General features: G+C 31.3%; 47 protein-coding genes and 1 tRNA gene. 24 read left to right on the forward strand and 24 right to left on the reverse strand.

Annotated elements, in window-relative coordinates:
- Window positions 1-136 precede the first annotated feature (136 nt).
- A complete protein-coding gene (pyrF, locus tag QMD61_08830) occupies window positions 137-787 on the forward strand; it encodes an orotidine-5'-phosphate decarboxylase (GenBank protein MDI6724732.1) in 651 nt (216 codons plus the stop codon).
- Here the strand turns inward: pyrF and QMD61_08835 are convergent.
- The 4 genes from QMD61_08835 to QMD61_08850 all read right to left on the reverse strand — a co-directional run bounded on the left by QMD61_08835 (window position 777) and on the right by QMD61_08850 (window position 3,774).
- On the reverse strand, window positions 777-1,385 hold the full coding sequence (locus QMD61_08835; GenBank protein MDI6724733.1) for a hypothetical protein: 609 nt from the start codon (window positions 1,383-1,385) through the stop codon (window positions 777-779). The two genes, pyrF and QMD61_08835, sit on opposite strands and share 11 nt — an antisense overlap.
- Before the next feature lie 65 nt (window positions 1,386-1,450).
- A complete protein-coding gene (locus QMD61_08840; GenBank protein MDI6724734.1) occupies window positions 1,451-2,362 on the reverse strand; it encodes a deoxyhypusine synthase in 912 nt (303 codons plus the stop codon).
- Between the two features lie 95 nt (window positions 2,363-2,457).
- A complete protein-coding gene (locus QMD61_08845) occupies window positions 2,458-3,339 on the reverse strand; it encodes a CBS domain-containing protein (protein MDI6724735.1) in 882 nt (293 codons plus the stop codon).
- A gap of 216 nt (window positions 3,340-3,555) precedes the next feature.
- Complete coding sequence (locus tag QMD61_08850; protein MDI6724736.1) at window positions 3,556-3,774, reverse strand: hypothetical protein; 219 nt, start codon at window positions 3,772-3,774, stop codon at window positions 3,556-3,558.
- A gap of 381 nt (window positions 3,775-4,155) precedes the next feature.
- On the opposite strand from QMD61_08850, the gene QMD61_08855 reads away from it, so the two are divergent.
- The gene (locus tag QMD61_08855) at window positions 4,156-6,111 is read left to right on the forward strand and encodes a PAS domain-containing protein (protein MDI6724737.1); all 1,956 of its coding nucleotides are present in this window, start codon (window positions 4,156-4,158) and stop codon (window positions 6,109-6,111) included.
- A 109-nt stretch (window positions 6,112-6,220) separates the two neighbouring features.
- Here QMD61_08855 and QMD61_08860 read toward each other — a convergent pair whose 3' ends face one another.
- Window positions 6,221-6,559, reverse strand: coding sequence for a hypothetical protein (locus QMD61_08860; protein MDI6724738.1), 339 nt, complete (start codon window positions 6,557-6,559; stop codon window positions 6,221-6,223).
- A 269-nt stretch (window positions 6,560-6,828) separates the two neighbouring features.
- Between QMD61_08860 and QMD61_08865 the strand changes: the two genes are divergently transcribed.
- Window positions 6,829-6,972 carry a hypothetical protein gene (locus tag QMD61_08865; protein ID MDI6724739.1) on the forward strand — a complete coding sequence of 48 codons (144 nt, stop codon included), beginning with the start codon at window positions 6,829-6,831 and terminating at the stop codon, window positions 6,970-6,972.
- Window positions 6,973-7,009: 37 nt separating this feature from the next.
- Here QMD61_08865 and QMD61_08870 read toward each other — a convergent pair whose 3' ends face one another.
- On the reverse strand, window positions 7,010-7,252 hold the full coding sequence (locus QMD61_08870; GenBank protein ID MDI6724740.1) for a hypothetical protein: 243 nt from the start codon (window positions 7,250-7,252) through the stop codon (window positions 7,010-7,012).
- 886 nt (window positions 7,253-8,138) lie between these two features.
- Between QMD61_08870 and nucS the strand changes: the two genes are divergently transcribed.
- Entirely contained in the window at window positions 8,139-8,894 is a 756-nt protein-coding gene (gene nucS / locus QMD61_08875) for an endonuclease NucS (protein ID MDI6724741.1), read from the forward strand.
- A 37-nt stretch (window positions 8,895-8,931) separates the two neighbouring features.
- Here the strand turns inward: nucS and QMD61_08880 are convergent, their stop codons facing one another.
- Window positions 8,932-9,138 carry a hypothetical protein gene (locus QMD61_08880; GenBank protein MDI6724742.1) on the reverse strand — a complete coding sequence of 69 codons (207 nt, stop codon included), beginning with the start codon at window positions 9,136-9,138 and terminating at the stop codon, window positions 8,932-8,934.
- A 217-nt stretch (window positions 9,139-9,355) separates the two neighbouring features.
- Here QMD61_08880 and QMD61_08885 point away from each other — a divergent pair, with 217 nt between their 5' ends.
- The gene (locus QMD61_08885) at window positions 9,356-9,544 is read left to right on the forward strand and encodes a hypothetical protein (protein MDI6724743.1); all 189 of its coding nucleotides are present in this window, start codon (window positions 9,356-9,358) and stop codon (window positions 9,542-9,544) included.
- A 459-nt stretch (window positions 9,545-10,003) separates the two neighbouring features.
- Window positions 10,004-10,282 (forward strand): hypothetical protein, encoded by a 279-nt coding sequence (locus tag QMD61_08890; protein ID MDI6724744.1) that lies wholly within the window; start codon window positions 10,004-10,006, stop codon window positions 10,280-10,282.
- 330 nt (window positions 10,283-10,612) lie between these two features.
- Here QMD61_08890 and QMD61_08895 read toward each other — a convergent pair whose 3' ends face one another.
- The 4 genes from QMD61_08895 to QMD61_08910 all read right to left on the reverse strand — a co-directional run bounded on the left by QMD61_08895 (window position 10,613) and on the right by QMD61_08910 (window position 12,414).
- The gene (locus QMD61_08895) at window positions 10,613-10,936 is read right to left on the reverse strand and encodes a hypothetical protein (protein ID MDI6724745.1); all 324 of its coding nucleotides are present in this window, start codon (window positions 10,934-10,936) and stop codon (window positions 10,613-10,615) included.
- A gap of 172 nt (window positions 10,937-11,108) precedes the next feature.
- Window positions 11,109-11,462, reverse strand: a complete 354-nt coding sequence (locus QMD61_08900; GenBank protein MDI6724746.1) for a hypothetical protein — start codon at window positions 11,460-11,462, stop codon at window positions 11,109-11,111.
- 242 nt (window positions 11,463-11,704) lie between these two features.
- Window positions 11,705-11,995, reverse strand: coding sequence for a hypothetical protein (locus tag QMD61_08905; protein MDI6724747.1), 291 nt, complete (start codon window positions 11,993-11,995; stop codon window positions 11,705-11,707).
- 131 nt (window positions 11,996-12,126) lie between these two features.
- A complete protein-coding gene (locus tag QMD61_08910) occupies window positions 12,127-12,414 on the reverse strand; it encodes a hypothetical protein (protein MDI6724748.1) in 288 nt (95 codons plus the stop codon).
- 550 nt (window positions 12,415-12,964) lie between these two features.
- On the opposite strand from QMD61_08910, the gene QMD61_08915 reads away from it, so the two are divergent.
- The 4 genes from QMD61_08915 (at window position 12,965) to QMD61_08930 (ending at window position 17,619) form a co-directional block, all read left to right on the forward strand.
- Window positions 12,965-13,123 (forward strand): hypothetical protein, encoded by a 159-nt coding sequence (locus QMD61_08915; GenBank protein MDI6724749.1) that lies wholly within the window; start codon window positions 12,965-12,967, stop codon window positions 13,121-13,123.
- A gap of 966 nt (window positions 13,124-14,089) precedes the next feature.
- Window positions 14,090-15,244 carry a TIGR04083 family peptide-modifying radical SAM enzyme gene (locus QMD61_08920; GenBank protein ID MDI6724750.1) on the forward strand — a complete coding sequence of 385 codons (1,155 nt, stop codon included), beginning with the start codon at window positions 14,090-14,092 and terminating at the stop codon, window positions 15,242-15,244.
- A 107-nt stretch (window positions 15,245-15,351) separates the two neighbouring features.
- On the forward strand, window positions 15,352-17,217 hold the full coding sequence (locus tag QMD61_08925) for a phosphatidylserine/phosphatidylglycerophosphate/cardiolipin synthase family protein (protein ID MDI6724751.1): 1,866 nt from the start codon (window positions 15,352-15,354) through the stop codon (window positions 17,215-17,217).
- A gap of 75 nt (window positions 17,218-17,292) precedes the next feature.
- Window positions 17,293-17,619: a DUF2769 domain-containing protein gene (locus QMD61_08930; GenBank protein MDI6724752.1), complete on the forward strand. Its 327-nt coding sequence runs from the start codon at window positions 17,293-17,295 to the stop codon at window positions 17,617-17,619.
- 3 nt (window positions 17,620-17,622) lie between these two features.
- On the opposite strand, the gene QMD61_08935 is transcribed toward QMD61_08930, so the two are convergent.
- The gene (locus QMD61_08935) at window positions 17,623-17,805 is read right to left on the reverse strand and encodes a hypothetical protein (protein MDI6724753.1); all 183 of its coding nucleotides are present in this window, start codon (window positions 17,803-17,805) and stop codon (window positions 17,623-17,625) included.
- A gap of 560 nt (window positions 17,806-18,365) precedes the next feature.
- Between QMD61_08935 and QMD61_08940 the strand changes: the two genes are divergently transcribed.
- The 5 genes from QMD61_08940 to QMD61_08960 all read left to right on the forward strand — a co-directional run bounded on the left by QMD61_08940 (window position 18,366) and on the right by QMD61_08960 (window position 21,698).
- Entirely contained in the window at window positions 18,366-18,665 is a 300-nt protein-coding gene (locus QMD61_08940) for a PRC-barrel domain-containing protein (GenBank protein ID MDI6724754.1), read from the forward strand.
- A gap of 156 nt (window positions 18,666-18,821) precedes the next feature.
- Window positions 18,822-18,992: a TIGR04165 family Cys-rich peptide gene (locus QMD61_08945; GenBank protein MDI6724755.1), complete on the forward strand. Its 171-nt coding sequence runs from the start codon at window positions 18,822-18,824 to the stop codon at window positions 18,990-18,992.
- Window positions 18,993-19,394: 402 nt separating this feature from the next.
- Complete coding sequence (locus tag QMD61_08950) at window positions 19,395-20,285, forward strand: cation diffusion facilitator family transporter (protein MDI6724756.1); 891 nt, start codon at window positions 19,395-19,397, stop codon at window positions 20,283-20,285.
- A 58-nt stretch (window positions 20,286-20,343) separates the two neighbouring features.
- Window positions 20,344-20,511, forward strand: coding sequence for a 4Fe-4S binding protein (locus QMD61_08955; protein ID MDI6724757.1), 168 nt, complete (start codon window positions 20,344-20,346; stop codon window positions 20,509-20,511).
- A 5-nt stretch (window positions 20,512-20,516) separates the two neighbouring features.
- Window positions 20,517-21,698: an NAD(P)/FAD-dependent oxidoreductase gene (locus tag QMD61_08960; GenBank protein MDI6724758.1), complete on the forward strand. Its 1,182-nt coding sequence runs from the start codon at window positions 20,517-20,519 to the stop codon at window positions 21,696-21,698.
- 61 nt (window positions 21,699-21,759) lie between these two features.
- Here QMD61_08960 and QMD61_08965 read toward each other — a convergent pair whose 3' ends face one another.
- Together QMD61_08965 and QMD61_08970 are read right to left on the reverse strand one after the other, a co-directional pair.
- Window positions 21,760-22,557, reverse strand: a complete 798-nt coding sequence (locus QMD61_08965) for a UbiA family prenyltransferase (GenBank protein MDI6724759.1) — start codon at window positions 22,555-22,557, stop codon at window positions 21,760-21,762.
- A 33-nt stretch (window positions 22,558-22,590) separates the two neighbouring features.
- A complete protein-coding gene (locus QMD61_08970; protein ID MDI6724760.1) occupies window positions 22,591-23,358 on the reverse strand; it encodes a hypothetical protein in 768 nt (255 codons plus the stop codon).
- A 284-nt stretch (window positions 23,359-23,642) separates the two neighbouring features.
- On the opposite strand from QMD61_08970, the gene QMD61_08975 reads away from it, so the two are divergent.
- From QMD61_08975 to QMD61_09000, 6 genes are all read left to right on the forward strand, one after another.
- Entirely contained in the window at window positions 23,643-25,412 is a 1,770-nt protein-coding gene (locus QMD61_08975; GenBank protein ID MDI6724761.1) for a thiamine pyrophosphate-binding protein, read from the forward strand.
- A gap of 79 nt (window positions 25,413-25,491) precedes the next feature.
- Window positions 25,492-26,982, forward strand: a complete 1,491-nt coding sequence (locus QMD61_08980; protein ID MDI6724762.1) for a glutamate synthase-related protein — start codon at window positions 25,492-25,494, stop codon at window positions 26,980-26,982.
- A gap of 13 nt (window positions 26,983-26,995) precedes the next feature.
- Window positions 26,996-27,922: a DUF5591 domain-containing protein gene (locus QMD61_08985; GenBank protein ID MDI6724763.1), complete on the forward strand. Its 927-nt coding sequence runs from the start codon at window positions 26,996-26,998 to the stop codon at window positions 27,920-27,922.
- A gap of 261 nt (window positions 27,923-28,183) precedes the next feature.
- Window positions 28,184-28,477 carry an iron-sulfur cluster assembly protein gene (locus QMD61_08990; protein MDI6724764.1) on the forward strand — a complete coding sequence of 98 codons (294 nt, stop codon included), beginning with the start codon at window positions 28,184-28,186 and terminating at the stop codon, window positions 28,475-28,477.
- A 26-nt stretch (window positions 28,478-28,503) separates the two neighbouring features.
- Window positions 28,504-29,049, forward strand: coding sequence for an AAA family ATPase (locus QMD61_08995; GenBank protein MDI6724765.1), 546 nt, complete (start codon window positions 28,504-28,506; stop codon window positions 29,047-29,049).
- A gap of 126 nt (window positions 29,050-29,175) precedes the next feature.
- A tRNA-Ile gene (locus tag QMD61_09000) sits at window positions 29,176-29,250 on the forward strand.
- Window positions 29,251-29,467: 217 nt separating this feature from the next.
- On the opposite strand, the gene trpD is transcribed toward QMD61_09000, so the two are convergent.
- Genes trpD through trpE form a run of 7 tightly spaced genes read right to left on the reverse strand, consistent with a single transcriptional unit; the run spans window position 29,468 to window position 35,904 of the window.
- Window positions 29,468-30,514, reverse strand: coding sequence for an anthranilate phosphoribosyltransferase (trpD, locus tag QMD61_09005; GenBank protein ID MDI6724766.1), 1,047 nt, complete (start codon window positions 30,512-30,514; stop codon window positions 29,468-29,470).
- 5 nt (window positions 30,515-30,519) lie between these two features.
- The gene (trpA, locus tag QMD61_09010; protein ID MDI6724767.1) at window positions 30,520-31,335 is read right to left on the reverse strand and encodes a tryptophan synthase subunit alpha; all 816 of its coding nucleotides are present in this window, start codon (window positions 31,333-31,335) and stop codon (window positions 30,520-30,522) included.
- Window positions 31,332-32,504 (reverse strand): tryptophan synthase subunit beta, encoded by a 1,173-nt coding sequence (trpB, locus tag QMD61_09015; protein MDI6724768.1) that lies wholly within the window; start codon window positions 32,502-32,504, stop codon window positions 31,332-31,334. The genes trpA and trpB overlap by 4 nt, the downstream gene beginning before the upstream one ends.
- Complete coding sequence (locus QMD61_09020) at window positions 32,504-33,154, reverse strand: phosphoribosylanthranilate isomerase (GenBank protein ID MDI6724769.1); 651 nt, start codon at window positions 33,152-33,154, stop codon at window positions 32,504-32,506. Before QMD61_09020 ends, trpB begins: the two co-directional genes overlap by 1 nt.
- A complete protein-coding gene (gene trpC / locus QMD61_09025; GenBank protein MDI6724770.1) occupies window positions 33,144-33,947 on the reverse strand; it encodes an indole-3-glycerol phosphate synthase TrpC in 804 nt (267 codons plus the stop codon). Before trpC ends, QMD61_09020 begins: the two co-directional genes overlap by 11 nt.
- Window positions 33,944-34,519, reverse strand: coding sequence for an aminodeoxychorismate/anthranilate synthase component II (locus QMD61_09030; protein MDI6724771.1), 576 nt, complete (start codon window positions 34,517-34,519; stop codon window positions 33,944-33,946). Before QMD61_09030 ends, trpC begins: the two co-directional genes overlap by 4 nt.
- Window positions 34,520-34,521: 2 nt before the next feature.
- Window positions 34,522-35,904: an anthranilate synthase component I gene (gene trpE, locus QMD61_09035; GenBank protein MDI6724772.1), complete on the reverse strand. Its 1,383-nt coding sequence runs from the start codon at window positions 35,902-35,904 to the stop codon at window positions 34,522-34,524.
- Between the two features lie 171 nt (window positions 35,905-36,075).
- Between trpE and QMD61_09040 the strand changes: the two genes are divergently transcribed.
- Window positions 36,076-36,579, forward strand: a complete 504-nt coding sequence (locus QMD61_09040) for an amino acid-binding protein (protein ID MDI6724773.1) — start codon at window positions 36,076-36,078, stop codon at window positions 36,577-36,579.
- 212 nt (window positions 36,580-36,791) lie between these two features.
- Here QMD61_09040 and QMD61_09045 read toward each other — a convergent pair whose 3' ends face one another.
- Both QMD61_09045 and QMD61_09050 read right to left on the reverse strand, forming a co-directional pair.
- Window positions 36,792-38,948, reverse strand: a complete 2,157-nt coding sequence (locus QMD61_09045) for a histidine kinase dimerization/phosphoacceptor domain -containing protein (GenBank protein ID MDI6724774.1) — start codon at window positions 38,946-38,948, stop codon at window positions 36,792-36,794.
- Window positions 38,949-39,329: 381 nt separating this feature from the next.
- A complete protein-coding gene (locus tag QMD61_09050) occupies window positions 39,330-39,566 on the reverse strand; it encodes a HypC/HybG/HupF family hydrogenase formation chaperone (GenBank protein ID MDI6724775.1) in 237 nt (78 codons plus the stop codon).
- A 150-nt stretch (window positions 39,567-39,716) separates the two neighbouring features.
- On the opposite strand from QMD61_09050, the gene QMD61_09055 reads away from it, so the two are divergent.
- Window positions 39,717-41,006 carry an NAD(P)/FAD-dependent oxidoreductase gene (locus QMD61_09055; protein ID MDI6724776.1) on the forward strand — a complete coding sequence of 430 codons (1,290 nt, stop codon included), beginning with the start codon at window positions 39,717-39,719 and terminating at the stop codon, window positions 41,004-41,006.
- Between the two features lie 45 nt (window positions 41,007-41,051).
- A complete protein-coding gene (locus tag QMD61_09060) occupies window positions 41,052-41,411 on the forward strand; it encodes a DUF5518 domain-containing protein (GenBank protein MDI6724777.1) in 360 nt (119 codons plus the stop codon).
- Between the two features lie 21 nt (window positions 41,412-41,432).
- Here the strand turns inward: QMD61_09060 and QMD61_09065 are convergent.
- Window positions 41,433-41,661 (reverse strand): glycosyltransferase family 1 protein (locus QMD61_09065; GenBank protein ID MDI6724778.1); only part of this gene is annotated, 229 nt, incomplete at its 5' end.

The raw sequence follows: 41,661 nt of genomic DNA on the forward strand, positions 1-41,661 counted from the left end.
TCTCCTTTACTTTTTCTAAAGTATACTTGAATGAACTTCATATATAAATATTTTGAATTGAGCCGGATTTTGCCCATGAATCTAAATTAATAATCTAATGGGAAAATAATATAAACTGGCCTTACCAACTAAGCATATGGAAGTTGAAAATAACATAATTCTGGCACTTGATGTTTTAAATATGGATGATGCCTTGGGAATAGTTGAAAAAGTTTCAGATTACATAAATACCATTAAAATTGGATATCCTCTTGTTTTAAGTGAAGGACTTGAGTCAGTAACTTTTATTAAAGAGAATTTCAACTGCAGAATAATCGCTGATTTTAAAGTTGCAGACATCCCGGAAACCAATGAAAAAATAGCCAATCTTACATTTGAAGCCGGAGCAGATGCAATAATTGTCCATGGATTTGTAGGAGAAGACAGTGCAAAAGCCTGCATGGATTCAGCTAAAATATACAATAAAGAAATCTTCCTTTTAACTGAAATGTCTCATCCCGGCGCTTCAATGTTTATCCAGAGACATACAGAAGAAATTGCTGAAATGGGCGTTAAATTGGGTATAGATAAATTTGTTGGCCCCTCAACTAAACTGGATCGGCTTGAAAAAATTAGAAGTATTATAGGTGATGAATCATTCCTGATTTCTCCAGGAGTTGGAGCTCAGGGAGGAGATCCCAAAGATACATTAAAATTTGCCGATGCTCTAATAGTTGGAAGGTCAATTTACCTTGCAGATGACCCTGAAAAAGCAGTTAAAGATATAATTACAAGAATTAGGCCTTAAAACCATCTGGATTTTTAAATTTGTTATAAAATTTATCATAAATGGAATCAAATTTAATTCCAGCAAATTCATAAGCTATTTCAAATGTTAAAAATAGTATAAATGTTTGAACAGCCATAAAATGAATTCCATAAATCTTGAAAGGCGGATAATAACTGCTCATAAGTCCCAAAAACGCTAAAACAAGAATTGTGGTTTTAAGCGCAAATCTGTACTCGAAAAATGTTTCCAGTAATCTACTTTTTCTATATATCTTCTTATTATCGTTTCCAATTTCATCAATATAAGCCGCAATAGTACATATTATCACAGTTCCTATTCCAACTGCCGGAAAACCGAAAATAAATACAATTATCAGAAATATCATGGCTGTAACAATATGATTAATACAGTTTATCTTTTTTGCAAGGAAAGTTCCAATAAAAACTCCAAAGAATATATAAGCCGCATCTACGTTAATTGTCACTAAAAAACCGATCAATATCCCGCATAAAATCCCTGCAAGTATTCCAAGCTGCTTATTATTCTTTTTATCGTGCATATCGTCGGATATTTTCATCAAAAATCCTGATAATGGATAAAGAAGTATTTCTAACACATTAACTCTCCTTAGAAAAAATTCAAATTATTTAAAAAATACTATGAAACTATTCAAAATTTTTGTTATCTTTGTTTATTTATAATTTCCCTTGCACCGGCAACCATCATTGGAAAAATAATGGTCACATCACCAACAACAGTTACAAGGTTTGAACCGGCTTTTGCCTTTGCCCATGATTTAGCTTCCTCTAAGGGCGCACCACTCAGACTTCCTGTTTCGCTTCTATCCATAGTAATTTGAATAGCAGCATCAACTCCTCCTTTAAGAAGATTGGATGCCAGAGCATAATGTTTGGGTAATCCACCACCGAGTAGAACTGCTGCAACTTTTTTTGAGCTAAAAACAATATCAGAAAGCTCGTGCATGTCTGCAACAGCGTCAAGGTGGAATTCTTTATCCTGGGTAAACATCCAGAGTTGCAGGCCGAGCATACTATCTATCAATCCTGGCGCATAAACAGGAACGCCTTTCTTGGCAGCAATTTTAAGTATTGAATTTTCATCATTTATGTTATTTCCAATCTCAGTTAAAAATTCTCTTATAGAGATGATCTTCTTTTTCCCCGCAATTTTTCCTATAATTTCATTTATTTTGCTTTCAAATACTTCAAAATCCTCGGATTTTGTATATAAGTCTCCTATTCTTCCCATTCCTTGCTCACATAATTCTTCATCATTGGCATGAATTCCCTTATAATGACTTCCTCCGAATGATTCAACTAAATCATGGGTAATATTAGCTCCACTTGTTATTAAAACATCTATATAACCGTCATTTATTAGATCTGCAATTATTTTCCTGAGTCCTCCAGGTACAAGAGGACCTGCAGCGCTTAAAAAAACAGCAACATCATCATCTTTAATTGAATCAGCAAATAACTTTGTAGATTTGGCTAATTTTCCAGCGCCAAGAACTCCTGATTTTTCCATTTCTTCTATTAGATCCAGAACGCTCATCTTGTCTTTGATACTCATATGTTGAATTTTCAGTCTTTCACAACCTTATATAATCTTTAATTAAGAAATAAAAGATTTTATAATTAAAAATAATGGATTAGAAATAGAAAATATTATTTTATACCTGCAATTTTATCTAAAAGATCTGTCCTTGTAACAATTCCTACAGGGATTTTATTCTCGTCTACAACTATAAGCCGACCGATCTTAAATTTGTTCATGATTTCAATGGCATCAGAAATCATCAAATCTTTTTCCACAGTAATTATGTGCTTTGACATTATTTCCATCACTTTAGAACTATCATTCTTATCAGCAATGGCTTTTGTTATGTCGCTTTGGGTTAAAATTCCCATAACTTCGTGGTCTTCAATTACAGGTGCGCCTTCAATTCCTTTACTTGATAATATTTCAGCAGCTTCTTCTATACCCATATTGGGCCGTAATGTTATAAGATCATGGCTTGCAACGTCAATTACAGTTTTATGGGGGATACTTCTTATGCTTGTGGTGTCAAGCAGCAAAAGATTATCCATATCATCTCTTCCAACAACCATTCCATTCACTACCAGTTTGTTTACTGGTGTTGGGCCGACTCTTATCTTATCTCCAAGATCAAGCTGTTTTATGTTACCCACAACCTTTATTGCTGCTTCGCATTCACCGGGGTGTGGAATACTTGTAAATTCTATCCTTGCCACATTTAAGTCTCTTACCTCTTCTCCATCTTTAAATATGGGCACAAGGGCTTCTTTATCAGTAGAAGTAATATTTAGAGTATGATATGCTTCTATTGTTGGTTTATACCCGCCTCTCGGACCTGGAACGCCTTTAACAAGACCTAAACTTCTTAAAGATTGCATTTGGTTCCTTATTGTCCCGGGATTACGGTTCATTATATCGGCAATTTCCTCTCCTTTAATAGATTTGCCCTTTGAATTTCTATATAAATTTATTAAACTTTGCAGTATTTCCTTCTGCACAGAAGTGAGCATGAAGACCACCCTAAATATTTCTTAATTATTTATAATTATAATTAATTATCTATCATGATTATGGATATATAAATCTTTATATTTTAATGAAAATTATAACAAGATTTTCAAAAATCAGCACAATCTAAAGGTTGATTGTTTAATAATTTATAAAATTTAGGATGTAGGATTATGGTATAATTTTATTATTCTTTAAACTAAATGTGATATCAATAATTATTTACTATAAACTTTAGCATTATTTTCTTTCTCTAGAATCATTTTTGTTGTAATTACACTTTTTGCACGGAAAAGAAGCTCATTATTTCCTTCAGATTTTATTTTTGCTTCAATTTTTTCAAGTAATTTTTGTAATTCGTTGCTATTACAGTTATATGCTTTATCTAATAATTCTTCTGGGTTATCATCTGTTTTATCTGCTCTTTTGAATTTCATAGTTTTACCTTTCGAATTGTAAATGCACTAATTGTGTTTTATTTCTTAAAATAAGCTCGTATATGTCTTAATAATTAGAATTATAATTATAAATCTATCATGGTTATACATATATAATTGTTTTCATTATAGTCAAAAGATTGATAAAACTATTAAAATAAACTAATTAAATAATAAGTATGGTCAGCAGTCATTCTATTAAGGTTTTTTCTTTTATTTACTTGATAATAACTTCTTTTTATTGATTTAGCCTTGTTTTGTTTTCTTGAACTTATTGATTCTAATCTTTTCTAAATCAATAAAAGATTTTTATAAAATTTTAGGGGAGATTTTACAAATTATTATTTATTACTTCTGATTTAATATTAGTAGGGGATTCCCATGGATGATTATATTAAATCTTTAATTTCAACAGATATTGAATTTTTAGACATATTTGAGCATATGGAAGAGAGAATAAGTATTTTTGAACCGGTTTATAATGAAAAAGGCGGAATTGAGGACTTAATTATTAAATATGTTAATAAACCTCTTGAATTTGCTGATCGACCTGTTGAAAAGATTATTGGAAGAAAGATCAGCGACGTACTTGGATATGAAAATATGAAACCATATTTGGAAATAGCAAAGAAAATTGCTCCTAAAAGAGAAAGTATAAAATTTGAACATTATTATCCTCCAAAGGACAAGTATTATTTAACTTCCGCGTTTTTAACTCCAGATGGTTATTATATTGCTCTTAGCATGGATATTACCGAACAAAAAATATCAAGAGAAAAATTAGAAAGCTCAAAACAGATTTTAGGAAATATACTTGAAAATTTTCCGGGAGTTGTATTCTGGAAAGATACTGATTCGGCATATTTAGGATGCAATAAAAACTTTGCCCGGGCTGCAGGGCTTGAGAATCCATTAGAAATTGTGGGAAAAACTGATTATGAACTTCCATGGGCAAAAACAGAGGCTGAAGCTTATCGTGCTGATGATCAATATGTTATGGAAAGTAAAATGCCAAAATTAAATATAGTCGAAACACAGCTTCAATTTGGAGGACGCTTAGCATGGTTTAATACAAGTAAAGTCCCTTTATTTGACTCTAATGGGGAAGTGATTGGAGTTCTCGGTGTTTCAAATGATATCACTGATCTAAAACAAACCGAAGAAGAATTAATACAGGCGCGTGACCATTTAGAAGATCAGGTTAAAAAGCAGACTGTTAAACTTCAAGAGGCTTATGACTCATTAAAAGAAAGTGAATCTCAGTTTAGAACTCTTGCAGAAAATTCCCCTGATCTTATTATCAGGGTTAACAGTGATTTAAAATATTTATATGTTAATTCCACAATCGAAGAGATTTTAGGGAATCCTCCAGAATTCTATATTGGAAAAAATATTGAGGAAATTGGATTACCGTCGAAATATATATCCTATTTTAGGGAAAATTATTTAAAAATTTTTAAAACTGGAGAAGAAATACACGATGAATATGAATTTCCAACAATTAAAGGATTAAGATTCTTTAAAACTTCCGTAGTTCCTGAATATAATACAAAAGGCGAAATTGAAACTGCTTTAACTTTAACCCGCGATATTACTGAAAGAAAAGAAATGGAAGATAATTTAAAAGAACTTGTAAGTGAATTAGAACGTTCTAATGAAGAACTGCAGCAATTTGCATACATTATTAGTCATGACCTTCAGGAGCCCCTTAGAACAGTTACCAGCTTTACTCAACTTCTCGAAATGCGTTATAAAGGTAAATTAGACAGGGATGCCGATGAATTTATGGGTTATATCGTGGATGGTAGTTCCCGTATGAAACAGATGATCCAGGATTTACTTGAATATTCGCGTGTTACTACTAAAGGGGGCAAATTTGCTGAAATAGATGCCGAAGAGGTCCTTAAACTGACTCTTTCTAATTTAAAAGTTGTTATCAACGAGAATAGTGCAAAAATTACTCATGATCCACTTCCCACAGTTATGGCTGATGATAAACAACTCCAAAGAGTTTTCCAAAACCTTATTTTGAATGCTATTAAATTTAAAAAGCATGATGAGCCTCCAGAAATCCATATCTCAGCAGATAAGGATTCTGAAAATAATGGGTATGTATTCAGTGTGCAGGATAATGGTATTGGAATTGAAAAGCAATATTTTGACCGTATTTTTACCATATTTCAAAGATTACATACTAGAGATGAATATGAAGGTACTGGCATTGGTTTGGCAGTAGTTAAAAGAATAATAGAACGTCATGGTGGAAAAATCTGGGTTGAATCAGATCTTGGTAAAGGTTCTACTTTTTATTTTACACTACCTTTCGACATTTCATAGCTTTGAAACTTTATTTAAGCCCATAAATCTCTAAGAGATTTCTGACGCTTCCTATAGAAAATAAAAGTGAAACTATTTTTTTAAATCAGTTTTAATGGATGGTTAATTGTTAAAATAGCACTTTTTTTAGTTCTTCCAGATTTTTTGAAATGAAAGGTGCTGCTTTAGGATCTGCCAGTATTTTCAACTGTTCTTTACGCGTATCTATATAAGCATTGTTTAAAATCTCTTGAAGCTCTGGAACTGGCATTTTAATTACTTTTCTGATTTTTGCAATTTCCTCCGATGAAAGCTGGCTTTTATAATCTTCTATCTGTGATTGGAAGTTTTTTACTACATTTGAATTTGTAGATACTACAGTTTTTAATATAATTGCTGGAACCTTAATCAGTTGATCCAGTGCTTCTAAAACATCATTTTCATTTATTTCTACTTCCTTCTGGCTCATTGTAATACTCTCCAACAAATCAATTTTTAATACAATTCTTTAGTTTTTCAGCTTTAGGGAGATAATTCTCATTATTTCATTCTAAAAGAATTTTGATAATCTTTTTGTTAGTAAATAAATTAAAGGTTTGGAAAAAATTAGTATAAGCATTTGCAAATATCAAAAGCATTTTCTAGAGATTCCATTAACACAGTTTGAAATCAATATATCTAAAATTATTTTAATAAAAATCGACCAAAAAATAAAGTAATATAGTAACGGTGATTTTTATGATAGTTGAAAGTGTAAAATGTGGAAGATGTGAAAAATGGTTTAAAAGGGAAATACTGGAAAATAAGGATATCAAAGAATCAGGAAAAGTTAAAGAATATCTCTGCCCTGAATGCGACGAAGAAATAAAGAAAAAAGAATAATATCTAATTTAAATCTTAAAAAATTAAAAATAACATTTTAATGAATTAAACTGGTTCGAAAGTCACTAAAATGCAAATGAATTCTTAATGAATTCATTTTTCTCAATGCGGGTTTTAAATCAATGTGCATAGATTTTTCGAGCCCTTTAATTTTTTCTTTGGCTTCTCTAACTCTTTGCACAATTTCTATTATCTCTGCAGGTTCAAGATAGTCCCATAGTGATTTATCGTATCTGAGTTTAGCTATGATGTTCCACCAGTTTACTGAATTTTTTTTCATATCTATCTACCTCCATAGATTTTTATGAATATAATAAAAATTATCAAAATCACGATGTAATATATGTAAAATAATTAATTAGTATAATAGATGCAAATCAAGAATATAGTATTCTATTAGATTTAAATCATTAATAAGCTTTTCTATACTATTATAATAAAATATTACTTATTTAATTACATTATTACTCCTTATAAATTATCTTTAGTAATATTATTATTTATTCTTCATCTTTTAGCAATATGCATGGTGTTTCATTATTTAGAAATAATAAGTTCGTAATTTTACTCAATATTAAAACATTACTGCATGTAAATTGTTCTTATCGCAAAAATAACACTTTACATTTAAATCTGATCTAAAATTTAAAGATAAATGTTTATTTTCAATTTTTTTTATTAAAATAAGTATTTAATTGACTTTGGGAGTGGTCCGGTACTCCTTAGAAAAATATAGCTGTAGAGTTATAGCAAGGAGTACCACTATATTATATTATTTTTCAAGGATTTAAATTAAACGGTTTAATGTGAAAATAATCACATTCTATTTATATATTAAGTTATAAATAGTTATTACATAATATTATTTAGTATAAGGCTTATTTTTTGGCTTTAATAATCAATTCACATAGATTATAACTTTTAATGATTGTTTTTATCTGATTAAATGAATTATGGTGATTTAATTCCTTTTAATATGCCTTAAAGCATTTTTGATTCTTAATTGTTTATATTTAATAAAATATTTCCATTTAATTTATTCATTTTTAATAAAACGGTGGCTGATGTTGGTCTATTTGGTGATTATGCTTCATATTATTATGTTTTAATATTAAAATCATATAAAAGGCTTATTTATAACTTTTGAGTTTAAATAACTACTTGATATGAAAATTAAAGTGAAACAAAACCCTGAATCTGTAGAATTAATAGATTTTCTAAATGAGGCTTTATCTAAAAGGGCATTTATAATACTTGTATCTTGCTGCAGAATTAAATATAGAGGAAGAGCTACAAGTAGATTGGGCTTGGGAGATAGGACAATCGTAATAAAGTCTGATGGGTCCTTTTTAATACATCAAGATTATAATTTAGAACCTGTAAACTGGCAGCCTCCAAACTGTAAGTTTCAGGCAGTAATCAATGAAAATAAAGTATATATTACAGGATTTAGGAGAAATCCTCATGAATCATTGGAAGTAGAAATAAAAAAGACATATCTGGCTTCTTATCATGTTGGAAAGGATACTAAAACCCTTGAGTTAGCAGGTTATGAAGAAGATATGAGAGATCTGATTTTTAGAGAACCCAGTTTAATTGAAAAAGGATTTAGGCCTACTTCTAGAGAATATGCAGTTAATAATGGATTTATAGATATTTTAGGTAAAGATAGTAGCGGTAATTTAGTTATAATTGAACTAAAAAGCAGGCGTGCAGGAGTAAATGCTGTAAAGCAGTTAAAAAGGTATTTCGATGATTTTAAAGATCATAAAGAGTTTGTAAGGGGAATTCTGGTAGCCCCATCAATTACTGAAGATGCAATGGTCCTTCTTGAAAAATATCAGATGGAATTTAAAGAATTGGAACCTCCAAGAGAGCTCAATCCGGAAAGAACTTTGACTCTGGACTTTTTTAAAAAATGAAGAATATTGATCACCTGTAAAATGTATGATGGGTAAATCAAGCTACTTCATTGTTTTTGTCATTCATTCTTTTAAAATAAATACAGTGAACAGGTCCTCCAGGTCCTTTCGGATGTTTGCAGGATAAATTTATTTCTTTTTTTTCATCTACTATAATTTTACATTGAAATTTACAATTTATGCATTTTTCAGTGGAGGCAAAGACGTTATATACTTCACCAGTTACTATTCTTGTCTGATTCATTTTATTCCCTTTAGCTATTAAATTGACGTTGAAAATTGATTCTATTCCTAAAAATAATGTTTTTTAAGCGGTTAATTATTTTATAAGTTAATTATAAATTAATGGTAGTTATATTTTTCTAAAATTTAATTATAGAAAGTAATATAATAATCATGCTTCATAATAAGACCATGTATCCTAAACAAGACTATTAGGATGTTATTAGGAGGTGATATCCATGGTTGCAGAAAATAAAAACGATTGGGTTATACAATGTGATAATTGCGGAAAAGAATATGATATACCTGAAAAAATTCCAACAAGTCTTGAGGACATGGAAGGAACTGAACAATTAGTCCTGGAGACTTCACCCATTTGCCCTTATTGTAATACTCTGAACTCAAGACTTGCAAAACATATAATTTAAAATTTTTATTAATTTGTTTTAAATTATTTTAAATTTGAAGTTAATTCAATTAAAATTCTGGATTTATTTTGATTATATAACATGCAAAATAAATTATAATAGACTAAATTCTTTTCAGTTTCATTTTTCTTCTACAAATTCTCCTTGGCATCCCTTAATTTCTGCATTTTTACATTTTAAATTTTGATTAAATAAATTTGAATTTAATGGTTAGTTCATTTGAACATTTAATAAATGAGATATGGTTAATTTATGTTTCAGGGCTGTTGAATTATAAATGTATGAATTAGAATAACCTATATTATAAATTCATTCCCTTTAAGCAGTATTGAACCTATAATTGCGTTTATTTAAATTAATTTTAATTGCTTTTCTGGTTATAATTTGGTTAATTATGATGGATTAATAGGATGAAATAAAATTATAATAGTAATAACATATCTATTATAGGTGATAATAATGATACAATTGAAAGGAGAAATGGAAGAAAATCAACTGCATTTTTTTGATTATGAAACTCCCTGGGAATATAAAGATTTAATTAAAGATGAATTGAAAGATTATGAAGAAATGGCATGGGTAGAGGAGGTGAGCAGTGAACCCGGAGCAATTTCAATAGTTCTTAAACTAGATCCATCTAAACATGAGTTAAGCCCCGAATACAGGAGAGAACAATCTAAAAAATTTCAGGAATACTACGAAAAAATGGTTGAGAGGATCAGTAGTGATATTGTTTAATAGCCAATTATCTGGTGTTTTATTGTGTTAAACTTCAACAGGAGAATTAGAAATAATTTATTTGAGTATACAGATGATGGAAGGCTTTTTAATTATATGGATGAAATAGATACTAAACTAAAGATTATAAAGAGAAATAGGATAGATAAAGAGCAAAGAAGTCGTAATGAGATATAAAATATAGAGATTGATCCTTCTAAATATGAAATAGCTAAAACTTATACTGTGGAGATAATCGAAAACTTCAAAGAATATTATGATAAAATTACAGAAGGCTTAATAATTGGTTTAGTATTGATGATTACTTTTCTGATGCTACTACACTAAAAATTAATTTAACTTTTTAATTATTTTTAATAGTTTTAGAGATGGTCTTCCATCCAGTCCAATGTCCTCCAGTTCCTTCAGCACATTTTTTATGGCGGTATCTGAATTTAACTGGGTTCTTAGATTTTCTATACTTCTGGTTAGTTTAGAATGTTCTAAAAACCTTTTAAAATCTATTTTTTCTTTATTTTTAAATTCATTTAAACGGGATTTTTTGAAATCATCCAATTTTATGTCCTTAAATTCATCTTTTTCCAGTTCCTTGAAGCTTTTAAATCTTACAGATTTGAAGGAATTATCTTTTTTATCATAGGATACATCTTTCATATTATCATTAATATTTTGTAAATTGAGTTTTATTAAAATTTCTAATGCTTGGTAATTATTCATTTTCCATAAATTATAATTTATTAAACATTTTAAAATCTAAAATTAGTATTTAAATAAACTTTAAATTAAAGATTCATACTAAATCATTATGCCTGAAAAAAGTCAAAAATTAAGTACTTTCAACTAAATTATCATCCTCAAAATCTTTATAATAATTTATCCGGGAATAATATTCACTGAAGTCCATTACATATTTATTGATAAAGGTTTCAAGCTCTTTTTTTCTATCAGGAACTTTCCTGCTTGGAAATGTTATAACCATTTCAATTTTAGCTCTTTTGTTATATTCAATGTAGAATTCGCCTTTACAGTCATATCCTAAATAAATTTCGTATTTTTTTATCTCTTCATACATATATTCAATCATTTCTTCTGTTAACTCCTCATCTATAAATTTAAGTTTAATTGAAGAGAATGGGGAGTCTTTGTTATTTAATATTTTATAATCTTTAAATTCCAACATTTTTAAGCCCTTCTAATACTGATAAAACGATATGATCTTTTAAAAAATGACATTAACAATTAAATGTTTAAAGTTGTAGTGAATTCTTTTTTTGTTACTTAATAAATTTGCTTTATTATAAATTACATAATTAATATTACAAATGATTCAATGTATGTAGATTGTTATTAATAATTCAGTAAAGGAAATTTTTAAAAAAGTAATATTGAATTTCTTCTAAACAATATCTTAATTTACTGTAATCATCTTTTGTTCAATAGTTTAATCAGTTTATCTTTGTCTTTAACTATAAAAGAATATTCAAATTTATAATCGTTGATACGAATGTTTTTAAGCGGATTTTCTGATGTTCCTGGTATTACTGGGGATTCTTTTGGACTATTCCTTTGCATAATGTTTTTTTCAAACCAGCTTGCATCCTCTTTATTATCAAAACCAATTTTAAGAATCGTCTTTTGATAAAGGATACAGCACTCATTGAATTTATTTAAAAAAACATTCTTTATTTCACTAAAGATTTTCTCGTCGGTCATATAGTAATATATTATATGATTTAAGTAATAAATGTGTCGTTAAAACTTTTATAATTAATTATGGATAATACAGGATAAAAATTTAATCAATATTTAAAAAAAGGATACAGCTTTAACTATATAAAAAAAGTTTAAATTCTTGATTTAAGACTTTTGGCCTTATATTTTAGCTTTCTTTTATAAGTACTGTAATTATATGGAATTTCATATTTGTTAAATGGATTAACTGCTAACTTGAGTTTATGCAGTGCAGGACTTAATTTAATGCTTATATAATTATCTAATCCTTTTATCTTCTCTTTGGCTTCTGTAATTCTTTGAACAAGTTCTATTATCTCTGCAGGTTCAAGATAGTCCCATGTTGAATTATCATGGTCAATTTTAGTGATAATATTCCACCAGTTAACTGTTTTTTTCAATCTATCCACCTCCAGATGATTATTTATAAATTATTGAAAAATTTTTGACAAAATATAGAAAATTGAATAATTAAATTGAAAATATTATTGTAAAAACTCTACAGATATTAATATTGTATATTCTGGAAGATATAGTTTTCTACTTAAATTGTGTGATAACTAATTAGCTCAATTTAGGTTATTAATCTTTAGATTAGGAACTATATTTCTCTCCAAGCCATTTTTATAATTAATATGGCTCCTATTTTTAAATTAACCTGTTATTTATCTATTTAAATAACAATATTTTTTTTATCTTCAAGAATTCAAGATCTGGTGACTTTTATAATGAAAAACTGTTTTTAATTATATATTAATAATGATTTAGATAATATTATTATTAAAATATTATATTATATCTTTAGTTAAATACTGAAGATTTATTATTAATGAAGGTAATATAATAATAAGAATAGATTAAAAAATATGAAATAATTTTCAAAATAATAATCAAAAAGTATGGTTACTGGCGCTAATTTAATCTGTTCTGGCATAAACAGGAGTGTAAAAAATGAGATATCTGGTTTGTAGAAATTGTATGGGATATTACAGGTTAAAAGATGATGAATATATAGATGATTTTGAAAGCTGCATTTGTGGTGGGGAATTGGATTATATTACAAATCTAAACAGGTATATTGATGAAACATTAAACAAAAATGCCAAATAGATAAATCTAAAAATATAATGATCCACCTTATAAAAAAAAAATCAATAGATGCTAATTTATTCAAAATAATCTTTTATTATGTTTATTCTTCTAAATCAGAATTTGAAACAGGATTTACACTTTTTTCAGCACTAAAACTAACTTTTGGAACAGTTTCTTCTGCAATGTCTATTTCAAAATATCATGCCTGCTCGAATCTGAAGAAAATAGCAATAATATTTCTGGGAAACATCAGATAATTATTATTATAATTCCAGAATATATCGTTATTATAATTGCCTGAAATATACTATTTTTATCTTCAGTTTGTGATAATTGATCCATTAATGCTTCAAAGCTCTCATCAGCCTCTAATTCTGGATAATTTTTGTAACTGCAAAAAGAGATTTCAACGATTCAATTAACTGATTATCAGCTTTTCATTCTTCTTAATAGTTTCTGTATTTGATAATTTTGACCTTGCCTCAGTTATGCCTTTAAATATACTTTTTTATGTTCAGAATAGCCATTAACAGTTTCAACAAGGTTGGGAAACGTATCTGCTCTTCGTTCGAGCTGAACATTTATCTGGGATCATGCGTTTTAACACCGTTCCTTAGTTTAACCAGGCTGTTATAGGTTCTAGCAACAAACTACCTAAAATTCCTATAATTCTAATAGTCGATATAAACCAATTATATTCCACATATTAAATAACCATTTAAAAGCATACTTTATTAATTATTAATTCATTTTTTAGGATATATAATCTTTTTCATGATAAAAAAGTAATTATTAATCTTATAATTGAATATTGTTACAACACTATACGTTTCAATTACAAAAACCCATTTATATCGAGTATTTAAAATAAAAAGTTCAAAAGCATGGTAATTTACTTTGGATGTAAATCATAAGAATAATATTGAACAAGATATAAATAGAAAAATCAGTTTATATTTATATAAAAATCAGTAAGGTGACAGGATGGCTTTTCATATAATGATTATCCCAACTCTTGGATGTCCTTCAGATTGCAGTTACTGCTGGAGTTCTGAAGAAGGATCTCCAGTAATGAGCATTGAAACTATAGAAGAAATTGTAGAATGGCTTAAGGACTTCCGCAGCGAACCAGTCACATTTACATTTCATGGTGGAGAACCTCTTGTAGCAGGATATGATTTTTACAAAAAAGCACTTCCTTTACTTGTTAATGGCTTAAAACATCTTAAACCGGCACTTGCTATTCAAACTAATCTCTGGTATATGACTGATGAACTTGCAGAACTTTTTGCAGAATATAAAATTCCAATTGGTTCAAGTTTAGACGGTCCGGAGGAAATTAATGACTTTCAGAGGGGTAAAGGCTACTTTAAAAAGACCATGAAGGGCTATAAAATTGCAAAGGCCCATGGTTTAAAGGTAAGCTTCATTTCTACTTTTACTTCTTATTCTATTGATTTTATGGAGGATATTTTCAATTTTTTCCTTGAAAATGATTTAAATCTTAAATTACATCCGTCATTACCTTCTCTACGTGATGAAAATCCGGAAAAATGGGCTCTTTCTCCCGAAAGATATGGTGAGTTATTGATCTATCTTCTTGATAAATATCTTGAAAACATGGATAAAATTGAACTTAAAAACATTGATCATCTCTGTAAAAATGTTTTTACACGTAGAGGCACTGTCTGCACCTTTGTTGACTGCATGGGAGATACATTTGCAGTTGGGCCTGATGGGAGCATATATCCTTGTTATCGTTTTGTAGGAATGCCAGAATATGTTATGGGTAGCGTTTATGACCATCCTACAGTAGAAGATTTAGAAAAATCAAAACCAGCAATTCTCCTTCAAGAATTTAAAGACCATGTAGATACAGAATGCGCGAATTGTAGTTATATTAAATTTTGTAGGGGTGGATGTCCTTATAATGCTTTAAAAATTAATGAAAAGACCAATAGGGCAGAAATAAGCGGTGTTGATCCTCACTGTATCGCCTATAAAATAATATTTAAAGAGATAACTGATAGATTAAATAAGGAATTCTCTTCTTCTGCCAGCATGATGTTTCCAGGTCAAAAACCCAGTAAAAATACATCAAAGCCAGGAATAATGTCAATTATGCTTAAACGTATCTAATTTTTAGTTATCTTTGTTTTTTAATCATATAAATTAAATTAATGGTGCATTTTAAAATTATAATATTATATTGTAAAAAAGTAATATTATCTTTTATGAATGGTTTTGTGATCAAAGGCAGAATTGTGGATGCTGCTGGAAATCCCATTGAAGGACTTGTGGTAGTTGTAAAGAACGAAAATAAATACAATATTTATGACTATTTAGGTACTTTAATGGATTCTATAAATAATTTAAGTTTAGATCCAATTAAATTCGGGTATTTGGGTAAAGCATCTACGAATCGAGATGGTTATTATCATATTTCATATAATTTAAGTGAATACAGGCACATTCACAATAAAAAGAGCATTAAATTAATTGTTAAAGATAGTTATGGATTATTTGAGCATAAGGTGGAGTATGGACACATAGAAATAAAAAATAACGAAATCAATGTTGATGACATCATATTGGACAGATCTATGGTTAATGGATCTGCAATAACTCTTGGAAGGAATATAGTAGGCAGATTAACAGATGATAATTATCTTGAGATCTTAATTGATAATGAATCTCTTTTTAAAAGAGTTGTAAAATCTATAAATAATGCAAATCATCACGTTTATTTAACACAATATGAATTTTTCCCTGATTTAGTGGCAACATTTAATAAATGTCCAGATGGAGAATATAAACCCCAAGATGTTTTAGGAGATATTTTTTTAAAAGCAAATGACAGGGGGGTAGATATTCGAATTATTATCAATGAAAACCTAATTATTCCAGACAGTATAGCTGCAATGGATGGATTTTTTGAAAATACAGGTATAAATTACAGAAGATTCATCTCCCCAGGACCTCATATATTGCATGCTAAAATACTATCAGTTGACGGGAAAGAAGCGTATATCATGGGCTCTCCATTTAGCCAGTCATACTGGGACAGTCAGGAACATATAATTAATGATACGAGAAGAAGCCCTAATTATATAAAATCAGTTCATGACGTGTCCATTTATTTAAAGGGAAGTTCTGTAAATCATATTGAAGACTATTTTGCTGAAATCTGGAATTATCTTTCTGATAGGGACTATGAAGGTGAAGATAAAATTTCAAGGACTTCTGAAGGATTGTCTGCGGGTAATCAACAGGTTCAGATTGCCAGAACAGTTACACCAGATATATTATCTAAAGAAGGCGAAAAAGGGATATTGGAGGGGTATGTTAGGGCTATAAAAAATGCTGAAGAGTATATATACCTTGAAAACCAGTTTTTTACCAATAAAGCCATTTGTGATTCATTAAAAAGGGCACTTAACAGTAATCCAGATTTACAGTTAATACTCTGCATCAATGAATTTCCAGATCTACCCCCATACAGAGAATATCAAAAGATAAGGCTTAGAGAAATAGGTTTTAATCCAAATAAAGAACAAAATAATCCTCAAATAGGTGTTTTTACTCTTTGGAGTGCGGATTTTAATGGTAAAATGACTAATTTACAGCAGTGTTATGTTCACAGCAAAGTCGCAATTGTGGATGATAAAAAGGCCACCATAGGCACGGCAAATATTGATGGGCCTTCCTTAAATTATGCTGATGAATTTAAGTTTATGGTGGATCCAAAGTACCAGAGAAGCATGGAAATTAATGCATTTCTTTTTGATGAAGATTCACAGAAAAGTGCTGCTAAAAAAATTAGGAATGATTTGTGGAGTGAACATTTGGGAATTGTAATTTCGGATGATATTCCTGAAGGGGGCTGGCTGGAATTATGGAATAAAGCAGCATATAATAATATAATGCTATTAAAAGGAGAAAATCCACACCTGAATGGTCATATATTGCCTTATGGTGAAGAAATAAATGCAGCAACCCAGATAAAATCTTTTGGAGCAAATATGAATAAAATAAATATCATCGATTTTAATGATATATTGATAGATAAAATTAAAGGTAAACTCTCTGGTAAAAAAGAATTTAAGGCCTAATTTGTTTTGATGAGCTTGAATCTTTAAAACAAAAGTTTTAATGCATAAATTCAAGATTTGAAGCTTTATAAATCAATGGGGGGAATAAAAATTTCAGGGGTTGAATTCAACGTTTCAAATATTAAAAGATGCTTATGCCCCAAGTGCCCTGTTCAGGCTGAAAGTATATGTGTAGAGGGTAAAAAAAGGATAATGGCAGAAATAGCATGGAGTAGCGAAAGTGGTATGTATTTTGAAGCAGATAGAGTGCCTGGAATTTATTGTTCAACTGGAAAAGCTATGTGCAGGGATCTTAATCCACGTGAAAGGTGCAGATGTGGTGAATGTGAAGTTTGGAGAGAACATAATTTGGGGGAAGAATTTCCAGAGTCTTATTATTGTCAGCATGGTGAAAAAAAGTAATTTTTAGATTTTATATTCTTTAAATACATATTTGCACTCGGTACAGCGAAAACTGGATCCTTTAGGAACTTTAGATCCTGTATGTATGTATCCTACTCCAATGATTGATCCTGAAGGCTCATCTCCTCTTATGATGTGTTTACCTTTAGATCTGCAATTTGGGCATTTACAGCTTAATTCAGTCAAAAATCACAGATTTTTGCGCGCCCCAAAATTATAGATTTTGTGGGCTTCGGTTTTCATTTTTCTTTCTCCAGTAGTTAATAAACATATTGTTCGTATATATACGAACTTATTAATTATTTTATAATTAATTTGCATATAAAATGTATTGGTATTTTGATCTATTCTATTTTTGACATAAATACTAAATATTAGTCTTTGAAATCTTATTTAAATAATAAATACAAAGTATAACAAGATAAAAAGTTATAATTAATCTCAAAATTTATATTTTTCCATAATAGTAATTATTTAATAAATTGATACTTTGATTTCTATTACAATACTAGATAAAAGCATAAATAGTGCTTTAATAAATTTTAATTTATTATATTCCAAATTTATCTTGGTTTTAAAACATTTTAAGAAATATTTCGATGTTATTTTTACTTTCAAGCTAATAAAAAGCGTAAATTATTTATTATTATTTACATATATAGTAATAATACAGTTGTAACTTACTAATCTAAATCTTGTTAAAATTATAATTTGCAGCTGCATAAATGGCTTTCAATTCCCCATAATTGGAACATTTAGTTTTAATTAACTATTTAATTTATGGGGGCATTATAGGGGGTGATAAAATTAAAATAGTAGATGAATTAAAGGGAAAAGATGTCATAGATGATTCAGGAGATAAAATTGGAGAAGTAAAAGACGTTGAATGGGATACTCAAACTAATAAAGTAGAATCTATCATTCTTCGCGAAGGCGGAGTTTCAGCCAAGGTAGGTCTTGGTGAAAAAAGGATAGTGCCTATGGATATGGTTAAAACTATCGGGGACAAAGTATTACTTAAAGGTAAACAATTTATGAGAGAATAATTAAGATTAAAAGCTCTCTAATTGATTTATTTACTTTATTTTCTATTTTTTGGGATAATTTTTTTTGAATATTATAAATTTTAATAGATACTAAAGAAAAAAGATAAATATTAACTGGTATTTAAATAATAACACACTTAATTGGAGAGATAACTCATGAAAATAGGCGATTTAAGTAAAAAATGCCCGATATGTGGTTGTGTAGATAAAACAGTTAAAAGAGACCTGGATACAGAACATCATGCTCATGCAAAAACAGGAGCCGTAATTTGCTCTGAATGTGGATATGTTTTTAAATCTCCTAAATCAAAAAAAGAAGAAAAATAGGGATTTAATCCCTATTTTCTCTACTTCTAAGTTATTATAAAAGAACAAAAATTTTATTTATTTTCAACTTCATTTGACTTTAGATTCAATTAAAACTATTTTAAAAGGATATCTGTGAATTGTTTCACAAAAATTTACACTTGAAATGCATGTCTTGAAATTTACATAAAAATAAATTTGAGGGCCATATAATCCTTTCAGGTTTGAAGACCGATTTTTAAAATACAATACGTTCACAAAGATTAATAAATCCTGAGATAAGTTATATTAAATAGAATTATTATATGAATCCTTATTTGCATTTTATAGATTAATTAAGATTATTTTTTAAAGTAAAATATAAAATATTTATTTTTTAATATTAAGATAATAAAGATAGCCAGTGAAATTTTAGGAGGGACAATGAATAAGGAAAATTATTACGGGAACGTAAAAAGAATTCTGTTACTGATACTAATACTAAATATCCTGGTCGCAATAACTAAAGGAGCCTATGGACTGGCTACAAACTCATTAAGCATCATTACAGATGGAATTCATTCATTATTTGATAGTACTTCAAATATCATAGGAATTATTGGAATCACAATAGCGGCTAGACCTCCTAATCTTAAATATCCATATGGCCATGCTAAATTTGAGACATTTGCATCGGTTGGAATTGCAATATTATTATTTTTAACATGCTTTGAAATAATCCGCTCTGCAATAGAGAGATTTTTGAACCCAACAACACCAGAGATCAGTTTGTTAAGTTTTGCAGTTATTGGAATTACTATAATAATAAATATGGGTGTTTCATGGTATGAATATAATAAAGGGAAAGAATTAGGTAGCAATATACTAATTTCAGATTCCATGCATACAAGAAGTGATATATATGCATCCATTGCGGTTATTTTAGGATTTATCGCGATTCAGTCAGGATATATTATAGCAGACCCTATAATTGCTATTTTAATCGCGCTTTTAATAGCAAGAACCGGAATAAAAATAATGATAGATAGTTCAGATGTTTTACTGGATAAAGCATTAATAGACGAAGGAACAATTAAGAATATCGCAAAGAGAGTTAATGGTGTTTGTGAAGTACATAAGATAAGAACAAGGGGCAGTCCATCTTGTATTTACGTTGATTTGCACATAGGAGTTGAATCCTCTCTTTCTATAGATAAAGCCCATGATGTGGCTCATGATGTGGAAGATGAACTCAAAAAAACAATTCCCAATATAGGGGATGTTGTTGTGCATCTGGAATCTATAAATACTAAAAGATATAATTCTAAAATTTAGACATTTACTTTAATTAATAATAAAAAATGACTTTAAACTCTTAAAAGGTGAAATAAGAATGATAGTTAAAGAATGGTGTATGTACTGCGGTGAATGTGCAGGCGTATGTCCGAGAGGATTGATTGAAGTCCGCGAAATAAACCTGGAATTTGATGAAGATAACTGTAAAGATTGCCAGATATGCATAAAATCGTGCCCTGTGAAGGCACTGGAAAAAGAGGAGTAGATTATATGATTGAAACTGATATTCTTGTAATTGGAGCAGGTCCTGCAGGTTCATCCGCTGCAAAACACGCTGCACTAAACGGTGCTAAGGTATTGATGATTGAAAAGAAATCTGAAATAGGGGCACCTAAAAGATGTGCAGAAGGTGTGTCCAAGGACGGATTAATACAATTAGGAATAGAACCCAGCAGTAGATGGATAACTTCAGAAATTGATGGGGTACGCCTCGTATCACCCGGTGGAAAGGATGTATGGCTGACCCAGGACACTGTAAAGCTGCCAGAAATGGGATATGTCGTGGAAAGAAAGGTTTTTGATAAGTTTATGGCAATGGACGCTGCAAGAGCTGGTGCAGATATAATGGTTAAAACCCTTGCCAGAGGTTTAGAAAGAAAAGACGACCACATCATTGTGAAAGCAGAACGCATGGGAGAGGAAATCCAAATCAAGGCAAAAATTGTAATAGGTGCAGATGGGCCAGAGTCCAGAGTTGGAAGGTGGGGAGGTCTTAGAACCACGGTTAAACCCAAAGATATGGAATCCGGCGCTCAATTTGAAATGGTAGGTGTTGAAATGGAAAACCCAAACGCATTGGAATTCTATTTTGGAAGCGTTGCCCCTGGAGGATACGCATGGGTATTCCCCAAAGGAAATGATATTGCTAATGTTGGACTTGCAGTTATATCAACATTAACCGAAAAAAGCGCCTACGAACACCTGGTTGAATTTGCCGAGAACTGCCCTACAACTAAAAATGCTACAGCAGTTGAGTTAAACATAGGTGGAGATCCAGTAGGTGGAATCCTTAAAAAAATATCAACTGATAATCTTTTGGTGGTTGGGGATGCTGCAGGAATGGTAAATCCCTTAACTGGAGGCGGAATAATAAGTGGTATGCAGGGAGGACTTATTGCAGGTGAAATTGCTGCAGCAGCCATTAAAGATGGAGATACATCCGAAAAAAGACTTTCAGAATACGATGAACGCTGCCAGAACGAGCTTGGATCTTCATTCAATAAATATATGAAGGCAAGGGACTATCTTGAAAGCCTTTCTGATGATGAACTGGATTCAATTGCAGAAGCATTTAATAAAACTGAATTCGAAAGGATAAGCACCACAGAACTTCTAAAAGTTCTTACAAAAGTTTCTCCTAAGGCCCTTTTAAAATTAGGTAAATTATTCTAATTTTATTTACTTTTTTTATATTTGTATTCACTCTATTTTTTAATATTATTTAGATTTGATTTTAAAAAATAATTATCAGAATGCATAGGAAGAAAAATATCATGGCTACCTGATGATATGCCACATCTGCAAGGGATGTCATTCTATCTTTTTCTGTAAAGAGAGATAAATAAAGGGGGATTGCGGCTAAACCTGCGGGAAGAACGGCAACTAAAAATTGAATAAGGTTCATCTGGCCGTTAATAAGTATATAAACTAAAAGAAGACCTGCAACGCCTGCTAAAATACTTGCAGGGACTGTTTTGGATTTATACATCAAATACGTACACATACCTCCAATATACATGAAAAGGTATACGCTTAAAGGTACCAGAAATATGTTGCCCAGTAATACACAGCATGAAGCAATTCTAAGCACAGTATTTGTGGCTGTACTTGCAAAAGGAGCAATTAAAGTATCTTTAAGCCTTATAGGGGGTAAGGTGTATAAAAGCTGATTTAAAAGCATTAATCCTAAAATTATAGTAAAAGCCGGCTTTAAAGTGTATAATGAAACAATAAAAACTGAGACAATCAGAAATCCGGCAAAAAGTACTATCCATTTACCATCTACATTATTTTTTATAAATGCTCTGTTTCTTTTAGCATGGTCTTTTCTGTCAATCTCTAAATCTGTAAGGTCATTCAGGCTGTATAATGCACCCCAGAGTACCGAAACTAATATTAGGCCCTCTAATATTTCGAAGGGATTATTAATAACAGTTCCTGCAAAATAAGCATAGGTTAGCGCAAGAAGATAAGCATTAACATTTTTTGATGCCCAGGTGATTCTTGTGGATTTAATAAGGGTTTTTATCATTTATTTTTCCTCATTATCGACGTCGTACTTTATTCATTGTTCCAGTAGTCCTAACTCATTTTCCAGGGCGTTACATATAAATCTTGGCTTAAGCCCGTATTTTTGTATATATTTTTTAATTATCACTTCGTCAGCATTTTCAATGTGCATTTTAACTATATTTATGGTTTCCATCTGTGAATAGGATATTTCAACTCCCTGAAAGAATATTTTCAGGATAATTTTAATGAATGTTGAAAATGGACCAAAGTCAGAGAATATATCATATTTTTCTCCTCTTATATAAACTCTCCAGGCAGTCTGAAAGATGATATTTATCTTTTTAAACTCTTTTCTATGTTTTAAATATTCACGTATGCAAAGTAGATAAAAATAAAATGTTTTAAAACCTTTTTTATCTGTCCATTTACTGAATCCCACTGGTTTTTCTCCGAAAAAATGTGAATCATGAAAATTATCTGCAATAAGAACTGCATCATATTTTGAAAGTTTCTCATAGATTTCTTCTTTACTTTTAACATTTAGATCTTCAGCAACAGTTTCAAAAAGAGCGTCGAATACCTGTCTGGAGCTTGCATTAACATCTTTTAAGTCAAAGTTAATATCATAAACATCTAAATCTGCATTTTCTAATGCATAGTAAATATTAGCTGATTTACCAGTTCCTGGGGCTCCAATTACATGGATGATCTTCCCTTTCCTGGTTTTTAAACCTTTAAATGTTTTATATAGTTCTCTGTAAGAACGGGTAATAAGGAAATGCGTATTATCCTCAATAGAACTTACCTTGTATTTTTTCATAATTTAATATATTAATTTTTAAAGTATAAAATTAGTGATTCAATTATTTATGATTAATAAAGCTTTATTTCCATCTATTTATCAAAATTTTTAATTTATCATATTTTAAAATAATCTGGATTGAATTTTTGGATGTTAAAGCTGATTTGTATGATTTTTATCAAGTTTAAGTTTATTTATTCTCTCTATTAAATTATACATTTTAACACACTAAATATGATTATTTTAGAATATTTTATTACTTTTTAAAATCATAATTATCTTTAAAAATGTGAGGCTTTAAAATGGCAAAATATAGGTGTGTGGTTTGTAATTACATTTTTGATGAAGAAACAGAGGGCATTAAATTTGAAGATTTATCTGATGACTGGAAATGTCCTATATGTAATGTATCTAAAGACTTGTTTGTTCCCTTAAAAGAAAAAGGAGAGAAAATTGAAAAAAAGGTAGAAGTGACAGTATCTGATGTACTGGTGGATCAGATGGTGGAATGGGGTGTAAAATATGTTTTTGGAATGCCTGGATCATCTGTTTTAGGAATCATAGAATCTATAAGAAAAAATGACAAAATAAAATACATACAGGTAAGGCATGAAGAATCAGCAGCAATCATGGCCTCGGCTCACGGTAAACTTACAGGACATGTTGCAGCATGTCTAACCATTGCAGGTCCGGGTGCAACTAATTTAGCAACAGGATTATATGATGCATCTCTGGATCATTCTCCTGTTTTAGCCCTGACTGGAATGGTTAAAAGACAGATAATTGGGCCGGGATCATTTCAAGAAATTGATCAGTATTCTTTTTTTAAACCAGTATCTGTATTTGATAAAACTTTGATGTCGGTAGAGCAAACAGTTCCACTTACAACATTAGCAATTAAACATGCTTTGATTGATGGAGGAGTTTCCCATCTTGGCATTCCATTAGATCTTCAAAGTAGAGCATATGACGGTGCAGAAATAATGCCCTTTGAGGGAAGTTTTCCCAATAAATCAATATCACAACCGGAAATTATGATAAAAAAAGCTGCTAATGTCATCAATAAAGCTGAAAGGCCAGTAATAATTATAGGATTTGGCGCTAAAGGCCAGGGAGATAATATAATTGAACTGGCGGAAAAGATTTCAGCACCAATTGTGACAACATTCCGGGGAAAGGGAGTAATAGACGAATATCATGAACTTTATGTAGGCAGTCACGGAGGAATTGGATCAACCGCTGCAACAAAACTGGTTCAAAATTCAGATCTTTTAATTGTAATTGGATGCTCATTCTCAAATCAAGCCCGGATTCCTGAGAAGAAGAGAATGGTGCAGATAGATATAAATCCAATGATGATAGCCAAAAGATTCCCGGTGGATGTTGGTCTATTTGGAAATTCTACAGTAATTGTTCCCCAGCTTAAAGATTTAATTAAAGAAAACAGAAAAGAATCATATCTGGATGAAATAAGAAGATTAAAACAGGAATGGATCGACATACTGGAAAAAGAAGCAGATTCAAGCATAACTCCATTAAGACCCCAGTATATTGTGAAACTTTTAAATGAAAAGGTGTCCGATGATGCAATAATAACACTGGATGTGGGGGATAATGGCTGGTTTTTTGGAAGAAATTTCTGGATGAAAAATACGCAGGAAATGATATTTTCTGGCTATTTAGGTACAATGGCATTTTCACTTCCAGCGGCACTCACAGCACAATTAATTTACCCTGAAAGGCAGGTAATATGCACTGCTGGAGATGGGGGGTTTGCAATGATCATGGGCGATTTCATGACCGCAGTAAAATATGAGCTGCCAATAAAGGTTTTTATATTCAATAACGGTGAACTGGGAATGATAAGGATGGAACAGTTAATGGAGGATTATCCCAATTACGAAACCAAGTTACATGAATTTGATTTTGCAAAATATGGTCAAAATTGCGGAGGTGAAGGAATAAGAGTAGATACTTCAGATGAACTACCTGGTGCTGTGGACAGGGCATTAAAAGCAAAAGGGCCAATTATTGTGGATATAAATACAGATCATCGAAGATTTATACAGTAAAACATTTAGAAATACTAAATCAAAGGATTACTCTCCTAAATATACTATTATTTATACTACTTTGTAATGAAATTAGATCATGGCAGATAAAAGAGAAAAAATTAAAGACTCTCCAGAAAATAGAAAGAAATGCGCATGTCCCTACTGCCCGAGTTACCCACATAATTGCAGTGGAGATATTCTCTACTGTGCAACGGGTAAAAGCAACTGCGATATCCATCCAGAAGGATGCATCTGTAACACATGCCCTATTTATTATGAATATGGATTAAATGGATTCTATTTCTGCGATAAAGATCAATTAGGCAGATATAAAATCTCTATGCGTAAAAAAAAGTCTGAAGAAGACGATTCATCCTATAAAAATATAGTAAACATAAAGGAAATAGCTGCAACAGGTAGAAGCATCGTATCTTCAATGGGTTCTCTTAAAAAGCTGCCATTCTCCTTAAATGATCTTCATTTTATTCCGGCCCAGGTTGATAAGATTCCTTTAAATATGGATGAAGAAGTAAAAGCTGAAATAATACTGGGAATAAAAGCTAAAAGGCCGTTAAAGTTATCTTCACCAATTATGATCTCTGGAATGAGCTTTGGAGCAGTTTCTAAAAACGTAAAGCTTATTATTGCCAGGGCGGCTGCTGATCTTAATATCGCCTTTAATTCTGGTGAAGGGGGTATACTTCCAGAAGAAGTTGAAATAGCTAGAAAACAGATGATTATTCAGTATTCCACAGGAAGATTTGGTATTACTGAAGAAATACTTAAATCAGCCCCTGCAGTGGAGATACGGTTTGGTCAGGGAGCATACCCTGGTAAAGGAAGTTATTTACCTGCAGATAAAATAACCGCCGAAATTGCCCGGATGAGAGGCTTAAAAGAGGGTGAATCTGCATATTCTCCATCCAATCACTTTGATATGAAAGATCCACAGGAAATCAAAGAGAAGGTAGATGAACTTCAAAAAATTACAGGAGGAGCGCCTGTAGGTGCTAAAATTGGCTGTGGCAATGTAGAAAATGATATTAATATTTTAGTTGATTCAAAAGTAGATTTTATAGCCCTTGATGGTTTTGGAGGAGGTACAGGGGCAACAGATCTTTATGTGAAGGAGAATGTGGGCATCCCCATCACTGCAGCACTACCCAGGGCTTTTAAGTTATTAAATGAATTGGAAGTTAAAGACAGAATTTCTCTAATTGCAAGTGGAAAACTCCTTGATTCTGCAGATTTTGCTAAATGTCTTGCATTAGGTGCAGATGCAGTTTACATAGGAACTGCAGCCCTTATAGCTATTGGATGTGAACAATACAGAATTTGTTACACTGGAAAATGCCCTACTGGAATTGCAACACAGAATCCACACCTGATGGAGCAGTTAGATATTGGTGCAGGAGCCAAAAGACTTAAAAATTTTGTTAAAGTTTCAACACAGGAAATAACTAATTTAACCCGTATTGTTGGGAAAAATGATGTTAATATGTTAAATAAGGACGATTTAGTTTCATTGGATAAGGATTTATCAAAGATTATAGGGGTTAAATGGGTTAACGGCGAATATATTAATTGAAGGAGAATTATTTATGAAAGTTCAATGTATAACAGAAGAATCATTATTCAGACCTGAAGCAGTAAGGTGGCGGGATAGAATGAACCTCCTTGAACCTATGGGTGATGCACTGGTTATTTTACCGTGCAGCATGAGAAAACCCTATTCTTCCTCAAGATCCCATATGATTTTCCAGAAATATACAAAAGGCATCCAGGAAGTCATATTAACATCTCCATTTGGTATCTGCCCTCGTGAGCTGGAAAAAACATATCCAATACAATCTTATGACACATCCACAACAGGAGAATGGTCTCATGAAGAAATTAAAGTTGTGGGAGAATGTTTAAGAAATTATGTTGGTGAAAAAGAGGTAATAGCACATGTAGAGGGAGGATACAGGCAAGTATGTGAAGAATATCTTGATGATGCTATTTATACATCCGGAGGCAAAACAACATCTCCAGAATCCATAAAAAATCTTAAAATGGAAGTAAAAAAGCATCCGAGAATTAGGGGAAGGACTAAAACACTGCACATGCTCAGATCAATTGCTAGATATCAATTTAACACTAAAAAAGCAGATGCACTAATACCGGATGATGTAAAAATCATTGGAAGATTTGATAGAAGAATAATCAGGGATGGAAAACAAATAGCCACTTTACACTTTAATAATGGATTTTATTCTCTGAATTTAAAGGGAGGAGACATATTAAAGGATATTGGAGTTAAATGGGTAGAAATTGGCTTTGAACTTAAAACAAACACCCTGTTTTCTCCTGGAGTTGAAGATGCCCATAATGATATAATTCCAAATGATGAAGTGGTAATTTTAAAAGATAATGAAGTTGCTGCTGTTGGGAAGGCTGTATTAAGTGGAAATGAGATGAAAAGAGCCAGCAAAGGTATTGCAGTAAAAATCAGGCACCGAAAAAAACAAAACCCTCAAAAATCATGATTTTTTGGGGCATGGAAAAAACAAAGTTTTTTCCGGTTGTGAAACTCAGTTTCACAAACACCGAAAGTTCTATGAACTTTCGAGTGTAATTTGCAAAGATATAAATAACTTTAAATATCATAAATAAAGACAATTAAAATACCCCTATTTTTAAATGATATTGGCTTTAAAAAGATTTATTTAAGCTTTAGGGGTTAGAATTAACATAAAATACTTATTTAGTAGAATAAAATAAAAATTTAATTTATTAGAGGAGATATTATGGCAGATGAATTAATAGAAAAAGTAAGAGATGCAGTGGCAACAGTACCTGACCCTCACATGGGTATAAGCATAGTTGAAATGGGAATTCTTCAAAATATTGAAATAGAAGAAAATGAACAAACTGTTGCCAAAATCACAATTAGACCAACCAATCCTGGATGTATGAGTGCAGCAAACATAGCAATGAACGTTAAGGTAGCTGCTGAAAAGGTTGATGAAATAGATAAAGCTGAAATAATTGTCGAAGGTCACATGATGGCTGACGCTATCTGTGAAATGGTAAATAAATAAAATTCTTTATTTAATGGTGTAGTTAAATGAAACATCCATGGAACGTTGTTGTTGTAACCGGCGTTCCTGGAGTTGGTAAAACATCACTCTGTAGAAAAATTAGCAAAGAATTAGAATATAATTACGTTAATTATGGAGATCTCATGCTTGAAATAGCAAGAAGCAGAGATCTTGCATCTACAGACCAAGAAATGTTCAGTCTTCCTATTGAAGAACAATATGAAATCTGGAAGACTGCTGCTTTAATAATAAAAGGTTTAAATCAGGTTATTATTGATTTACATGGTGTGGATCAATCTAAAATTGGTTACATCCTTTCATTACCTGTTGAGATCATTTATCCGGATATTATCATGGTTATTGAAGCATCAGAGGATAAAATATTCTTTAGAAGACATAAAGATCATAAAGAACGGATAGAAGACACTACAGTAACTTTAAAAGAACATAAATGGTTTTTAAGAATTACCATGGCTATTTGTTCTGTGATTTTTGGATGTAATTTGGCAGTATTAAAAAATGACAATTTTGAGGATTGTTTATTACAGATGAGAAATATTTTAAGCAAATGAAATCCAAAATGGATATTATCAGTAAAGATTATATATGATGAAGTTTAAATCTTGAAACTACCTTTTTGTAGGTTTATGGATTGTTAAAAATCCTGAATATATATTATCATATTACTAATTCAATGGGGGCCCGTGGCTCAGCTTGGTTAGAGCGCACGGCTGATAACCGTGAGGCCCTGGGTTCGAATCCCAGCGGGCCCATTGATTTTTTTTATTTCGAGTATCAATGTTAATCTTCTGATAATTTAATTTTTAAGAATACCTAAATAATAATTTAATTAAAAAAATGAAAAATGGTTACAAAAAAATTTATATCTAAAAAAAATACATATAATAATCTGGAGCAATGTGGTAATTAATTACCTCATTTTATTATATTTTTTTTAAAACAACCAATCAGTGCTCATTTTGACAATATTTAGTCATTACTTGATTTTATAAATTCATTTAGTTTTTCAAGAGTTTTACCTGATTTAACAGCGTTTCGTGCTATTTTAAATCCATGCTTAAAGTCTTTTGCAGCACCAGCAATAAAAAGAATAGCCCCTGCATTTACAAGGCATAAATCAAGTCTTGCTATATCCATTTCACTTTCTTCATTACCCTTTAAAACCCCAAGCACAATTTCTTTATTCTCATACAGACTTGAAGATGCTTTAATTAATTCTCTATCTGGCCTTTTTATACCAAAATCTTCAGGATATATTTCTTTTACTTCTATTTTATCATTATAAAGTATCGCCATCTTTGTTTTCCCGATGGTAGAAATTTCATCCATTGCAGGATTTCCTTCTTCATCAAATCCATGAACAACCAGCGCCTTCTTCACTCCAAGGTTTTTAAGCACATTAGCCATTACTTCAACATACTGGGGATCAAAGACCCCAAGAAGTTGGATATCTGCATTTGCAGGAGATGTTAAAGGCCCTAAAATATTAAAAACAGTTCTAATTCCAAGTTCTTTTCTAACATGCATTACATTTTTCATTGCAGGATGGAAATTAGGGGCAAACATGAACCCTATATTGCTTTTTTCCATACATCTTTCCACTTCCCTGGCATCTGCATCAATTTTAACCCCCAGAGCTTCGAGTATATCTGCACCACCGCATTTACTTGTTATACTCCTGTTACCATGCTTTGCTATTACAACACCGCATGAAGCAGCTATTATTGCGGAAATAGTACTTATATTAAATGTTTTTAAATTATCACCTCCTGTTCCGCATGTATCAACAAGTGGAGCATTTATATTTGGAGAAACAGGCACACAGATTTCACGCATAGCTTTTACAAAGCCTGTTATTTCATCTACTGTTTCTCCTTTTATTGAAAGGGCGGTTAAAAAAGCAGATATCTTGGAATCACTTAAATTTCCACTTATTATCTGCATCATACAGTCATAAGCTTCATTTTCATCTAAATTAAGACCAGATACTACTTTTTTTAAATAGTTGTCCATCATAAAAATCACAAATTAACTTTCGTTGCCTCTTTTAGCTCTTTGCAAAATTTACCAATTTTTTGAAGCACTTTCTCTTTATTATTAAGATTTTCAGTGATAATATTTAATATAGCGCTGGCAACAATTGCACCATCTGCACCAGCAGTGATAACCTCCCTCACGTGTTCAGGTCTGGAAATACCAAAACCAACAGCTATTGGAATCTCACTATGCGCTTTTATACGTTCTATAAGTTCAACAGTACTGATTTTAAGCTCATCCCGTGCCCCGGTAATCCCCATAACTGCAACAACATAAAGGAAGCCAGAACACATTTCTAATATTTCTTGAAGTCTCTCATTGCTTGTTGTCTGGGCAGCCATGAAAATCTGCTGAACACCATGCTTTTCTGCCACTTCAAGAGCATCTTTTGCTTCTTCAGGAGGCAAATCAGCTGCAAGGATGGCATTAGCTCCACTTTCTTTTGCAGTTTTATAAAATTCATCAAGACCCATTTTGTAAATTAAATTGTAGTACGTCAAAATTCCAATGGGTATATCTGTAAATTTCCGAACACTTCTTATAAATTCAAACCCTCTTTTAGTAGTCATACCAGAATTAAGAGCCCTTATATCTGCTAATTGGACTGTGGGTCCATCTGCGACTGGATCACTGAAGGGAAAACCTATTTCAAGGGCATCAGCACCATTTTCAACAAATGTTTTAACAATTTTAATAGATGTTTCAAAGTCTGGATCACCTGCAACTATAAAAGGAATTAATGCACCTTCTTTCCTGGCTTTTAATCTATTAAATACATCTTCATAGGTTTCAATATTCATAAATTTACCCCCATAAGCTTTGCAAGTATATCAACGTCTTTATCTCCCCTACCTGAGAGATTTATGACAATGGTTTTTCCTTTGTTTTTCCTTGCATACTTTTCGGCCATTCCGACTGCATGAGAGCTTTCCAGTGCAGGTAGAATCCCTTCATATTCTGAAAGAAGCTTAAAACCTCTAAGGGCTTCCTCATTTGTTACAGGATAATATTCTGCACGCCCTTCACTACTTAAAAATGCATGCTCTGGCCCTACACCAGGATAATCAAGACCAGCAGATATTGAATGAGCTTCAGCTATTTGTCCATGATCATTTTGGAGAACAAAGGAGAGAGATCCATGTAAAATCCCTTCAGTACCTGCACTGATTGTTGCACCGTGTTTGCCATCTAATCCTTCGCCTCCACCTTCAGCGCCAATAAGATTTACTTCTTTATCATCTATAAATTCGGAAAATATCCCCATGGAATTACTTCCACCACCGACGCATGCTATTACTGCATCTGGAAGTTTTCCCTCTTTTTCAAGGATGTCTGCTTTAGTTTCTTTACCAATAACTTTCTGGAAGTGTTTTACCATCATGGGATAGGGATGAGGACCCATTGTAGATCCAATAAGATAATGGGTTGTATCTGCACTTGAAACCCAGTCTCTAAATGCGTCATTGATCGCGTCTTTCAATGTTTTTGAGCCGTTTTCGACGGGTATAACTTTTGCCCCGGATAGTTCCATTCTGAAGACATTTAATTTTTGCCTTTCTACATCTTCACTGCCCATATAAACTTCAGTTGGGATTTGGAGAAGTGATCCAATTACTGCAGTTGCAATTCCATGTTGTCCTGCCCCGGTTTCTGCTATTAATCTTGTTTTACCCATATACTTCGCAAGAAGCCCCTGTCCGAGGGTGTTATTTATTTTATGAGCTCCTGTATGGAGTAAATCCTCACGTTTCAGATAAATTTTACATCCTAATTTTTCTGATAGATTACGTGCATGATAGAGGGGTGTTGGTCTCCCTGCAAACTCTCTTAAATAATATTCAAGTTCTTCATTGAATTTTTTATCATCTTTGAATTTTAAAAATGCCCTTTCCAGTTCTTCAAGGGCAGGAATCAGGAGTTCTGGTACAAAAACCCCCCCGTATTTACCGAATTTCCCATCTAAAATCATCAGATCACCTTGCATTTTTTCATAAATTCTTTAAATTTAAGTGAATTTTTAATTCCAGGACAATCTTCAATGCCTGAATTTACATCAACATAATCAAAATTCTCTTTAATTATTTTTCCTTCTTTTTCAATCCTTTCTATGTTCATTCCACCTGCAAGAAACAATTTGATATCAGGATTACTCATTTTTGCAACTTCGGCCCCTTTAATTGCTGTTTGGAGCGGAATTTGTTTTCCAGTTCCGCCACTTTTTCCAGAAATCATGGAATCAAACAATAAATAATCACAGACCTTAGAAAACTGCTCTATTTCTTCAATTTTAACTTCATCAATATTTTCAGCAATTCCAATTGCTCTAATGATGTTAATTCCATTTATTTCAGAAATTTCTTCAGGGGATAATGAATGTAACTGCACATTTTTGATATCACATTTTTCTACCTTTTTAATGACTTCTTCAGCACTATCTGGTTCCATTACCAGCACGGCTTTATCCGTATCTTTCATGGAATTTTTCAGTTCATTTATTTTCAGGGTATCAACGAATCTCATGGATCGTTTAATATTGATAAACCCTATAAAGTCAGGATTAAGTTTTTCTGAAGATTTTAAATCTCCAGATCTTGTAATTCCACAGATTTTAGCCTTCATTTTCTTCAACCTTTATGTTTTTTCCTGCTTTAACCAGTTCTTCTACTTTTTTAGATATATCAACTGATTCCATTATGCTGGAACCGATTAAAACTGCATCAGCACCATAGCTTCCAAGAAGTTTAATATCTTGTCCATTTTGCACTCCGCTTTCTGATACAAGAATTATATCTTCAGGTACATGTTTTGCTAGCTTTTCTGTTCTTTTAAAGTCAATACTGAAATCATTGAAGTTCCGGTTATTTATTCCGATTATATTTGCCCCTGCTTTTTTGGCTATTTCTATTTCTTCTCTGTTTTTACACTCCACAAGAGCATCCATTTCAAAATAATGGCATAAATCAATTCCAAATCTCAGATCTTTATATAAATCTGCCATCAGGAGCACTGCACTTGCTCCACAGGAACGGGCTTCATAAATCTGGTATTCATCAATAATAAAATCCTTTCTAAGGACAGGTAACTTGGTGGTTTTAGATGCAATTCGCAGATTTTTAACACTGCTTTTAAAGAACATTTCTTCGGTTAATACAGAAACTGCACTTGCTCCTCCTTTTTCATATAAATGAACCACATCTTCAACCATTAGATTGGAAATATCACCTTTAGATGGTGATGCTGGTTTGTACTCACAGATTATGGAAATATCTTTTTCATTAATAATTGCCTTTTTAAAATTTGCCCTTATCTTCGTAACCCTGATATTTTCTTTTAATTCGCTTAAAGGCCGATATTTCATTTCTCTTTTAAGTATTTTCTTCCTTTCGGTGATTATTTGTGAAAAACTGATCATGAACCCACTTCCAGGAAGTTTTTAATTATTTGAACACCTTGAGCAGTCCCTATGGACTCTGGATGAAATTGCAGGCCGAAAACAGGACTATCAACATGTTTTATTCCCATAATAGTCCCATCATCTGTTTTTGCAGTGATTTCTATACATTCCGGAATGCTCTCTTTATCACAGATAAGTGAATGATATCTTGTAGCTTCCATGGAATTTTCAACCCCTTTAAAGATTCCATCATCTGTATGGTGAATTTTGCTCAATTTACCGTGAATTGGCTTAGCTCTTGTAATTTTACCTCCAAACGCTGCAAAAATTCCCTGATGCCCTAAACATACTCCTAAAATAGGAATTATACCATTAAATTCTTTTATCACGTCCATGCAAATCCCAAAATCTCTTTTGTTTAATGGATTTCCAGGACCTGGAGAAATGATTATTTGATCTGGATTAATTTGCCTTATTTCTTCAACACTGATTTCATCATTTCTTTTAACCATAATGTCCTTTTCAAGTTCCCCTATTAGCTGATATAAGTTATAGGTGAAGGAATCATAATTATCAAGTATAAGTATCATTTTTAGTCCTCCAAACTTGAAATATTCTTACCACTTGCAAGTTCAAGGGCTTTTACAAGTGCCTGTGCCTTATTTTCACATTCAAAATACTCATTTTCAGGTATAGAATCATATACGATTCCTGCTCCTGCCTGTAATTTGGCTCTATATCCTTTACATATTAAAGTCCTTATAACAATTGCAAAATCAGCATTTCCATTCAGAGAGAAATAACCTAAAGCACCACCATAAGGTCCTCTTGAAATTCCTTCAAGTTCATTAATTATTTCCATTGCCCTTATCTTGGGGGCACCGCTTAAAGTTCCTGCAGGGAAAATAGATCCAAATGCATCTACCGCAGTCATATCCTCTCTTAATTTTCCTATAACGTGAGAAACTATGTGCTGTACATGCGAAAACTTTTTTACAGCCATATATTCGGGGATGATTACAGAATCAAATTCACTTACTTTCCCTACATCATTTCTTGCAAGATCAACAAGCATTAGATGTTCTGCAAGCTCTTTTTCGTCATTTAATAATTCATTTTCTAATTTTTTATCATCTTCAATGTTTTTACCGCGTTTTCTTGTTCCTGCAATTGGAAATGTTTCAACGTTTCTTCCTTCAACCCTTACAAGCATCTCTGGACTTGAACCGATTATTTCAGTTTTTCCAAGTTTTAGATGATACATGTAAGGTGAAGGGTTCATTTTACGAAGATTTTTATAAATTGAAAGTTTATCCCCTTTTATTTCGTATTCACGGGCATTGGAAATCACACTCTGGAATATTTCACCTGCTTTTATTTTCTCTTTAGCAAGTTTCACCATATTTTCAAATTCTTCCTTTGAATGCTGTTGTTTTTTGAATTTGAAATCAATATTACCAATTTTATGACTTTTTTTTGCCATCTGGTTTATTTCATCTATTCTGTTTTCGCCAAGTGTAACATATTCGCATTTATTCTGTAATCTATCGAAAATTATGGAGTCTAAGAATAAACCAAATTCAAATTCAGGGTAGAAAGAATCATTTGTCTTTATATTTTCAAAATATCTTGCTGCTTCATAGGATATGTAGCCTACAAGACCCCCTACAAACCCTTTTTTTTCGAAACTTTCAGATGTCAGTTTCTTTATTTCATCAAAAGGATTTTCTGTTTCAATTTCTTCTTTCATCCCCTCTTTTTCCATAATTAAAACATTATCTTTAGCTTTTAATATTGCAACGGGTTTAAAACCTAAAACCGAAAGTCTTGAAAGTCCGCTGTCACTTTCCATTGATTCAAGGAGAAATGCACTTTCTGAGTTTCGATAAATATTTTTAAATAATTCAAAAGGAGAATCGAAGTCAATTTCAATACTCTGAGGTTTTTTTAATTTAATATTGCCAAAAACATTCACTGCCTTTCATATTGTCACCATAATTGAATTTATCACAATAAGTAGTATTCTGTAAAGTACTATTTAAAGCTTTATAGTACATATTTGTACTTTAAACCGAAATCTTAAAATAGAAAGAACTATAAAGGGATATTAAGCACAGATATGTACATTATAAAACAGGAGATCGGTATGTGGGAGAAAATAAAACATAAATTTGAAAAATTTCCGGCACGTATGAACGTAGCAAGGAAAATAGTAGAATATGGATTGTGTGTTGGTGAAAATGGCAAAATATATTGTGGTGATATTGAAATAAGTGATTTAGCAATTGCAAGAGCAGCAAATGTTGATAGGAGAAGCATTAAAACTACAGTAGATGTGATTCTATCTGATGAACAGCTTGCAAAGATATTTTCAAATATAATCCCCGCAGGGCCACTCGTTAAAAATGTAGCAAAAGATCTGGGATTTGGTGTTGTAGAGATCGAGGCTGAAGCTGAAAATCCAGGAATAATTGCCAAAGCTACAGATTTAATATCAAAGGAAAATATAAGCATTAGGCAGGTTCATGCAGGTGATCCTGAATTTGAAGAAAACCCCCGTCTTACTATTATAACAGAAAAGCCAATGGATGGAAATTTGATAAATAAATTTCTGGAGATTGAAGGAGTGATAAGGGTTTCTATATATTAGCAATAATTAAGTTTATAAGTATTGAAAATATATTTTTAAAAAGTTTTAAATTATTCAATTAAATTAATTATTAAAAACAAGGTGCAAATGATGGATACAACAATATTAATCTTATTGATACTGATATTCAGCTTCATAGGAGTTTCTGGACTTACATTTGTATTAAACAGAAATGCTGAAGCCTAAATTTTTCTAAATAGTTTTCTATTTTTTTATTTTCCTGTTTTTTCAAATTTTATTATAAATTTTGTACCATTACCGTTTTCAAGTTCTATAGATCCATTCAGCTGTTTTACAAGGGTATTTACAAGCTGCAATCCTAATGATTCTGTATTTTTAAAGTCAATGTTTTCAGGAAAACCAATACCATTATCTCCAACTATCATTTTGAGCGAATTCCCTTCCTGTAACATTTCAATGCTAATCTCTCCATAATCTTCTGGACTGTTAAATTTTAAATCTGTTTGTCCGTGAACTATGTTCACTGGAATTGAAGATCCCTCAAAATCTTTGTTTTTGGAGTCGGGAAAAACTTCATTTCCCTGGTTTTTATCTTCAAACTTGCGAACAACGTTCGCAGGGAATGCATGTTTTAAAGAATTGGTCACAAGTTCATTTAATATGAGGCCGCAGGGAATTGCAGAATCAATATCCAGCATCACACTCTCTACATTTATCTTCGATATTATCAGCCCTGATTTTATTCCATATGAGTTAAAAAGCCCCGATACCAGTTTCTGAATGTATTTTTCAATGTTAATTCTTGCCAGATTCTCGGATCTGTATAGATTTTCATGAATCATGGCCATAGATCTTACTCTATCCTGACTTTCCTTGAAAATGTCCCTGTAGTTATCATCTTTAATATATCTGGACTGAAGACTTAAAAGACTGGAAATTACCTGCATGTTGTTTTTAACTCTGTGATGAATTTCTTTTAATAAAACCTTTTTTTCTTCAAGTGAAGCTTTGATTTGTTCTTCTGCATGTTTACGATAATCTATATCTCTTGTACCACATACAAATCCCATGTGCTCATTTTCATGATTGAATATTGGAGTACCTACAGTTTCAAGCCAAACATAAGTTTCGGTATCCTTTTTAAAACGATATTCTATTTCATTAGGATATGTGTAGTACTTTGCATTCTTAAAAAATGATTTGAATGTTTCAAGATCATCAGGATGAACAAAATCCAAAACATTTTTCCCTAACAGGCTTTTTGAATCATATCCTAAAATTTTTTTAGACGAAGGACTTAAATACTGATAAACACCGTTTATATCACTTTGGGTAATTAAATCCATCATGTTATTAGTTATAAGGCTCAGATGTTTTTCTCGTTTTTCCAGTATATCCTGATTAGCCTGTAATAACTTCTGAGTCCTGTTACTATCCTCCAGAGCGATAATCTGGCGAATAAATACCAGTGTTATTATAATCACTGCTCCTCCGAGCAATACATTGGTATTGGATCCTTCAGGATAAAGATAAATCCAGAATAATAATAGATATATAAAAAAGAGCCATAATAATGGTAAATATGAACTTAAATTAATTTTAGGGGATAATTTGTATGGAAAAGATGATATATATCTGATTTTTTCATCGTTGATATAATAAATACCGGCGAGGGCGGTTAAAATATATGAAGTTGACCATCCTGCATCTAAAAGTCCGCCAGAATTATATATTCCATATAAAAATTGATATAAAAAAATTAAATTGGTAATGACAAGAATTAAAGCGCTCATAATTAACAATAATAATGGGGTTTTTTTAACCTGTCCAAACCAATTAAAAAATAAATAAAAGAGTGTAAATAACAAAAAGATATCCAAAAACAAATAAGATAACGATATAACTATGCTGAATGGGTTTTGCATCTGAAGAAGGGGATTTATTAGAACTACCCATAGAACCAGGGCAAAAGACACAATTAAAATCCCTGTATCAATAAGAATATGATATTTTTTGATATCATGGGTTTGAGTAACAGGTAGATGAAGAATACCCATTATAATCAAAGGATAATAAGCTAAATAAAAAATGTCGGCAATGGAGGGTGATGAAGGCTGATTGAAACCAATTGGAAGAACAATCCATATAATGTTACCCAAAAATGTAACCAATAAGGATAATGTAATTAAAATCCATCCTATAAATGCTCTTTTTCCATATTTAGAAGATATCTTTGATACATACAGTAAAATACTTAAAACAAGTAAATTTATGATAATAAATATGATTTTATTTAAATCAATAGAGCTGGGTACATTTATTAGGGTTTTAATGATGGAAATGAATGTAACGAAGATTAATAGATTCTTTAAAATTCTTATTTTATCCTTATCTTCCGAAACATACATAAATCATCAACCATAAGAAATTTTTATTATTAATAATAATTTAATCAGTTAATGATATTTAATTAAAAAGATGTATTTATAGTAAATACCAAATTCTTGAAAATTCAGGATCTAGAAAATTAATTGATATTAGATATAATTTATTTAATTCTCTAAAAATATATTAGTTCAATAATCACTTCCTAAAATGTTTTTATTTTAAAACGTGATTTTATGGAGGGGAAGGTTTAATGTAATAATTTAATTTTCATAAATATCTGAACAATATACATTCAAAAATGAAATAAAGTCTAAATAGCGTTTATTTTAACAAAAATAATTGAAGATTGATTAAATAAAATTGAAATAAAATCCAATATTTAATTCAGTTAAAATTAAAAATTACTGGTTGTCTTCTTCATCCAAAGCTTTTAGAAGTTCTTCCCATGCTTCCAGTGATTCTTTGGCTTCTTGATCGCTTAAAACTTCTATAGCATATCCTGAATGAACCAGTACATATCTGCCTACTTCAACATCTTCCACTAAATCCAGTTTAGCGTTTTGACGTACTCCTCCAAAGTCAACAACTGCTACATTATCGTTAATTTCTATTATTTGTGCTGGGGCTGCGATACACATTGAGATCTCCTCTTAAATAGTTTTTAATTAATAAATTTTGATTATTTAATAAAAAGTTTTAATTTCAAGCTAAATTTTTCTAAACTCAACTATTTTTAATAATTTTAATATGTAGTTCTACCATATAAAATATGCGATGGAGGAAATTTTATGGATATAGTGATTATTGGGGGAGGACCTGCCGGTAGAACTGCAGCCATTGAAGCATCAAGCCTTGGAGAAAACGTTACACTTATTGAAGGAAATAAAATTGGGGGCACTTGCCTTAATGAGGGTTGTATGGTTGTTTGCGGATTAAATGAAGTTTCAAAATTTATTATTGATGCAAAAAACTTTAAAGATCTTGGAATAATTGATGATACTCATGAAATCTCTTTTGATAAAGTAATTAGCGGCGTTAAAAATACTGTAGATAAAATCAGTCATGTTCTTGAATCTGAAACTAAAGAAGCGGGAGCAGAAATAATAAGTGGTAATGCAGAGCTTCAAAATGAAAAAGTCACAGTAAATGACGAAGAGCATGATTATGATAAATTGATTATAGCTACGGGTGCCAGGCCTTTTATTCCTGAAATTGAGGGGGCTGAAAATGCCATTACCTACAAGGATATATTAAATTTAACAGAACTTCCTGAAGGGTTAAATATAATAGGAAGTGGGATCATTGCAGCTGAATTTGCCAATATATTTTCTACTATGGGCGTAAAAGTTAATATTCTATGTAGAAATCAATTTTTAGGAATGCTTGATATGGATATTAAAACATATTTGGTTAAAAATCTTTTAACTGATGCATTTATCCATGAAAATATTCAGACAGAAACGATATACGAAGACCATATTTTAACTGAAAAAGGACAAATGGAAGGTAAAACTTTGTTCGCTGCAGGTATGATCCCCAATTCTGAAATTGCCTCAGATATTGTTAATACCAATGAAAAGGGCCATATAATTGTTGATAATCGGATGCAGACAAGCCGTGAAAACATATATGCAGCAGGAGATGTTGCCAGAAAAATAGGAAACACACCAATTTCAAGGGCAGAAGGAGTAGTAGCAGCTAGAAATGCGTGCGAAATTTATTCAGAGATGGATTACAGCCTTATTCCCTATGCAATTAATCTATATTATGATGTGGCATTTATAGATTCCAAAATCAATGGTGGAGGTATGGAAGGATATATTCCGGGCTCAGCAGGTCCAGGATCATTTTGGAGAGTTCTTGAAGGCATGACAGGCCTCACAAAGATGAATGTAAACGAAGACAGGGGCGTAAATAAGATTTTTTCAATCTCGCCTTCATCACGTACCAGTATGGCTTATATATCTAAATTATTGAGGGAAGGGCAAAAAATTGATGATTTCGATGATTTTATAGAAGTACATCCTTCAACAGATGCCATATACAAATTAATGAGATTTTTTGCAAGATTTGAATGATTAATACGTGTATAATATTAATAAACTTTAAAAGGTGATAAATAAATGTTCAATTTCAAATCTATAGGTTTTGGTATTGCAGTGGCTGTTTTATTATATTTTACATTCCTAACTTTTGGTTTAGGTTCTATGGGTATACTGGGTTTCGTTTTAGGGGCTTTATTCGGCGGTTATTTACTTGAAGGCAGCCTTAAAGATGGGGCGATCCATGGGGCTATAATAGGTTTTTCAGGTTATATAATAGCTTTAATTATCCTATTGATTATAGCAAACTTTTATTCAGTTCAAACAATTTCATTAACTACAAGATGGTTAAATCTGGGGTTAGTACTGGTTATTTATACATTTATAGGAGCATTTGCAGGAGTTTTAGGTTCTTTAATAAAAAAGAAGGTTGTAAAATAAATTTTATTCGATTAATAATTTTTATTTTTGATTTGCTTCATTAACGATTATTTTTGCAATTTTATCGGCAGATTCAAGGACTTCTTTCCTATATTTGGAAACTCTATTTTTTGTTTTATCTAAATTTTCTAAAAATTCATTTACAGTTTTATCTAAGTTATCCAGATCACTTTCAACCATAGCACCCTTAAAAACTTCCCCCATGTTGTGATATCGGCCATATTTTACCCTTAAAAGAGTTATAATTGGT

It is taken from the genome of Methanobacterium sp. (assembly GCA_030017655.1).
In the GTDB taxonomy this organism is placed as follows: Archaea; Methanobacteriota; Methanobacteria; order Methanobacteriales; family Methanobacteriaceae; genus Methanobacterium_D.

What these genes read in the sequence shown, in the direction of transcription:
- pyrF (MDI6724732.1), top strand. Translation starts at nt 137, where the DNA reads ATGGAAGTTGAAAATAACATAATTCTGGCACTTGATGTTTTAAATATG.
- QMD61_08840 (MDI6724734.1), bottom strand. Translation starts at nt 2,362, where the DNA reads ATGAGTATCAAAGACAAGATGAGCGTTCTGGATCTAATAGAAGAAATG.
- QMD61_08845 (MDI6724735.1), bottom strand. Translation starts at nt 3,339, where the DNA reads ATGCTCACTTCTGTGCAGAAGGAAATACTGCAAAGTTTAATAAATTTA.
- QMD61_08850 (MDI6724736.1), bottom strand. Translation starts at nt 3,774, where the DNA reads ATGAAATTCAAAAGAGCAGATAAAACAGATGATAACCCAGAAGAATTA.
- QMD61_08855 (MDI6724737.1), top strand. Translation starts at nt 4,156, where the DNA reads ATGGATGATTATATTAAATCTTTAATTTCAACAGATATTGAATTTTTA.
- QMD61_08860 (MDI6724738.1), bottom strand. Translation starts at nt 6,559, where the DNA reads ATGAGCCAGAAGGAAGTAGAAATAAATGAAAATGATGTTTTAGAAGCA.
- QMD61_08865 (MDI6724739.1), top strand. Translation starts at nt 6,829, where the DNA reads ATGATAGTTGAAAGTGTAAAATGTGGAAGATGTGAAAAATGGTTTAAA.
- QMD61_08870 (MDI6724740.1), bottom strand. Translation starts at nt 7,252, where the DNA reads ATGAAAAAAAATTCAGTAAACTGGTGGAACATCATAGCTAAACTCAGA.
- nucS (MDI6724741.1), top strand. Translation starts at nt 8,139, where the DNA reads ATGAAAATTAAAGTGAAACAAAACCCTGAATCTGTAGAATTAATAGAT.
- QMD61_08880 (MDI6724742.1), bottom strand. Translation starts at nt 9,138, where the DNA reads ATGAATCAGACAAGAATAGTAACTGGTGAAGTATATAACGTCTTTGCC.
- QMD61_08885 (MDI6724743.1), top strand. Translation starts at nt 9,356, where the DNA reads ATGGTTGCAGAAAATAAAAACGATTGGGTTATACAATGTGATAATTGC.
- QMD61_08890 (MDI6724744.1), top strand. Translation starts at nt 10,004, where the DNA reads ATGATACAATTGAAAGGAGAAATGGAAGAAAATCAACTGCATTTTTTT.
- QMD61_08895 (MDI6724745.1), bottom strand. Translation starts at nt 10,936, where the DNA reads ATGAAAGATGTATCCTATGATAAAAAAGATAATTCCTTCAAATCTGTA.
- QMD61_08900 (MDI6724746.1), bottom strand. Translation starts at nt 11,462, where the DNA reads ATGTTGGAATTTAAAGATTATAAAATATTAAATAACAAAGACTCCCCA.
- QMD61_08905 (MDI6724747.1), bottom strand. Translation starts at nt 11,995, where the DNA reads ATGACCGACGAGAAAATCTTTAGTGAAATAAAGAATGTTTTTTTAAAT.
- QMD61_08915 (MDI6724749.1), top strand. Translation starts at nt 12,965, where the DNA reads ATGAGATATCTGGTTTGTAGAAATTGTATGGGATATTACAGGTTAAAA.
- QMD61_08920 (MDI6724750.1), top strand. Translation starts at nt 14,090, where the DNA reads ATGGCTTTTCATATAATGATTATCCCAACTCTTGGATGTCCTTCAGAT.
- QMD61_08930 (MDI6724752.1), top strand. Translation starts at nt 17,293, where the DNA reads ATGGGGGGAATAAAAATTTCAGGGGTTGAATTCAACGTTTCAAATATT.
- QMD61_08945 (MDI6724755.1), top strand. Translation starts at nt 18,822, where the DNA reads ATGAAAATAGGCGATTTAAGTAAAAAATGCCCGATATGTGGTTGTGTA.
- QMD61_08950 (MDI6724756.1), top strand. Translation starts at nt 19,395, where the DNA reads ATGAATAAGGAAAATTATTACGGGAACGTAAAAAGAATTCTGTTACTG.
- QMD61_08955 (MDI6724757.1), top strand. Translation starts at nt 20,344, where the DNA reads ATGATAGTTAAAGAATGGTGTATGTACTGCGGTGAATGTGCAGGCGTA.
- QMD61_08960 (MDI6724758.1), top strand. Translation starts at nt 20,517, where the DNA reads ATGATTGAAACTGATATTCTTGTAATTGGAGCAGGTCCTGCAGGTTCA.
- QMD61_08965 (MDI6724759.1), bottom strand. Translation starts at nt 22,557, where the DNA reads ATGATAAAAACCCTTATTAAATCCACAAGAATCACCTGGGCATCAAAA.
- QMD61_08970 (MDI6724760.1), bottom strand. Translation starts at nt 23,358, where the DNA reads ATGAAAAAATACAAGGTAAGTTCTATTGAGGATAATACGCATTTCCTT.
- QMD61_08975 (MDI6724761.1), top strand. Translation starts at nt 23,643, where the DNA reads ATGGCAAAATATAGGTGTGTGGTTTGTAATTACATTTTTGATGAAGAA.
- QMD61_08980 (MDI6724762.1), top strand. Translation starts at nt 25,492, where the DNA reads ATGGCAGATAAAAGAGAAAAAATTAAAGACTCTCCAGAAAATAGAAAG.
- QMD61_08985 (MDI6724763.1), top strand. Translation starts at nt 26,996, where the DNA reads ATGAAAGTTCAATGTATAACAGAAGAATCATTATTCAGACCTGAAGCA.
- QMD61_08990 (MDI6724764.1), top strand. Translation starts at nt 28,184, where the DNA reads ATGGCAGATGAATTAATAGAAAAAGTAAGAGATGCAGTGGCAACAGTA.
- QMD61_08995 (MDI6724765.1), top strand. Translation starts at nt 28,504, where the DNA reads ATGAAACATCCATGGAACGTTGTTGTTGTAACCGGCGTTCCTGGAGTT.
- trpD (MDI6724766.1), bottom strand. Translation starts at nt 30,514, where the DNA reads ATGATGGACAACTATTTAAAAAAAGTAGTATCTGGTCTTAATTTAGAT.
- trpA (MDI6724767.1), bottom strand. Translation starts at nt 31,335, where the DNA reads ATGAATATTGAAACCTATGAAGATGTATTTAATAGATTAAAAGCCAGG.
- trpB (MDI6724768.1), bottom strand. Translation starts at nt 32,504, where the DNA reads ATGATTTTAGATGGGAAATTCGGTAAATACGGGGGGGTTTTTGTACCA.
- QMD61_09020 (MDI6724769.1), bottom strand. Translation starts at nt 33,154, where the DNA reads ATGAAGGCTAAAATCTGTGGAATTACAAGATCTGGAGATTTAAAATCT.
- trpC (MDI6724770.1), bottom strand. Translation starts at nt 33,947, where the DNA reads ATGATCAGTTTTTCACAAATAATCACCGAAAGGAAGAAAATACTTAAA.
- QMD61_09030 (MDI6724771.1), bottom strand. Translation starts at nt 34,519, where the DNA reads ATGATACTTATACTTGATAATTATGATTCCTTCACCTATAACTTATAT.
- QMD61_09040 (MDI6724773.1), top strand. Translation starts at nt 36,076, where the DNA reads ATGTGGGAGAAAATAAAACATAAATTTGAAAAATTTCCGGCACGTATG.
- QMD61_09045 (MDI6724774.1), bottom strand. Translation starts at nt 38,948, where the DNA reads ATGTATGTTTCGGAAGATAAGGATAAAATAAGAATTTTAAAGAATCTA.
- QMD61_09050 (MDI6724775.1), bottom strand. Translation starts at nt 39,566, where the DNA reads ATGTGTATCGCAGCCCCAGCACAAATAATAGAAATTAACGATAATGTA.
- QMD61_09055 (MDI6724776.1), top strand. Translation starts at nt 39,717, where the DNA reads ATGGATATAGTGATTATTGGGGGAGGACCTGCCGGTAGAACTGCAGCC.
- QMD61_09060 (MDI6724777.1), top strand. Translation starts at nt 41,052, where the DNA reads ATGTTCAATTTCAAATCTATAGGTTTTGGTATTGCAGTGGCTGTTTTA.